50 protein-coding genes, 2 tRNA genes and 1 pseudogene (2 of these 53 only partly in view) are annotated in these 56752 nt (G+C 66.8%); 28 read left to right on the top strand and 25 right to left on the bottom strand.

The features are described 5' to 3' along the window. The 5 genes from ACNSN7_RS00515 to ACNSN7_RS00495 all read left to right on the top strand — a co-directional run. Positions 1–539: the 3' portion of a DUF998 domain-containing protein gene (locus tag ACNSN7_RS00515; RefSeq protein WP_418279896.1), read on the top strand. The gene continues 85 nt to the left of window position 1, outside the view; the window shows 539 of its 624 coding nt (coding positions 86–624); its start codon lies beyond the left edge, outside the window; it ends in the stop codon at positions 537–539. A gap of 191 nt (positions 540–730) precedes the next feature. Further along, the gene (locus ACNSN7_RS00510) at positions 731–1981 is read left to right on the top strand and encodes an MBL fold metallo-hydrolase (RefSeq protein WP_418279895.1); all 1251 of its coding nucleotides are present in this window, start codon (positions 731–733) and stop codon (positions 1979–1981) included. Between the two features lie 54 nt (positions 1982–2035). Further along, positions 2036–2968 carry a phosphogluconate dehydrogenase (NAD(+)-dependent, decarboxylating) gene (gene gnd, locus ACNSN7_RS00505; RefSeq protein WP_418280186.1) on the top strand — a complete coding sequence of 311 codons (933 nt, stop codon included), beginning with the start codon at positions 2036–2038 and terminating at the stop codon, positions 2966–2968. Between the two features lie 84 nt (positions 2969–3052). Continuing rightward, positions 3053–4999, top strand: a complete 1947-nt coding sequence (gene thrS / locus ACNSN7_RS00500; protein ID WP_418279894.1) for a threonine--tRNA ligase — start codon at positions 3053–3055, stop codon at positions 4997–4999. A gap of 96 nt (positions 5000–5095) precedes the next feature. After that, on the top strand, positions 5096–6268 hold the full coding sequence (locus tag ACNSN7_RS00495; protein WP_418279892.1) for a pyridoxal-phosphate-dependent aminotransferase family protein: 1173 nt from the start codon (positions 5096–5098) through the stop codon (positions 6266–6268). 103 nt (positions 6269–6371) lie between these two features. Here the strand turns inward: ACNSN7_RS00495 and ACNSN7_RS00490 are convergent, their stop codons facing one another. Then, a complete protein-coding gene (locus ACNSN7_RS00490) occupies positions 6372–6638 on the bottom strand; it encodes a DUF7513 family protein (protein WP_418279891.1) in 267 nt (88 codons plus the stop codon). After that, positions 6635–8179, bottom strand: coding sequence for a Na+/H+ antiporter NhaC family protein (locus ACNSN7_RS00485; RefSeq protein ID WP_418279890.1), 1545 nt, complete (start codon positions 8177–8179; stop codon positions 6635–6637). Before ACNSN7_RS00485 ends, ACNSN7_RS00490 begins: the two co-directional genes overlap by 4 nt. Before the next feature lie 118 nt (positions 8180–8297). Between ACNSN7_RS00485 and ACNSN7_RS00480 the strand changes: the two genes are divergently transcribed. Further along, positions 8298–9014: a class I SAM-dependent methyltransferase gene (locus ACNSN7_RS00480; RefSeq protein WP_418279889.1), complete on the top strand. Its 717-nt coding sequence runs from the start codon at positions 8298–8300 to the stop codon at positions 9012–9014. Positions 9015–9122: 108 nt separating this feature from the next. On the opposite strand, the pseudogene ACNSN7_RS00475 reads toward ACNSN7_RS00480, so the two are convergent. The 4 genes and pseudogenes from ACNSN7_RS00475 to ACNSN7_RS00460 all read right to left on the bottom strand — a co-directional run. Then, positions 9123–9281 (bottom strand): annotated as a pseudogene (locus ACNSN7_RS00475) (MFS transporter); the annotation flags it as partial. Between the two features lie 270 nt (positions 9282–9551). Further along, entirely contained in the window at positions 9552–10289 is a 738-nt protein-coding gene (locus ACNSN7_RS00470) for an SDR family oxidoreductase (protein WP_418279888.1), read from the bottom strand. Positions 10290–10442: 153 nt separating this feature from the next. Then, entirely contained in the window at positions 10443–10988 is a 546-nt protein-coding gene (dpsA, locus tag ACNSN7_RS00465) for a DNA starvation/stationary phase protection protein DpsA (RefSeq protein WP_418279887.1), read from the bottom strand. A 283-nt stretch (positions 10989–11271) separates the two neighbouring features. Beyond that, positions 11272–11345, bottom strand: a tRNA-Lys gene (locus ACNSN7_RS00460). Between the two features lie 188 nt (positions 11346–11533). On the opposite strand from ACNSN7_RS00460, the gene ACNSN7_RS00455 reads away from it, so the two are divergent. The 4 genes from ACNSN7_RS00455 (at position 11534) to ACNSN7_RS00440 (ending at position 17295) form a co-directional block, all read left to right on the top strand. Next, positions 11534–12562 carry a TAXI family TRAP transporter solute-binding subunit gene (locus ACNSN7_RS00455; protein WP_418279885.1) on the top strand — a complete coding sequence of 343 codons (1029 nt, stop codon included), beginning with the start codon at positions 11534–11536 and terminating at the stop codon, positions 12560–12562. 1 nt (position 12563) lies between these two features. After that, positions 12564–13070: a DUF1850 domain-containing protein gene (locus ACNSN7_RS00450; RefSeq protein WP_418279884.1), complete on the top strand. Its 507-nt coding sequence runs from the start codon at positions 12564–12566 to the stop codon at positions 13068–13070. After that, the gene (locus ACNSN7_RS00445; RefSeq protein ID WP_418279883.1) at positions 13067–15751 is read left to right on the top strand and encodes a TRAP transporter permease; all 2685 of its coding nucleotides are present in this window, start codon (positions 13067–13069) and stop codon (positions 15749–15751) included. Before ACNSN7_RS00450 ends, ACNSN7_RS00445 begins: the two co-directional genes overlap by 4 nt. A gap of 80 nt (positions 15752–15831) precedes the next feature. Continuing rightward, positions 15832–17295 carry a DHH family phosphoesterase gene (locus ACNSN7_RS00440; protein ID WP_418279881.1) on the top strand — a complete coding sequence of 488 codons (1464 nt, stop codon included), beginning with the start codon at positions 15832–15834 and terminating at the stop codon, positions 17293–17295. 46 nt (positions 17296–17341) lie between these two features. On the opposite strand, the gene ACNSN7_RS00435 is transcribed toward ACNSN7_RS00440, so the two are convergent. From ACNSN7_RS00435 to ggt, 3 genes are all read right to left on the bottom strand, one after another. After that, positions 17342–17926: a MogA/MoaB family molybdenum cofactor biosynthesis protein gene (locus ACNSN7_RS00435; RefSeq protein WP_418279880.1), complete on the bottom strand. Its 585-nt coding sequence runs from the start codon at positions 17924–17926 to the stop codon at positions 17342–17344. Between the two features lie 89 nt (positions 17927–18015). Then, positions 18016–18429 carry a DUF7124 domain-containing protein gene (locus tag ACNSN7_RS00430; RefSeq protein ID WP_418279879.1) on the bottom strand — a complete coding sequence of 138 codons (414 nt, stop codon included), beginning with the start codon at positions 18427–18429 and terminating at the stop codon, positions 18016–18018. Positions 18430–18497: 68 nt separating this feature from the next. Continuing rightward, on the bottom strand, positions 18498–20132 hold the full coding sequence (gene ggt, locus ACNSN7_RS00425; protein ID WP_418279877.1) for a gamma-glutamyltransferase: 1635 nt from the start codon (positions 20130–20132) through the stop codon (positions 18498–18500). A 182-nt stretch (positions 20133–20314) separates the two neighbouring features. On the opposite strand from ggt, the gene ACNSN7_RS00420 reads away from it, so the two are divergent. Next, a complete protein-coding gene (locus ACNSN7_RS00420; RefSeq protein WP_418279876.1) occupies positions 20315–20752 on the top strand; it encodes a universal stress protein in 438 nt (145 codons plus the stop codon). Then, positions 20749–21636 carry a tRNA pseudouridine(38-40) synthase TruA gene (truA, locus tag ACNSN7_RS00415; RefSeq protein WP_418279875.1) on the top strand — a complete coding sequence of 296 codons (888 nt, stop codon included), beginning with the start codon at positions 20749–20751 and terminating at the stop codon, positions 21634–21636. Before ACNSN7_RS00420 ends, truA begins: the two co-directional genes overlap by 4 nt. Before the next feature lie 19 nt (positions 21637–21655). Here the strand turns inward: truA and ACNSN7_RS00410 are convergent, their stop codons facing one another. Further along, positions 21656–23065 (bottom strand): M28 family peptidase, encoded by a 1410-nt coding sequence (locus tag ACNSN7_RS00410; RefSeq protein ID WP_418279874.1) that lies wholly within the window; start codon positions 23063–23065, stop codon positions 21656–21658. Positions 23066–23213: 148 nt separating this feature from the next. Here ACNSN7_RS00410 and ACNSN7_RS00405 point away from each other — a divergent pair. After that, a tRNA-Gly gene (locus tag ACNSN7_RS00405) sits at positions 23214–23284 on the top strand. Positions 23285–23545: 261 nt separating this feature from the next. Here the strand turns inward: ACNSN7_RS00405 and ACNSN7_RS00400 are convergent. The 3 genes from ACNSN7_RS00400 to ACNSN7_RS15540 all read right to left on the bottom strand — a co-directional run bounded on the left by ACNSN7_RS00400 (position 23546) and on the right by ACNSN7_RS15540 (position 25035). Next, positions 23546–24337, bottom strand: a complete 792-nt coding sequence (locus tag ACNSN7_RS00400; protein ID WP_418279873.1) for a TrmB family transcriptional regulator — start codon at positions 24335–24337, stop codon at positions 23546–23548. 51 nt (positions 24338–24388) lie between these two features. Continuing rightward, positions 24389–24721: a DUF7344 domain-containing protein gene (locus tag ACNSN7_RS00395; RefSeq protein ID WP_418279872.1), complete on the bottom strand. Its 333-nt coding sequence runs from the start codon at positions 24719–24721 to the stop codon at positions 24389–24391. Positions 24722–24813: 92 nt separating this feature from the next. Beyond that, entirely contained in the window at positions 24814–25035 is a 222-nt protein-coding gene (locus ACNSN7_RS15540) for a DUF8170 family protein (RefSeq protein WP_496923301.1), read from the bottom strand. A 217-nt stretch (positions 25036–25252) separates the two neighbouring features. Between ACNSN7_RS15540 and nasA the strand changes: the two genes are divergently transcribed. Both nasA and ACNSN7_RS00385 read left to right on the top strand, forming a co-directional pair. Then, the gene (gene nasA, locus ACNSN7_RS00390) at positions 25253–27334 is read left to right on the top strand and encodes an assimilatory nitrate reductase NasA (RefSeq protein ID WP_418279871.1); all 2082 of its coding nucleotides are present in this window, start codon (positions 25253–25255) and stop codon (positions 27332–27334) included. Positions 27335–27433: 99 nt separating this feature from the next. Next, positions 27434–28789, top strand: a complete 1356-nt coding sequence (locus ACNSN7_RS00385) for an MFS transporter (protein ID WP_418279870.1) — start codon at positions 27434–27436, stop codon at positions 28787–28789. Positions 28790–28861: 72 nt separating this feature from the next. On the opposite strand, the gene ACNSN7_RS00380 is transcribed toward ACNSN7_RS00385, so the two are convergent. Next, complete coding sequence (locus ACNSN7_RS00380; protein ID WP_418279869.1) at positions 28862–31231, bottom strand: amino acid permease; 2370 nt, start codon at positions 31229–31231, stop codon at positions 28862–28864. Between the two features lie 173 nt (positions 31232–31404). On the opposite strand from ACNSN7_RS00380, the gene ACNSN7_RS00375 reads away from it, so the two are divergent. Then, on the top strand, positions 31405–32169 hold the full coding sequence (locus ACNSN7_RS00375) for a winged helix-turn-helix transcriptional regulator (protein WP_418279868.1): 765 nt from the start codon (positions 31405–31407) through the stop codon (positions 32167–32169). 18 nt (positions 32170–32187) lie between these two features. On the opposite strand, the gene ACNSN7_RS00370 is transcribed toward ACNSN7_RS00375, so the two are convergent. Next, positions 32188–32634, bottom strand: coding sequence for a universal stress protein (locus ACNSN7_RS00370; protein WP_418279867.1), 447 nt, complete (start codon positions 32632–32634; stop codon positions 32188–32190). A 397-nt stretch (positions 32635–33031) separates the two neighbouring features. Between ACNSN7_RS00370 and ACNSN7_RS00365 the strand changes: the two genes are divergently transcribed. Continuing rightward, the gene (locus tag ACNSN7_RS00365; RefSeq protein WP_418279866.1) at positions 33032–35431 is read left to right on the top strand and encodes an amino acid permease; all 2400 of its coding nucleotides are present in this window, start codon (positions 33032–33034) and stop codon (positions 35429–35431) included. Positions 35432–35562: 131 nt separating this feature from the next. Here ACNSN7_RS00365 and ACNSN7_RS00360 read toward each other — a convergent pair whose 3' ends face one another. Beyond that, complete coding sequence (locus ACNSN7_RS00360) at positions 35563–35724, bottom strand: hypothetical protein (protein ID WP_418279865.1); 162 nt, start codon at positions 35722–35724, stop codon at positions 35563–35565. Positions 35725–35900: 176 nt separating this feature from the next. Between ACNSN7_RS00360 and ACNSN7_RS00355 the strand changes: the two genes are divergently transcribed. Then, positions 35901–36986, top strand: coding sequence for an NADH:flavin oxidoreductase/NADH oxidase (locus ACNSN7_RS00355; protein WP_418279864.1), 1086 nt, complete (start codon positions 35901–35903; stop codon positions 36984–36986). Between the two features lie 65 nt (positions 36987–37051). Then, a complete protein-coding gene (locus ACNSN7_RS00350; protein ID WP_418279863.1) occupies positions 37052–37909 on the top strand; it encodes a DUF7547 family protein in 858 nt (285 codons plus the stop codon). 63 nt (positions 37910–37972) lie between these two features. Here the strand turns inward: ACNSN7_RS00350 and ACNSN7_RS00345 are convergent, their stop codons facing one another. Continuing rightward, the gene (locus tag ACNSN7_RS00345; RefSeq protein ID WP_418279862.1) at positions 37973–38722 is read right to left on the bottom strand and encodes a sugar phosphate isomerase/epimerase family protein; all 750 of its coding nucleotides are present in this window, start codon (positions 38720–38722) and stop codon (positions 37973–37975) included. 91 nt (positions 38723–38813) lie between these two features. Between ACNSN7_RS00345 and ACNSN7_RS00340 the strand changes: the two genes are divergently transcribed. Beyond that, the gene (locus tag ACNSN7_RS00340) at positions 38814–39011 is read left to right on the top strand and encodes a DUF5800 family protein (RefSeq protein ID WP_418279861.1); all 198 of its coding nucleotides are present in this window, start codon (positions 38814–38816) and stop codon (positions 39009–39011) included. Positions 39012–39086: 75 nt separating this feature from the next. Here ACNSN7_RS00340 and ACNSN7_RS00335 read toward each other — a convergent pair whose 3' ends face one another. Both ACNSN7_RS00335 and ACNSN7_RS00330 read right to left on the bottom strand, forming a co-directional pair. After that, positions 39087–40085 (bottom strand): metal ABC transporter permease, encoded by a 999-nt coding sequence (locus ACNSN7_RS00335; RefSeq protein ID WP_418279860.1) that lies wholly within the window; start codon positions 40083–40085, stop codon positions 39087–39089. A gap of 37 nt (positions 40086–40122) precedes the next feature. After that, positions 40123–41262: a metal ABC transporter substrate-binding protein gene (locus ACNSN7_RS00330; RefSeq protein ID WP_418279859.1), complete on the bottom strand. Its 1140-nt coding sequence runs from the start codon at positions 41260–41262 to the stop codon at positions 40123–40125. Between the two features lie 130 nt (positions 41263–41392). On the opposite strand from ACNSN7_RS00330, the gene nikR reads away from it, so the two are divergent. After that, positions 41393–41791 (top strand): nickel-responsive transcriptional regulator NikR, encoded by a 399-nt coding sequence (gene nikR, locus ACNSN7_RS00325; protein WP_418279858.1) that lies wholly within the window; start codon positions 41393–41395, stop codon positions 41789–41791. A gap of 95 nt (positions 41792–41886) precedes the next feature. Here nikR and ACNSN7_RS00320 read toward each other — a convergent pair whose 3' ends face one another. The 3 genes from ACNSN7_RS00320 to ACNSN7_RS00310 form a co-directional block, all read right to left on the bottom strand. Then, complete coding sequence (locus ACNSN7_RS00320; protein WP_418279857.1) at positions 41887–42576, bottom strand: HAD-IIB family hydrolase; 690 nt, start codon at positions 42574–42576, stop codon at positions 41887–41889. Positions 42577–42731: 155 nt separating this feature from the next. Next, the gene (locus ACNSN7_RS00315) at positions 42732–43892 is read right to left on the bottom strand and encodes a Cdc6/Cdc18 family protein (RefSeq protein ID WP_418279856.1); all 1161 of its coding nucleotides are present in this window, start codon (positions 43890–43892) and stop codon (positions 42732–42734) included. An 85-nt stretch (positions 43893–43977) separates the two neighbouring features. Then, positions 43978–44181 (bottom strand): hypothetical protein, encoded by a 204-nt coding sequence (locus tag ACNSN7_RS00310; protein ID WP_418279855.1) that lies wholly within the window; start codon positions 44179–44181, stop codon positions 43978–43980. A gap of 133 nt (positions 44182–44314) precedes the next feature. Here ACNSN7_RS00310 and ACNSN7_RS00305 point away from each other — a divergent pair, with 133 nt between their 5' ends. Further along, positions 44315–44716, top strand: coding sequence for a hypothetical protein (locus ACNSN7_RS00305; protein WP_418279854.1), 402 nt, complete (start codon positions 44315–44317; stop codon positions 44714–44716). Between the two features lie 20 nt (positions 44717–44736). Here ACNSN7_RS00305 and ACNSN7_RS00300 read toward each other — a convergent pair whose 3' ends face one another. Beyond that, positions 44737–45840: a DUF7973 family transport facilitator gene (locus tag ACNSN7_RS00300; RefSeq protein ID WP_418279853.1), complete on the bottom strand. Its 1104-nt coding sequence runs from the start codon at positions 45838–45840 to the stop codon at positions 44737–44739. Then, entirely contained in the window at positions 45841–47379 is a 1539-nt protein-coding gene (glpK, locus tag ACNSN7_RS00295; protein ID WP_418279852.1) for a glycerol kinase GlpK, read from the bottom strand. It abuts the gene before it with no gap. A 338-nt stretch (positions 47380–47717) separates the two neighbouring features. On the opposite strand from glpK, the gene glpA reads away from it, so the two are divergent. From glpA to ACNSN7_RS00265, 6 genes are all read left to right on the top strand, one after another. Next, positions 47718–49466, top strand: a complete 1749-nt coding sequence (gene glpA / locus ACNSN7_RS00290; protein ID WP_418279851.1) for an anaerobic glycerol-3-phosphate dehydrogenase subunit GlpA — start codon at positions 47718–47720, stop codon at positions 49464–49466. Continuing rightward, positions 49453–50832 (top strand): glycerol-3-phosphate dehydrogenase subunit GlpB, encoded by a 1380-nt coding sequence (gene glpB, locus ACNSN7_RS00285; protein WP_418279850.1) that lies wholly within the window; start codon positions 49453–49455, stop codon positions 50830–50832. The genes glpA and glpB overlap by 14 nt, the downstream gene beginning before the upstream one ends. Beyond that, a complete protein-coding gene (locus tag ACNSN7_RS00280; protein ID WP_418279849.1) occupies positions 50829–52490 on the top strand; it encodes an anaerobic glycerol-3-phosphate dehydrogenase subunit C in 1662 nt (553 codons plus the stop codon). The genes glpB and ACNSN7_RS00280 overlap by 4 nt, the downstream gene beginning before the upstream one ends. 122 nt (positions 52491–52612) lie before the next feature. Beyond that, a complete protein-coding gene (locus tag ACNSN7_RS00275; protein ID WP_418279848.1) occupies positions 52613–53536 on the top strand; it encodes a hypothetical protein in 924 nt (307 codons plus the stop codon). An 81-nt stretch (positions 53537–53617) separates the two neighbouring features. Beyond that, on the top strand, positions 53618–55021 hold the full coding sequence (locus ACNSN7_RS00270) for a CRTAC1 family protein (protein WP_418279847.1): 1404 nt from the start codon (positions 53618–53620) through the stop codon (positions 55019–55021). Between the two features lie 54 nt (positions 55022–55075). Beyond that, positions 55076–56341: a Zn-dependent hydrolase gene (locus ACNSN7_RS00265; RefSeq protein ID WP_418279846.1), complete on the top strand. Its 1266-nt coding sequence runs from the start codon at positions 55076–55078 to the stop codon at positions 56339–56341. A gap of 369 nt (positions 56342–56710) precedes the next feature. Here the strand turns inward: ACNSN7_RS00265 and ACNSN7_RS00260 are convergent, their stop codons facing one another. Then, positions 56711–56752: the final stretch of a long-chain fatty acid--CoA ligase gene (locus ACNSN7_RS00260; protein WP_418279845.1), read on the bottom strand. 1584 nt of this gene lie beyond the right edge of the window; 42 of the gene's 1626 nt are visible here — the last part of the coding sequence; its start codon lies beyond the right edge, outside the window; it ends in the stop codon at positions 56711–56713.

Genomic DNA, 56752 nt, shown 5'->3' with positions numbered 1-56752 from the left:
TCGGCGGGATCGCGGTGGCGACGGTGCTGGATCCGACGTTCTCGTGGACCGGCGACGCGCTCTCGGATCTGGGCGTCCGCGAGCGGAGCGCGCCAGTGTTCAACGGCGGGCTGATCCTCGGAGGCGGCGTCGGGGTCGTCTACGCGGCCGGACTGTGGCGGCTCGGCGACGCGGGCGACCGGTCCGTCGCGCTCGCTCGCGTGCGAGCGGTCGCCTTCGCGCTGTCGATGGTCGCGATGGCGGGGATCGGTGCGTACGATCTCACGCAACCGCTCCACGGCCCCGCGGCGATCGGGTTCTACGCGCTGATCACCGCCGTGTTCGCGATCGATGGGATCGCTCGCCGCCGGACGACGACCGGGCGCGTGACGCTCGCGTTCGTTCCCGTCCACGTCGTCGTGTGGGCGACGTTCCTCCTCGGGCTCTGGCCCGTGTCCGGACTCGCGTTGCCAGAACTTCCGGGTGCGCTCATGCTCGCGGCGTGGGTGTGGTTCGTCGGTCCGCTCCGAGTCGTCGACACCGCGCGGGCTCCGACGTGATTGGAGTGCTTCGGCGTGACCGGAGTGCTTCGGCGTGACCGGAGTGCTTCGGCGTGACCGGAGTGCTTCGGCGTGACCGGAGTGCTTCGACGTGACCGGAGTGCTTCGACATGACTGAACTACCTCGACCCGCGATTCCGGAGTGATCGCGAACCGACGGAGGAAAACCGCTGGCCCCCGTTCGGCCGGTAATGGACGTTCGATTCCTCGGCGGTGCTCGCGAGGTCGGCCGGAGCGCCGTTCTCGTGAACGACTCGCTGCTTCTCGATTTCGGTCTGCTGACCGCTGACCCTCCGCTGTTCCCCGTCGAAACCCCCGACCCAGACGCGGTCGTCGTCTCCCACGGCCACCTCGATCACGTCGGGTCGGTTCCGGCGCTTCTGTCCGGCTCGGATCGCCCGCCGATCCATTGGACGCCGCCGACGTTCGAGCTCGCGCTGGCGCTCGGTCGCGACACGCTCAAACTCCACGGCGGGACGTACGCCTGCCCGTTCATCCACGACGACCTCAAGCGCGTCTCCGAGGTGTCCGAGACGCACGGGTACCGCGAGTCGTTCTCGGCGGCGGGCCACGAGGTGACGTTCTTCGACGCGGGCCACATCCCGGGCAGCGCACACGTCCTCGTCGACGACGGGGAGACGAGACTGCTGTACACCGGCGACTTCCACACGGACGACCAGCGGATCGTCGCAGGCACGACCGCGCGGCCGGACGCCGACGTCGTTATCTGTGAGAGCACGTACGCCGACGTCGAACACGGCGACCGTACGGCGATCGAAGAGCGGTTCGTCGAGAGCGTCGAGACGACGCTGTGGGAGGGCGGGACCGTCGTCGTCCCCGCGTTCGCGATCGGTCGCACACAGGAACTGCTTCTCGTGTGTGAGGCGTACGACGTCCCGTGCTACGTCGACGGGATGGGACAGGCGGTGACCGAGACGCTCCTTCGTCACCCGGAGTTCGTCCGGGACCCGGAGGCGCTCCGCCGGGCGAAGTCACACGCGCGCTTCGTTACCGGGCGGGACGGCCAGCGGAAGCGGATCGCGGCGCAGCAGGCGGCGATCGTTACGACGAGCGGGATGCTCTCGGGCGGGCCGGCGATGACGTACCTCCCGGAGATCGCCGGGGACCCGACGAACAAGGTGACGATGACGGGGTATCAGGTACAGGGGACGCCGGGTCGCGAGCTGATGGAGACAGGGAGCGCCGAGATCGACGGCCGGCGACTGACCGTGAGCGCGCGGGTTGAGGGGTACGACTTCTCCGCGCACGCCGACCGCGACGGCCTGCGGTCGTTCCTCGCGAGCTACGAGGACGCGGCGGTGCTCGTCGTCCATGGCGACGACACCGAGGGGTTCGCCGAGCGACTGCGCGGGGAGGGAATCGCGGCGAGCGCGCCGGAACTGGGGGCACGGGTGGACGTCGGATCGCAGCGCCGACGCTGACTGCGTCGTCGGCCGCCCACCCTGCTGCCGTGCGACCGGGGATCGCCCGCCCGAATCGGAACCACTACGGCGAACCACCGCAACCTCTCGCCCATGCAACTGGGCGTCATCGGACTCGGACGGATGGGGCAGATCGTCGCGAACAGATCCGTGGAGGCGGGCCACGACGTGGTCGCCTTCGACCTCTCCGCGGAGGCGACGGCGACCGCGGCGGAGAACGGTGCGGAGCCGGCGGACTCCGTCGCCGATCTCGCTGACCGACTCGGCGACGACAAGCGGATCTGGCTGATGGTCCCCGCGGGCGACGCGGTCGACGCCACGCTCGCGGACCTGGAACCGCACGTCGGCGGCGACGACGTGATCGTCGACGGCGGCAACTCGCACTTCGCGGAGTCGGTCCGCCGAGCCGAGGAGACGGACGCCGCCTACCTCGACTGTGGGACCTCCGGCGGCCCGGCGAGCGCCGAGGAGGGGTTCTCGCTGATGGTCGGCGGTCCCGAGTGGGCCTACGAGGCGCTCGTTCCCGTCTTCGATGCGGTCGCGACCGGACCGGACGGCCACGGCCACATGGGCGAGTCGGGCGCGGGCCACTACGTGAAGATGGTCCACAACGGCGTCGAGTACGCGCTGATGCAAGCGTACGGCGAGGGGTTCGAGCTGCTCGCGGACGGGCGGTACGACCTCGAGATGGAGTCGGTCGCACGGACGTGGAACAACGGCGCGGTGATCCGGTCGTGGCTGCTGGAGCTCTGCGAGGAGGCGTTCCGCGAGGAAGGCAACGACCTCGGCGACGTCGCCGACCACGTCGCCGGCGGGTCCACGGGGACGTGGACCGTCGAGGAGGCGCTCGAACGGGAGGTGCCCGTCCCGCTCATCTACCAGGCGCTCGCCGAGCGATTCGACTCCCGGAACGAGGGGCGGTACTCCCGGCGGCTCGCGAACCGACTGCGGTACGGGTTCGGTCGCCACGACGTGAAACGAGAATAGTCCGTGTCGGCGGTCGCTGTCTCGCGTGTCGTCGCGTCCCGCCATCAAACAACACTTATGCCGATCCTCCGGCTTTCCGAGAGTATGAGCGAGACGGACGCGCAGGCCGACGTGACGGTCGTCCTCCCGGACGGATCAGAGCTGGACGTTCCGGCGGGAGCGACCGTCGAGGACGTCGCCTACGAGATCGGCCCCGGACTCGGCCGCGACACGGTCGCGGGGAAGATCGACGGCGAACTCGTCGAGAAATACGCGCCGGTCCACGACGGCGCGCGGATCGAGATCGTGACCGATCAGTCGGACGAGTACCTGCAGGTGCTCCGCCACTCGGCGGCGCACGTGTTCGCGCAGGCGCTCCAGCGGCTCCACCCGGAGGCCACCCTCACGATCGGTCCCTACACGGACGAAGGGTTCTACTACGACGTCACCGACGTCGACCTCGACGAGAGCGACCTGGACGCCGTCGAAGCCGAGATGGACGCGATCATCGAGGCGGACTACGACATCGAGCGCGTGGTCCGATCCCGTGAGGAGGCGATGGATATCTACGCGGACAACGAGTTCAAACGCGAGATCCTCGACGACGAGGCGTCCGGTGAGGAGGTCACCTTCTACGAGCAGGACGACTGGCAGGACCTCTGTCAGGGCCCGCACGTCGAGTCGACCGGCGAGATCGGTGCGGCGACCCTCCTCGAGGTCTCCGCCGCCTACTGGCGGGGAGACGAGGACAACGAGACGTTGACGCGCGTGTACGGGACCGCGTTTGCCTCGGAGTCCGACCTCGAGGAGTACCTCGACATGCGCGAGGCGGCCGCCGAGCGCGACCACCGGAAGATCGGTCAAGAGATGAACCTCTTTTCGATCCCGACCGTGACGGGACCGGGGCTTCCCCTGTATCATCCGCCCGGGAAGACCGTGCTCCGTGAGCTTTCGAACTTCGCGAACGAGCTCAACCGCGATCACGGCTACGAGGAGGTCGAGACGCCCCACGTGTTCCGGACGGAGCTGTGGAAGCAGTCCGGCCACTACGAGAACTACAAAGACGACATGTTCCTCCTCGACGTCAACGACGAGGAGTACGGGCTCAAGCCGATGAACTGTCCGGGTCACGCGACGATCTTCGACCAGCAGTCGTGGTCGTACCGCGACCTCCCGCAGCGCTACTTCGAGAACGGGAAGGTGTACCGGAAAGAGCAGCGCGGCGAGCTCTCGGGGCTCTCTCGCGTCTGGTCGTTCACCATCGACGACGGTCACCTGTTCGTCCGTCCCGACCAGATCCGTCGGGAGATCGAGTCGGTGATCGAGATGATCTTCACGGTCGTCGAGACGCTCGATCTGGACGTCGACGTCTCCCTCGCGACCCGGCCGGACAAGTCCGTTGGCGGCGACGAGATCTGGGAGTCCGCCGAGGAGCAACTCCGCGACGTGCTCGAGTCCGGCGGCTACGACTACGACGTCGAGCCCGGCGACGGGGCGTTTTACGGCCCAAAGATCGACTTCGGCTTCGAGGACGCCTTGGGTCGCGTCTGGGACGGTCCGACCGTCCAACTCGACTTCAACATGCCGGAGCGGTTCGATCTGACGTACACGGGCGAGGACAACGAGGAGCACCAGCCGGTGATGATCCACCGCGCGCTGTACGGCAGCTACGAGCGCTTCTTCATGGTGCTGATCGAGCACTTCGACGGCAACTTCCCGCTGTGGCTCGCGCCCGAGCAGGTCCGGATACTCCCCGTCTCCGACGCGACGCTCGGCTACGCACACAGGGTGAAGAACGCGCTCACCGAGGCGGGGTTCCGCGTCGAGGTCGAGGACCGCGACTGGACGGTCGGCCGCAAGATCCGCCAGAGCCACGACGACAGGCTCCCGTACATGGTCGTCGTCGGCGACGAGGAGGCCGAAGCCGGGACCGTCTCGGTCCGTGACCGCTTCGAGAACCAGCGCGGCGACGTCGAACTCGACGCGTTCGTCGACCACCTCGTCGACGAGCGAGCCGAGAAGCGGACGGAGCCGGACTTCGTCGACGAGTAGCGCGGCGCTCCCCTTTCGGAGCGTGCGGTCGGGGCGGCCACGGTCTCCTTTTCGGGTACCGCCGTGTTTTTGACACATGCCGTGGTACGCCGAGACATGAGTGACGCACCTGAACTGGTCGACGAGGAGCACACCGCACCGGACGTCGGCGAACTGCGGCCGCCGGACCGAACGCTGATGGGTCCCGGCCCGAGCGACGTTCACCCGCGGGTACTGAAAGCGATGAGTACGCCGCTCGTCGGCCATCTCGACCCCTCGTTCGTGGAGATCATGAACGAGGTCCAGGAGCTGCTCCGATACACGTTCCGGACGGACAACCAGTGGACGATTCCGGTGTCCGGGACCGGATCCGCGTCGATGGAGGCCGCCATCGGGAACCTCGTCGAGCCGGGCGACACGATGCTCGTTCCGACGAACGGCTACTTCGGCGGTCGGATGGCGTCGATGGCCCGCCGCGCGGGCGGCGAGGTCGTCGAGGTCGACGCACCGTGGGGCGAGCCGCTCGATCCCGTCGACGTCGAGGCCGCGTTCGACGAGCACCAGCCGGACGTGTTCGGGTTCGTCCACGCCGAGACGTCGACGGGCGTTCTCCAGCCGGGGGTTCCCGAGCTGACCGATATCGCTCACGCCCACGACGCGTACGTGATCGCCGACTGTGTCACGTCGCTCGGCGGCGTCGAGATGCGCGTCGACGAGTGGGACGTCGACGTCGCGTACTCGGGCCCACAGAAGTGTCTCTCGTGTCCGCCGGGCGCGAGCCCGCTGACGCTCAACGACCGGGCGATGAACAAGGTGCTCGACCGCGAGGAGGAGCCGCGGTCGTGGTATCTCGACCTCTCGCTGCTCGAGGGGTACTGGGGCGACGAGCGCGCGTACCACCACACCGCTCCGATCACGAACGTGTACGCCATCCGGGAGGCGTTGCGGCTCGTCGCCGAGGAGGGGATCGAGGACCGCTGGGACCGCCATCGCTCCGTGGCGGGCGATCTCAAGGCGGGACTCCAAGAGATGGGCCTGGAGATGAACGCGCCCGACGACTACTGGCTCCCGAGCCTCAACGCGGTCCGCGTGCCCGACGGCGTCGACGACGCCGCAGCCATCGACTACCTGCTCGAGGAGTACGACCTCGAGATCGCGTCCGGACTCGGTGATCTGGCGGGCGACATCTGGCGTATCGGTTGTATGGGGCACTCGGCGCGCCCGAAAAACGTCGAGTTCCTGCTGGCGACGTTGGAAGAAGCGCTCGCCGAACAGGGGTACGAGGCGTAGGACGGTCCGCGGACGTCCCGGCCGAAGCACTCTCACGCCGATCGGTTCGGCGGTGTGAGTTTCGTCGACCGCACGTAAAAAAGCGGAGCGACCGCGGCCGGCGCTAGAAGGAGCTTTTACCGACGGTTTCGATGTAGGTCCCCTCGCCGATGTGGTCCTCGGCGTCCCACTCGTCTATCTCCACCGTCACTCGCGTGTGGAGCGCGTTCTCCGGGGCGTCGGCGATCCGAAGGATCGAATCTCCGATACGGGCTTTCGCCTTGCCGTCGGTCGTCGACGTGACCATCACCTCGATGACCTCGCCGGGCTCGTAGTCCGGGTATCGCGTCCGGAACGACCAGCCGGCGAGGTACTTCTCGAAGATGCTCATACGCGGGACACCTCCTCGGACTTCCGGTCCGAAATGTACTCACGGCCGAACCCGGTGAACGCGGCTATCAGGAACACCGCCACGAGGAGCCATCCGTGGAACACGTACGGCACGACGTCTATCGGGTTGACGACCATCTCGGGGCCGTACTGCGCGCCGAGCCCTTCGGGCCCGACCATGACCTGATAGCCGACCAGCACGCCGCCGGCCCACGGGAAGATGTACCCGAGCGCCGAGGTGTTCGCGTCGAGGATGTTCGCCCGACGGTATCCGTTGATGTTGAACTGCTCGCCGATCCGGGCGATGTACGGCGCGATCGCGATCTCCGCTGCGGTGTTGATCGTGATCATCCCGTTGATCATCGCCGTCCCGACGACCATGGTTCCCTCTGCCCGACGCACGTTGGTCGCAACGACGTCGAGGAGGAACTCCTGCATCGCCTGGAAGCCGCCGCCGCGGATCATGATCTGCGCCATCGCGACGATGAGCAGCGTCAACACGATGAGCGGGAAGAAGCCGATCGCACCGGAGTAGAGGCTTCCGCCCACACCGGCGGAGTCGGCCACCTCGACGAACGGAAGCGCGGTGAACGCACCGGCCTCGGTGACGTTGAACACCACGATGTCGCTGACCGAGGAGAGCCCGAAGACGAGATTGAAGACGATGGCGGCGATGATACCCCAGGAGATCGCCTCGACGATGTGGCGACCTTTGACCGCGGTCCAGATGACCACGCCCATCGAGATCAGGTGTATCAGACCGGGGGCGGTCGCGGTCTCCTGCAGCGCCGCCGCGCCCTCGAGACTCACGCCGGACATCACCGACCCCATGATCAGGTACGCCACGAACGCGGGCACCGCGGCGATGATGGCGTATTTGAACCGCGAGGCGACGACCCCGCCGATGTCGGAGTCCTGCGTGACCGCGCTCACGATGGTCGTGTCGCTCACCGGTGCGAGGTTGTCACCGAACACCGCACCGGAGAGGATCGCCCCGAACAACAGCACGGGGTTCGCCCCGATGAGAACGCCGGCCGGGAAGAACAGCGTGACGAACGCGACCGTCGTCCCGTACCCGGTTCCGATCCCGGTCGCGAGGACGCCAGCGAGGATGAACGCCGCGGCCGGAAACGTCGATGCTCCGACGTTGAGCGCGTCCGCGGCGTAAATGAGTCCCTCGACGAACCCGCCCGCCTGGAGCGTGTCCGCGAACATGCCGGCCCACAGCCACGCCACGATCGCCGTCGCGGCGACCCGCTGGGTCATCCCCTCGAAGATGGTGTTCGCGTAGGTCTTCCAGTCGCCCTTCGCGAAGAACATCCCGATGATCGTCCCGATCAGCGCACCGATCACCAGGCCGTTCGTGTCCCCGATACCGAGGACACCACTCTGGAAGATCGCCCAGACGATGAAGAACAGCAACGGGATCGTGCTTATCCATTTCCCCCCGTAGAACTCGATCCGCGGACCCTCCATCGCCGCTTGGGCGTCCTCGAGTTCCCTCGATACTGATGAGTCGTTACCATCGGACGTGTCGCTCATTTACGTGTGTCACCCAACTTTTCCGTCACGTACGACCTATTTAAATATCCGTTCTCGTACGTGGACAGGTCACTCTCCTCACACTATCTTTTTGAATCGCGACATCCCTCGTTTCGACATGTCCGACGCGTTCGGCCGAGCGATCCGCGATCACCACCGCGGGGAACGGACCGAGCCCCTCCTCCATCGTGACGGCGGCGACACGACCGAACACCCGATCGAGGCGTTCTACTTCTCCGAGTTCGATCCCGACGCCGACGACGGCTGGTTGACGTCGTGGCTCCGCGGACCGCTCGTCGATCTCGGTGCCGGGACGGGCCGACACGCGCTGTACTTCCAGGAGCGGTTCGAGACGGTCGCGATCGAACCGAGCGCAGCGCTCGTCGAGACGATGCGCGAGCGCGGCGTCGACGACGCCAGAGAAGGAGACATGTTCGCGCTCCGTGAGACGTTCGAGCGTGACCGATTCCGATCGGCGCTGTCGAACGGGACCCAACTCGGGCTCGCCGGATCGATGTGCGGGCTCTCGGAGTTCCTCGGCGATCTGTCGTTCGTGACGACGCCGAACGCGACCGCAGTCTTGGACTCCTACGATCCGAATCACCCGGCAACCCGGGAGCTGATCGGCTACCGACACGATCCGACGCCGGGACTCGCGGATCGCGTGATGTTCTTCGAGTACGAGGGCGAGTCGAATCCGATCCTCCGCATCCGGCTGTTCAGTCCGGACCGGCTTCGGGAGGCCGCCATCGGCACCGGCTGGGAGGTCGCCGACGTCGCCCGGGGTGGGGACGAAAACGAGTACCACTACCGGGCGGCGCTCCGGAAGCGATAGTCGCCGGATCCCGACGGTCCCGACGCTCACACGCCGCGGTCGATCGTGCGCTCGGTGACTACCGTGCGTCGTCGGGATCGAAGCGACACGCGTCGACGCCGAGTACCGCCCCGCACTGATCGTGACGCCGAGCACCGTCGTCGCCTGCGGGTCGAGCGTGTTGATGTACGTCGGCAGCAGGGTCAACAGCGTGATGAACCCGAACCCTTCGGCGAAGCGCGTGAGGTACAGCGCGCGGAACTGCGATCGGTTGTCGGCGTTGCTCACGCTCCTACGCCGGGGCACCGTTTCAAAAGCCGTTGTGATTCTGCTTCGGGGGAGTCGTCGCTCTTCGACGGTGACGGGGCCGGCTGGGGGTCCGAGGCGGGGACACGACTTTTGTTCGATCGGAGACGATCGGTGATCATGGGCGACCGAGCGTGTGACCGACGGTTCTGTCCACGGTGTGACCTGGCCGTGTCGCGGGCGGATGAGCGCTGTCCGGAGTGCGGGGCAGCGATACGCTCTTGACTGCGGGACGGTCGACGATCGCGCCGGTCAGAAGGTGTCGGCGAACTTGTCGCGTCGGTAGAGATCGATCTCCTGTGGCGATGAGGGACCGCTCTCTGCGGCGAACGCGACCGCCGCCGCGATCTCAGCCGGTTCGGTCACCGTTCCGGGCTCGAACCGTTCCTCGAACGGATCGCCGTCCTCGCCGCCGAACTCCGTCCGGACCTCCGAGGGGTTGATAACGGACACCGCGAGCCCTTCGTCTCCGTACTGGGCGGCGACGCTGTGGGCGAACCCGCGGACCCAGTGTTTCGTCGCCGCGTACACCGGGTTGAACGGACGGGGGAACTTCCCCGCGAAGCTCCCGACGACGACGAGCGTTCCCTCCGCGTCGACCAGTTCCGGGAGCGCGGCACGGGTGAGATAGAAGGTTCCGTCCACGTTCGTCTCCTGCATCGTTCGATACTCCTCGTCGGTCATCGTCGCGACGTCGCCGCCGCGGCCCACGCCGGCGTTGGCGACGACGACGTCGACCCCGCCGAACCGGTCGACGGTCGCCTCGACCGCCGCGTCCGACGTCGATCGCTCCTGTACGTCGCCCGCGTGTACGAGGACCTCCGTCCCGTGTCGATCCCGGAGATCCGTTGCGATCGATTCCAGCCGTTCCTCACGACGAGCAACGAGCGTCAGATCGGCTCCGCGCTCGGCCAGCGCGTGCGCGGTCGCCTCTCCGATACCCGAACTCGCTCCCGTGATCAGTGCGGCCGTGGCTTCGAGCGTGCTCATACGTGCGCTTCGATAGCATACAGCGTCAGTGTACGGATCCATACAACCCTTTCCGGTTCCGTCGCTCGGGCTCCGAGCGTACGATCGCGTTGACAAGCGGGCGAACCGAGGAGAAAGCGCCGGACGTCGAGTGAACCGCCGGTCGGGATCGGCTCAGTTCGTCGCGGATTCGAGGACGAGCGTGTCGTCCTCGAGGTAGTGTTCGATGTGGTGGGTGTGTCCCTCGATGGTCTCGAGCTGTTCGCGGAGCATCTCCTCGGTCGCGTAGTCGCCGAGGCTGTTCGCGAGGTGAACGTGCTCGCGGTAGCTCTCGATGATGTCGCCCATCATCTCGAGGTCGTTGGAAAGCGACGTCCGGATGTCGTAGACGTCCTCGTCCTCGGGCTCGACGGTCGCGTTCTCGGAGAGCGTCGTCATGCTCGCGTGCGGGACGCCACCGAGCGCCTGGAGTCGCTCCGCGAGCTCGTCGGCAGCGATCTCGACGTCCTCGTAGACCTCCTGAAGGAAGACGTGGACCTCGAGGAACTCCGCGCCCTCGACGTTCCAGTGGTGTTTGTGGAGCTGGTGATAGAGGACGTACGCGTCCGCCAGATCCGTGTTCAGTGCCTCGATGATCTGCTCCGCTTTCTCGGTGTCGAGCCGGAGTCCGTTGTCTTCGACGGTACCTGCTTCCTGCTGTACGGTCTTTTGTGTGCTCATTACGGTATCTACTTCGCACCGGATGAACTTATAACTTTTCAATAAACAAACAATTTCCATACATCCTAAGAAGTGATGTAGGCGGGCGATCTGAGGGTGATGACACGGTTTAAAAGCGATCGATGTCCTGACTATCTATTATATTATATATTATAATCAACCGGATCGTCGGAGCGGTCATCGAGCGTAGGCGTGTCGATCGTCGTTCACGGATCGAGGGCTCGTACGCACGACGGGGCCGCGTATTTCGATACCGTTAGCTCTCGAGCGAGACGTGTAAAAGCGGGCCGGGAGGGAGTTGAACCCCCGACCGACGGATTAAGAGTCCGTCGCTCTCCCTAACTGAGCTACCGGCCCTCGTAGAGGTGTATCGCGGTCCCAGTAAAAGGCCTTTTCATTCGGTCGTCGAATCGTTTCGGATCCTGGGCGGATACTGTCGTATTGTCACACTATATCACGATTGATTGTGCTTTACTTCGTTCTATTAGGGTTCGATCGTCTCGGATGGGAAACGGTTATAAATATTGCCGGCAACTACATGTTGTATGACAGATAATCAAATCGGCGATCGGATCGACCGACGAAAGCTCCTCAAAGGAGCGGCGGCTGCGAGCATCATCGGAATCGCCGGCTGTTCCGACGACGACGGCAACGGTAACGGCAACGGTAACGGCAACGGCGACGACGGCAACGGTGACGACGGTAACGGCGACGGAGACGTCATCCGCTGGCACGCCGGCGGTACCGGCGGGACGTACTTCCCGCTGTCCGGCGAGTTCGAGGGCATCATCGAGGGCGCGACGAACTACAACGTCGAGGTCTCCTCGACGGGTGCGTCCGTCGAGAACGTCGGCAGCCTCGCGGGCGGCGACGCCGACTTCGCGCTGATCCAGAACGACATCGCCTACTTCGCGCGGAACGGAACCGGCCTCGAAGCGTTCGAGGGCAACCCGGTCGAGAACCTCCGCGGCGTCGCGACGCTGTACCCGGAGACGATCCACGTGATCATCGACCCCGAATCGGGGATCGAATCGATCGCTGACCTCGAGGGAATGGCGGTCAACACCGGCGACCTCGGTAGCGGGACGCAGGTCAACGCGCTCCAGATCCTCGAGTCCGTCGCGGGACTGACCCCCGACGACTTCGACGAGCAGAACACCGACTTCACGCAGGCCGCCGACCAGCTCCGCGACGGCGACGTCGACGCCGCGTTCGTCGTCGGCGGGTGGCCCGTCGGTGCGGTCGAGGAACTCTCGACGACCGCCGACGTCGACATCCTGAGCATGAGCGACGAGGAGCGCGAGGCCGCCCGAGCGGACGCCTCCTGGTTCGCCGACGACACGATCCCCGCCGGTACCTACGAGGGCATCGACGAGGACGTCACGACGGTCTCCGTGCAGGCGATGATCGCGACCCGCGAGGAGTACGACGCCGACATCGTCGAGGAGGTCAGCGAGGCCATCTTCGAGAACGTCGACCAGCTGTCGATCAAGACGGACTTCATCTCGGTCGACTCGGCGCAGGACGGCATGTCCATCGAGCTGCACGAGGGCGCGGCACGCTACTTCGAGTAACGTGACGCTCCGGTCGCGGGTTCCGTCGGGGTACGTCGGTGTCGCCGTCGTTGCCCTGCTTGCGACCGTCATTGTCGGGATATTTATCGGAGCAACCGCGGGCTCGCTAGCCGCTGGTCCGACGCTCGTCGTGACGGACGGCGACGGTGAGGAGATCATCACAACGCCCGTCGACGAGGACACCGAGATCGTCATCGAGTACACGCACAGCGTCGAGAAGACGCTCGTCCGTGACGTGTACGTTCCGGGCGACGGCACGCTGGTGATGACGCGGATGGAGTTCAGTTCCTTCGGTGCGGGACTCCCCTCGCAGGCCGAGGTGATCGTACGCGAAGGACGATACGTATATCACCCGCCCCGGACAGAGTACGAGACACTACGTGTCATGACCGGCACGATCGCCGACCACGACCTGATCGTCGGTGACGAGCGGTACGACATCGCGTCGTTGACCGACGGCGGCCCCGTCGAACTAACGATCGAACAACGAACGAGGACCTTATTGTGACGACCCCGAGTCCACAGAGTGCGTCGGTACCGGACCCGGAGGCGGAATCCGCGGCCGATGACGTCTTCGAGGAGATAGACAAACGGCGTGACCTCCGCGGTCCGGCGGTGATCGCCGTCGCGTTGGTCGGAATCACGTTCTCGGCGTTCCAACTGTGGATCGCCGCCCGCGGGTTCGTCTTCGAGTTCACGGTCCCGGGGTTCGAGACGGTTCGTCTCGGTGCGCTCGCACAGCTCCAGATCCGCGCCATCCACGTCAACTTCGCGCTCGTGATGGCGTTTCTGTTGTTCCCGGGATCGACCGGGAACGGCGCGATCACGCGCCGGCTTGCGGCCGTCCCACCGCTCGTCCGCGACCGCGTCGGCGACGGACCGCTCGCTCGCGGCGTCGAGCGCGCTCACGCCGGCGTTCGGTGGGTGTTCGTCGACGCGGACTCGACGCGCGTCACCCTCTCCGACCTCGCGCTCATCGCCCTGTCGACGCTTCCGACCATCTACTACGTCACCCGGTACGACGAGGTGACGAACGTGGTTCGGATACGCGGCCTCGGCGGAGCCGGGACCCTCGGCGACGTGTATCCGTGGCTCGCGCCGCTGGAACTCGGTCCGCTGGCGGAGTACCCGATCGCGTACGTGATGGGCGTCCTCGCGATCCTGCTCGTGCTCGAGGCGACACGGCGGGCGCTCGGACTCCTCTTGACGCTGCTGGTGACTCTCTTCCTGCTGTACGCGAAGTACGGCTACCTGATCCCGCGGGACGTTCCCGGGCTCGGTACGTTCGCGACCTCCCAGCTCCGGTGGGACCAGATCGTCCAGAACCTCTGGTACACCGTGGAGGGGATCTTGGGCGTCCCGGTCGGCGTCTCCGTCCGGTTCATCTACATCTTCATCCTCTTCGGGGCGTTCCTCGAGATGTCCGGTGCCGGGAAGTGGTTCATCGATCTGGCGTACTCGATGACCGGGACCCGGAAGGGCGGCCCGGCGAAGGCGAGCGTCGTCTCCTCCGGGTTCATGGGAATGCTCTCGGGGTCGTCGGTCGCAAACACCGTGACGACCGGTGCGCTCACGATCCCGCTGATGAAACGCTCCGGCTACTCGCCGGAGTTCGCGGGTGCGGTCGAATCGTCCGTCTCCTCCGGCGGACAGATCCTCCCGCCGGTGATGGGGGCGGCGGCGTTCCTCATCGTCGAGTACACGGCGACACCGTTCCGCGAGGTCGTCATCGCGGCGACGCTTCCGGCCATCGCCTTCTTCTTCGGAATGTGGGTGATGGTCCACTTCGAGGCCGCAAAGGAGGGGATCGGTGGGCTCGATCGCAGCGAACTGCTCGACATCGGGCCGCACATGCGCCGCGGCTGGTTCTACCTCGTACCGCTGGGGCTCCTCTTATACTACCTCGTGATCGCTCGCCTCTCCGTCGGTCGGGCGGGGTGGCTCACCATCTCCGCGACCGTCGCGCTCATCGCGATGGTGGCCGCGTACAACGAACGGACGGGCCCCTATCTGGTCGGTGGGATCGCGGCCGGCTTCGTCCTGTACGCCCTCTCGTTTTTCTACACCGGGACGACGCCGGTCGGTCTCCTCTACGGAGAGGCTGACGCGGCGTTCACCGCGTTCGGGGCGGTTCGAGAGGCCGGCACGTCGCTTCCGACCGTCGTCACCGCCGTCAGTCTCCTGTTCCTGCTCGCGGATCCGCGCGGAGCGGCCCCGCTACTCGAACTCGACGACACCGTCGAGCGCTCCGCAGCGATGGTCGACGAGCGACTGGGAAGCGAGATCGCCAACACGCGCGCCGGCCGGTTCTCCGCGTTCGTGTTGAAGTCGATGGACAACGGGGCTCGAACCGCGACGATCGTCGTCGTCGCCGTCGCCGCCGCGGGGATCATTCCCGGCGTCATCGGGATCACCGGACTCGGCGGGAGCCTCCGCGCGCTCATCCTCGACGTGAGCGGCGGGTCGCTCGTCCTCCTGCTGATTCTCGCCGGCATCTCGGCGGTGATCGTCGGGATGGGGATGCCGACGACCGTGATGTACATCATCATCGTCGTGCTCCTCGGTCCGGTACTGCCGGAGTTCGGGATCGCCATCCTCGCGGTCCACCTGTTCGTCCTCTACTTGGGCCTCATGGCCGACGTGACGCCGCCGGTGATGGTCGCCGCGTACGCGGCCGCCGGGATAGCGAAGTCGGATCCGTTCGAGACCGGGAAGAAGGCGTTCCTGCTGTCGCTCAACAAGATCCTCGTGCCGTTCGCGTTCGTGTTCTCGCCGGGGATCCTCCTGATGCGCACCCGTGACGGCGAGGGGTCGATCCTCTCGGCGGCCGACTTCACCGACCTCGGCTTCTTCGTCCCGGAGGTCTTCGTACCGATCGTCGCGACGTTCGCCGGCGTGTACGCGCTCGGCGTTGCGATCATCGGCTACTACCACACACACGTCTCCCGTGTCGCTCGCGTGTCACTGATAGCCGCCTCGATCTTCCTTTCGGTGCCGGGCATGGTGTTGATGCCGGCCGGTACTGGGCTCGGGATCGTCGGTATCGACGTGGCGCTGTACACGCTCACGAACGATCTCGTCCTTCGTGGCGTCGGCGCGGTGCTGCTCGCCGCCGGACTGATCAGGAACCGTCGGCGAGCGCGTGCAGTCGGGGATGACCCCGTCGAATCGACGGAAACCCCCGCCTGACGGGGATCGAGGCCGACGGGCGATTCGAGGGTCTCGCGGAGAACACACCCGTTAAGTGTCGTGACTCGGATATCACACCAATGAGTAGTGGGGCACGCGGATCGGCACGGACGCGATACGCGATACTCGGCTGTGGTAGCGTCGGGCACGCGGTCGCGGAGGAGTTGACCGACCGCGGTAAGGACGTACTCATCCTCGATCGGGACGAGAGCCGCGTCGAAGCGCTCCGAGACCAGGACCTCAACGCGCAGGTACAGGACGTCGCCGAACCGAGCGTCGTCGACGCCATCGGCGATCGAGACATCATCCTCGTGTTGGCCTCGGACGTCGAAGTGAACAAGGCGGCCGTCTCCGCGATCCGAGAGACGGGCGGCGACCACTACGTCGTCGTCCGCGCGTCGGACCCCGTCAGCGAGGACGAGCTCCGCGACCGCGGTGCCGACGTCGTCATCACGCCGTCGACCGTGATCGCCGACAGCGCGCTCCAATCGCTGGAAACCGGCGAGCTGGAGTACATGGCACGCCAGCTCGCGGAGATCATCGAGGGGTCCGACGGCCGAATGGCGATCCTGACACACGACAACCCCGAACCGGATTCGATCGCGTCCGCGACCGCGCTGCAAGCGATCGCGGCGGCGTTCGACGTCGATGCCGACATCCTGTATGCCGGCGACGTCGGTCATCAGGAGAACCGGGCATTCGTCAACCTCCTCGGGATCGATCTGCTTGCACGCTCCGAGGCACCACCGCTGTCCGAGTACGAGACGCTCGCGGCCGTCGACCTCGCGAAATCCGGCGAGGGCAACGTCGACCTCGGTGCCGATCTCGACGTGTATATCGACCACTACGAGGCAGATACGCCGATCGACGCCCGGTTCGTCGACGTCAGAACGAACGTCTCCTCGACGTCGACGATCCTCACGAAGTATCTCCAGGAGTTCGATTTATCCCCCTCCGAGGCGGTCGCGACCGCCCTCCTGTACGGGATCCGCGCGGAGACGCTCGATTTTAAACGGGACACGACGCCCGCCGATCTCACCGCCGCCGCCTACCTCCACCCGTTCGCCAATCACGACACGCTCGAACAGGTGGAGTCGCCGTCGATGTCGCCGGAAACCCTCGACGTGCTCGCGGAGGCGATCCAGAACCGGCAGGTGCAGGGGAGCCATCTCTTCTCGACGGCCGGGTTCATCCGCGACCGGGAGGCGCTCGCGCAGGCGGCCCAACACCTGCTCAACTTGGAGGGGATCACCACGACGGCCGTCCTCGGAGTCGCCGACGACCACATCTACCTCGCGGCCCGCTCGAAGGACATCCGGATCAACATCGGGAACGTGTTACAGGAGGCGTTCGCGGAGATGGGAGAGGCCGCCGGCCACTCGACGCAGGGCTCCGTCGAGATCCCGCTCGGGATCTTCACCGGGATCGAGACGAGCGAGGAGAACCGCGACACGCTGCTCCAGCTCACCGAGGAGGCGGTCCGTCGAAAGCTGTTCGACGCGATGGGCGTCGAGGGCGGCGGTGACGGATCGAACGGCTCGTAGCGTCCCCGTCTCTCAGCCGTCGACCCCGCTCCGCGCTCCCCGTCTCTCAGTCGTCGTCCTCGTCACGGGTCGCCAGTCCCACGAGATGTCCGACCTCCGGGAGGATCACCGACTCGACGCCGAGTCGGACGGCGTCGACGGACCCGGGGAGACAGAACACCGGCGTGCGTTCGACGACGCCCGCGGTCGCCCGCGTTCCGATGGTCCGGGTTCCGATCTCGTCGTAGGAGAGTCGCCGAAACAGCTCGCCGAATCCGGGGAGCGCCTTCTCGAAGAGCCCCCGCACCGCCTCGGGAGTCACGTCGTCGGGCGTCACTCCCGTTCCGCCGGTCGTCACGATGACGTCCGTGTCGTCCCGCCGAGCGAGCCGATCGACCGTTCCCTGGACGCTGTCGAACTCGTCGGGGATCAGGTCGTGGACGACGACCTGATGCCCGGCGGCCTCGAACGTCTCGATGATGTGATCGCCGGACGGGTCCTCGTCAGCGGTTCGAGACGACGAGACCGTGACGACCGCGACGTCGACCGTGTCGGCGTCGTGGTGATGGTGGTCGTCCTCGCGGCCGTGGTGATGGTGGTCCTCGCCGTCCTCGTGGCCTCCGTGGTCGTGATCGTCTTTCGAGTCGCCCATACTCCCGCTTCGCTCGCACGTACAAAAGGTCCTGCCGTCTTCCCACGAGCGATCCCGTCGGTCCGTCGTCGGACGACGACGCCCGTCGATCAGGGCCAGTCGTCGCGGGTCGACTCCTCGATGAACTCCTCGTCGTCGTCCTCGGAGAGCGCCCAGCCGGCGGCCTCGGCGGCGTCCTCGACGGCGAGGTACTCCCAGCCGACCGCTTCGGCGAGCGCTTCGTCGTCGGCGTCGGTGCCGACGAACACGTGCCGGTCGGTGTCGAACTGCCCTTTGATGTTCTCCAAGCTCTCCTCGACGCCACGGGGGCCGGAGAAGAAGTCCTGTCGGACGCGGTGTTTCCGCGTGAAGTTCGTGACGACGTACGTCGGCTTCTCGCTGACGACGCCGACGTACTCCGTCCACTGTCTGGCACCGTTGAACACGGCGTTCGGGTCCGCGAGCGCTTGGAGCGCCTCCAGCTCGAACGCCAGGGTCATGTCGGTGGATCCGCCACTGTCCATACCGTTCGTTTCGCGTGCCGGCCGAAAACAACTTCGCTTCGAGCGGTCCGCCCTCGCGACGTCCGCGTTTAATACCCCTGTGCGTTCCCGTCCTTCCTCGGCTCCGTCGCGCCGGAGAGAACGCCTTCGTCGTTCCGGACGATCTGTGCGCCGCCGAACTCACCGGGCGAGAGCGTCCGAACGTCGTGCCCCTTCCGGACCAGCTTGGCCGCGACGTCGTCGTCGACGTGCGGTTCGAGAGCGAGCGTGCCGTCCTCGCGGTAGCGCCAGCGCGGCTCGTCGAGCGCGCGCTGGAGCGGCATCCCGTAGTCGACGACGTTCGATATCACCTGCACGTGTCCCTGCGGCTGCATGTAGCCGCCCATCACGCCGAAGGCGGCCCAGTCGTTCTCGCCGAACTCGACGAGTCCGGGGATGAGCGTGTGGAACGGTCGCTTCCCGGGTTCGAGGCGGTTCGGATGCGCCGGATCGAGCGAGAACGAGGAGCCGCGGTTCTGCAGGGCGATCCCCGTGTCACCCGCGACGACGCCGGAGCCGAAGCCGGCGAACCGAGAGTTGATAAAGGAGACGACGTTGCCCTCGTCGTCGGCGACGGTGAGAAGCACCGTATCGGCGTCCTCCGCGTTGGCGTCCGGAACGCCGAACGTGACGTCGTCGTTGGCCTCGGGCCCGACCTCGGCGGCTCGCTTCCGCGCCCACTCGGTCGAGCCGAGCGGCGGGTGGCCCTCGTAGTCGGGGTCGGTGATGTACCGGTGGCCGTCGTGGAACGCGAGTTTGGTCGCCTCCGCGAAGGAGTGGACGCGCTCGGCCGAGTCGTGGTCTTGCTCGCCCGCGCCGAGCTCCGACGCGATGTTGAGCGCCTCCAGCGCGATGAGTCCCTGATTGTTGGGCGGAAGCTCGTACACCTCCGCGCCGTTGTACGTCGTCGACACCGGGTCGGGCCATTCGACCTCGAAGTCGGCGAGGTCGTCGACGGTCATGAACCCGCCGCCCGACTGGACCTCGGTCGCGATCGCGTCGGCGATCTCGCCCTCGTACACGACGTCCGCGCCCTCCTCGGCGATCAGCTCCATCGAGCGACCGAGCCTCGGAAGCGTCACCCGCTGGCCGACGCTCGGCGACTCGCCGTCGAACAGGAACGCCTCGCGAGCGTGATCGCTTTCGAACAGCTCCTCGCCGTGTTCCCACTGTGCCGCGACGACCTCGCTCACCGGATACCCCTCGGTTGCGTACCGGATCGCCGGCTGGAGGAGTCGATCGAGGTCGAACTCGCCGAGCCGGTCGGCGGTCGCCTCCCACCCGCGAGCGGTACCCGGAACCGTGACCGCGTGCGGGCCAGTGGTCGGCATCTCCACGTCCGGATCGGCGGGGTCGTCGACGTCGGTGTCCTCGTCCGCTGCGACCGCCTCCCGAACGTTCTCGATCGTCGCGTCCGCGGGCGCACCGCCGCAAGCCCGCATCGCGCCCACGTCGCCGTCCGCGGTCTTATAAAGGGCGAACACGTCGCCGCCGATCCCGGTGGACGTCGGCTCGACGACGTTGAGCGCGGCGGCGGTCGCGACCGCGGCGTCGAAGGCGTTGCCGCCCGCACGAAGGATCTCGATGCCTGCCTCGCCCGCGAGCGGTTGGCTCGTCGCGACGACGCCGCTCTGCCCGTAGACGGTCGACCGGCGGGACCCGAACCGGTCCAAGTCTGGTTCCATACGTGACAATGGACCCTCCCACTGGTAAATGACCCACCGAAACAGTTCGGTGCATGGCGCAGAACATGATATTAAAGAGATATCTTTTCGGATCCGATCGTCGTTGCTCCGTCGATCACCGTTCAGCGCGGACAGCGAACGCGGCCGCCACCGTTTTGCGGACTGCGGTTCCATTCGGACGTATGTACGACACCATCCTGCTACCGGTCGCGCCGGGCGGCACGGCGAACGACGCCGTCCCGCACGTGCGCAGTCTCGCGGAGCGATACGACGCCACGGTTCACGTGGTCGCCGCGGTCGACACCATCGAGCACACCTTGGGGGGCCCGCGAGTCGGATCGCTGTCGGGTCGCGTCGAATCGGGCGCGCGCAAGCGCGTCGAGGAGGTGACCGCCGACCTGGAGTCGGCGGGCATCGACGTCGTGGGCGAGGTGATCCACGGGGAGCCGCTTCGCGTCATCGACAACGCGATAACCGACAACGACGTGGACCTGGTCGTGATGCCGACACACTCCAGAACGGGGCTGCAGCGGGTCCTGCTCGGAAGCGTCACGGAGAAGACGGTCAGGACGTCGCCGGTTCCGGTCGTCACCGTGCCCATACGCGACCCCGACGAGTGACCCGCGCGTTCCGCGTCGCGTACGACGGCCGCGAGTACGCCGGCTTCCAGCGGCAGCCACACGCGACGACCGTCGAGGGGGCGCTGCTCCGGGCGCTCGCGAAACACGGCGTGCTGGAGCGCGGCGACGGACCCACACACGCCACGCCGCCGGGATACGCGGCCGCAGGGCGGACCGACGCGGGCGTCTCCGCGGTGACACAGACCGTCGCGTTCGACGCGCCGGCGTGGCTCACGCCGCGTGCGTTCAACGGCCACCTGCCGGGGTCCGTCCGCGTGTGGGCCGCGGCGGACGTGCCCGACGACTTTCACGCGACCCACGACGCCGTTCGACGGACGTACCGGTACTTCCTGTACGCCCCCGACCCGAGCGCGGGGTCGGAGCCGAGGACGACGGCACAGGGGCCGAACGCGCTCGACGACGGTCGCGTCCACGACGCGCTCGACCGTCTCTCCGGGACTCACGACTTCGGGAACCTCACGAGCGACGAGTCGGGCACGGAACGCGACGTTCGGGCGACGGCGACCCGTACGGGATCGTTTCTCGTCGTCGACGTGACCGCAGGAGGGTTCCCCCGATCGCTCGTCCGGCGACTGATCGGCCTGGTCCGGGCCGTCGGATCGGGGACTGCAGCGCCGACGTTCGTCGATCGCGTCCTCGACCCCGAGCCGCTTCCGGGCGGGCGCGGCGTCGGTCCCGCACCGCCGGAGCCGCTGGTGCTGTGGGACGTCGACTACGACGGGGTGTCGTTCGACGTCGACCGGGAGGCCGCAGCGAGCGCGCGCGTCGCGTTCGGCGAGCGATACCGAGCGGCACGGCACGCGGCCGCTGTGACCGACGCTATCCGGGAGCGGGTCGATCCGAACGGACTGTGCGATCCCTGAGTCTCCTCGGTGAGCGTCGCTACTCCCAGCCCGCGGGCCACAGGTCCGCCGCGCGCATGCCCGGCTCGAATTTCGCGTCGCGAAACGCGTCCGCCAGCGCGTCGCCGTCGAGCCTCGGGACGTCGCGGTCGGCGGCCGCGAGTTCGGCGACGAGCAGCGCGATCAACAGTCCGTGCTCGCGGATGTTTCGGTCGTCGACCTTGTCTCGCGTGTCCGCGTGCGTGTGCCCCCATCCACGGCCGCGTTCGCCGGAGTTGCTGTGCAGTTGAAGCGCCGGCACGCCGCGCCGGACGAACGGCCACTGGTCCGAGAACGGGTGCGGATCCGACTCCGTTTCGATCGGGTGTCGGGTCAGTTCGGAGACGGCCTCGGCGACTGCGGCGGTCGCCTCCGAGGTGTGCGACAACGCCACGAGATCGCGGAACCGCCCCGCGCCGTCGACGTTGACGACGGCCCGGACGCTGTCGAGGTCCGTGGTCTCCGCGAGCCGCTCCGCGCCGAGAAGCCCGATCTCCTCACAGCCAACCGCGACGACGTCGACGCCGACGTCGAGGTCGGCGTCGGCGAGGACCCCTGCCGCGGTCACGACCGTGGCGATCCCGCAGCCGTTGTCGAGTGCGCCCTCCGCGATGTCGTGGCCGTCGTAGTGTGCGACGAGCAGGAGCCGCTCGTCGCTGTCCGGGCCGACGCGTCCGACGACGTTTCGGCTCTCTCCGGGACGGGTCGTGGCGTCGACCGAGAGATCCATCCGCCCGGTCGTTCCCGGCGTGTTCGCGGCGTACTCCCGGAGCCACGCGCCCGTCTCCTTGGAGACGCCGACCGCGACGGCGTCGGCCTCCTCGCCGAACGCCAGCGATCCCGTCGGCGGGAGCTGGCCGTCGACGTGATTGACGAACACGAACCCGAGCGCGCCCTGCTCGACCGCGTAGCCGAACTTCTCCATCCGGTGGATGAACCGCGACCCGGGCGGGGTCGTCGTCGACGCCACGACGATCCGCCCCTCGACGTCCTCGTCGTCGATCTCCTCGGGCGTGCCGTAGCCGACGTCGACGAACTCGCTTTCGACCGTCCCCGCCGGCGAGTACGGAAGCGCCAACGTCTCGAACCGGCGCGTCGACGTGGAGCCGTCGCGAGCCGTCGTCTCGACCCGGAGTTCGGCGGTCCCACGCTCCCATGCGGTGACCTCGAACGGGTCCGTGTGGACGTCCCGGAGCCCGGCACGCTCGAACCCGTCGGCGACTATCTCGGCGGCGCGACGTTCCCCGTCGCTGCCGCCCATCCGACTTCCCAGCGCGGTGAGTTCCGTGAGAAACGTCCACGGCTCGTCGTCGGTCCACGTCCGTCCGAGTGCGGGCGCGAGTTCGTCGAGTCGTCCGCGGATCCGGTCTGCGGTCTCGTCGGCGACGTCGTCGAGTGTGTCCTCGGCCATATCCGTGGGTCCATTGGCGATCCCTTAAGAATGTGGAAGCCGGTGACGGAGCGGGGGTCCCGTCGTTCTCGGCGGACCGGGACGGCCCCGTTGGGCGGAACGGGAAGCGCTACGTTCAAGTGCAGCGGTCGGGTACGACCGTGTGCACGCGCCGTTGGTCCAGTGGTAGGACAGTGGCTTCCCAAGCCACTAGCCCGGGTTCAATTCCCGGACGGCGCATTTCTGTCGTGAGCGAAGCGAACGACGAAATCGCCAGCGTGGATTGAACCCTGCCAGTCGCAGCGTCCGAGCGAACTGAGAGCGATCGTCTGGCTCCGGTTCAATTCCCGGACGGCGCATTTCTGTCGTGAGCGAAGCGAAGAACATCGTCGGGAGCGGATCGAACCCCTCCCAGTCGTTCTCGTTTTGCGACCGTGATCTTCGTACGGGATCGAGAAATGTGAGTGTGCTGAGACTGTCTGAGTGAACCAGTGAGCAGCCTTACGACGTCAGGTTCGTGTTGAGTCGCCAGGTGAAGATCGCCCGCAGGACGACGACGAGGCTGTTCCGATCGCCGGCACCCCAGATCGCCGTCTCCTCGATCCCTTCGGTAGTGGAGATATCGTCCACGAGCGCGCTCACGAGCGCCGCCTGTTCGTCCGTGATCAACAGGCTTCCAGCGGGCGTCTCGTCCCACTCCCAGAGGGTCTCGAATAGGTCGGCTCCGGGCACCGTTTCCTGGATACGTTCCTGGACTTCTTCAGAGATCCCCGCCAGGTGGATCTCGACACCACGCTCTGCGGCAGCCTGAAGCCTGTCGAGGTGTTCCTCGGTGAGCAAGTCGTCGGTAGTCATGTAGACGATCTGCTCGTCGGCGTCGGCGATGAACTCGTCAATGCGGCACGACACCGCCTCCCGCCCGGTGACCGTCCAGACGCCGAACTGTTCGCGTTGTGGTTGGGTCGGGCCGATCTCCTCCAGACACTCCGCGAGTTCGGTGATCGTGTTCTCGCGTTTGACGGTGAGCATCCGGATGATCGTCTCCTTGGAGGTCACGGTGAACTTTCGTGGCGTCGTGTACTGGATGTCGATGAACCCCAACTCGTGGAGTCGATCCGCCGATTCGTACACGCGAGTCCGGGGGACACCGTTGATCTGCGTGATGTCCTGTGCGGTTCCTGTCCCGAGCCGTAGGAGATTGATCAGCGTTTGCGCGTCGTACTGGGACAGCCCAAGGTCCTGCAATCGGTCGAGCGCTTTGGCCTCTGCCTGCTCTTCCTCGAAGCCCACCATGGTACCGATTGACCTGTCGAGGACAAAAAGGCCCCCGCCGTTTCGAGTTCCCTATTCCAACTCTTCGGTGACGAATTGGAACACCCTCTCGACGCGCTCGTTCGGGATATACCGGACCGTTTTCGTCCGCGAGTCGTACTCGATCACGTTTGCCTCCGCCAGCTTTGGGAGATGGGTGTGGTGTACGTCGATGAGAACGGGGTCGGTGTGAGTTGCAGTGGACTCCGGAGGCGGTTTCTCGTGATCGATACGATCAACGAGAGTATCCGTCGGAATCACGGTCTCCTCGCTGTCGATCAACTGGGAGAGGATCGATCGCCGACACGGATCTGCCACGAGCCGTAATGCCAGTTCGGTCGAGACAGTGTGGGTTTGCTTGGACATTGACGGATCTCAAGGTGAAGTGGGGAGCTCGGAGGTTAACTCTCCCGTTCACTCGAAACATCACAGCTGCACTGACGTAGGATCGAACCAGTTCACCACTGTCGCCAGCCCGCTACGTCTGCAACGGGACGTGGTGTCGGAGACGGGAGTTCGGAAGCGGTACTTCGGAGTTCCTCCTCCGTTGTCCATGGGAAGCACTGCTCGTGTGATTCGAACGTACGAAACTCGTTGAGATGGACCCAGCTGTACGTCGCCGGTTTCTCTCCCGAATCCGTCCGCTGATCGATCACGTCCCGGACCGCTTGTTCAGACACTATCCCAACAAAGAGTCAAATATCGGGAGAACAGGATACGATCACCGTACCGAAACACATATATCGTGAATTGTTAACTCACGTTCGTAGGCGGACCAATGGAGCATCAGATCGGTCATCACTCGAGCGGGGTGCGGAACCGGGAACCGTCCGTCTCGATGGACTCCGCTCCGAGACGGGGCCCGTTGGACGACCTCCGGGGACGGTGGAGACGCGAATGAGTCGTTGGACGCCGACGACGTGTATGCGCTGTGCGGTCGGCTGTGGACACCTCCAGGAGAGCGTCGACAACGGCGACGGAGTCGAGACGGTGCGCGGCGATGCGACTCATCCGGTCACCCGTGGGCTGACGTGTCACCGGGGCGTCGACGAAACCGCGAACCCTCGCGGCGAGCGGGTGACTCGGCCGCTCGTTCGGGAGCGCGGACGGCTCGTCCCGACCGGTTGGGAGACCGCGCTCGACAGGGTCGTCACACGCATCGAGAACGCGCTGAGCGGGACGCGGGACGGTGTTGCCGTACTCGGGAGCGGTCAGCAGACGAACGAGGCGGCGTACGTGCTCGGAAAGCTCGCACGGGGCGGATTCGGGACCAGATACTACGACGCGAACACGACGCTGTGTATGGCCTCGGCGGTCTCGGCGTACTACGGGGCGTTCGGAAGCGACGCGCCACCGCCAACCTACGACGACGTCCCGGACGCCGACACCCACCTCGTGTGGGGCGCGAACCCCGCCGTTGCTCACCCGGTCATGTATCGGTGGATAGCCGACAGCGCGGGGGCGGACGGCGGCGAGCTGATCGTCGTGGATCCGGTCGCAACCCAGACTGCGGACGACGCCGACCTTCACGTCCGACTCGAGCCCGGAACCGACCTCGCGTTCGCCCGAGCCGTGCTGGCGCGGGTCGTCGCGGACGACGCCGTTGACCGTCAGTTCATCGAGGCGGCGACGACCGGCTTCGACGCGTTGGTCGATTCGCTTCCGCCGGTCGAAGCGGCCGCCGACACGGCGGGCGTTTCCCTCGAGACGGTCGATCGCGTCGCGACGGCGGTGGCAGATCCGACGCTGCTGTACTGGGGAATGGGCGTCAATCAGAGCGTTCAGGGTACTGCGACCGCCCGAGCACTCATCGATCTCTGTCTGGCGACCGGCAATCTCGAACCCGGTAGCGGTCCGTTCTCGCTGACTGGACAGGCGAACTCGATGGGGACCAGACTCTGTTCGTCGAAGGGGACGTGGCCCGGTCATCGACCGTTCACCGACCCCGCCCACCGCGAGGCGGTCGCCGACGCGTGGAACGTGCCGGAGCGCCGCCTCCCCGACGATCCCGGCCCCGGGCCGGTCGGCATCGTGGATGCCATCGCGGACGGGCCCGTGGAGCTCTGTTGGACGGTCGCAACGAACCCCGCCGCGGGGATGCCGGACGCCGAGCACGTTCGTGACGCCCTCGACGACGTCTTCCTCGTCGCACAGGACGCGTTTCGGACCGAAACCACCGCACTGGCCGACGTGGTGTTGCCGGCGGCGACGTGGGGTGCGTCGGAGGGAACCGTCACGAACATGGAACGGCGGATATCGCGGGTCCGTGCGGCGACGGCGGCCCCGCCGAAGGTGCGACGGGACGTCGACATCATCGCCGCGATCGGTTGCGAGATCGATCCGGACCTGTTCCCGGATTCGACCGTCGACCCGCGATCGGTGTTCGCCGAGCTGCGCGAGTTGACGGCCGGCACCCCCGCGGACGTGTCGGGGATCTCCTACGAGCGGTTGGACGCGGAGCTGGCGGTTCGCTGGCCGGCATCCCGATCCGACGAGGAAGGGGAATATCGGTACGTGACCGACCACGGGTGGTCGTTTCCGACGCCGTCCGGTCGCGCGCGCTTCTCGACCGGGAGCCACGGCGGACTCGCGGAGCCGACCGACGAGGCGTACCCGTTGACGCTGATAACGGGGCGACAGGCCGACGCGTACAACACCGGCGTTCGAACTCGCGACCCCGACGACGACGCGCTCCCGGTGGCACGGGTCCATCCCGAAACGGCGAAGGAGCGCATGGAAGCGATCGACCGCGGACGTACCGTGGTCTCGTCGCGGCGTGCGTCGGTCGCCGTGACGGTCCAGCCTGACGACGGCGTTCCGACGGACACGGTGTGGCTCTCGATCCACTATCCGGCGGTCAACGCGCTCACCCTCCCGGTCGTCGATCCCGAATCCGCCGAGCCGAACCTCAAACAGTGTGCCGTCGCGGTCCACGCTCCGGATATGCGTTCTTCCAATCAAGCACCTTATAAAGGGTAGGAAAGTACGTCAAACCGTGCTGAAGTGGGACGTGTGGAACCTCTGTCTCGAATGGAGTGGGGATCATACCGAGATCGGTTCGAACGGTGATAGTGACGTATGAATCCCACCGACTTGCTGTACGGAAAGTACCGGAATCTCCTGTTGGCGACGGCAATGTTCAATCTCGGGTTCGTTATCTGGTTCTCGTTCGCGCCGTTCACCGGCGGTATCGCCGACGAGTTCGGCCTCTCCGTGGCCCAGCTCGGGATCGTTGCGAGCGCGGCCATCATCGCGGTTCCGCTCGGTCGGATCCTCATCGGTCCGCTGACCGATAGATTCGGCGCGGACGTGACCGGCGGGGTGACGCTGGTCGTCGTCGGCGCGTTCTCGGTCATCAGCGCGTTCGCAGTGACGTACGAAGTGTTCACCGCGTCACGGATCGTGGCGTCGTTGGCGGGCATCACGTTCGTGATCGGCATCCAGCACGTCGCGGAGTGGTTCGACGAGGAGAATCTCGGCACCGCCGAGGGCATCTTCGCCGGCGTGGGCAACGCCGGTGCTGGCCTCGGCGCGTACTTCACGCTTCCGCGGATCTTCACCGAGGAGTACGTCGACCCGGTGTTCGGTCCCGAGTTCCTGGCGACGTCATCGAGTTGGCGCGCCGCGTTCTTCTACACGGGTGTACTCGCCATCCTCTTCGGGGTCATCTACTACGGCTTCGGTGGCGCAGCGAGATCCGAGGCCAAGCGGGAAGCGACGAAGGCGGGCATCAGCTGGAGCCAGTGGACGTTCATCGCGACCCGATACGGTGCGGTCGTCCTCTCGGTGGCGTACGTCATGACGTTCGGCCTCGAACTCGCGATGAACGGCTGGCTCGGCACGTACTACCGTGAGGCGTTCGGCCAGGGCGACGTCGTGATCGCGGCGACGTTCGCGGCGACGTTCTCGATCGCCGCCGGCCTGCTCCGCCCGATCGGCGGCTACGTCAGCGACGTCGTCGCGCGCAACGAGATCGAACTGCTCCCGTTCTTCGAGGGAGAGTACCGGAACCAGTGGACGTTCACCACGCTCGTGTTCGTCATGCTGTCGATGTTCGGGATGACTCTCGCCGGACTGACCGGTAACATCTACGCCGCCGTCGTCACCGGCTTCCTCGTTGGAACGGGCTGTGCGTTCTCCGAGGGAGCGATCTTCGCACAGGTGCCGGCGATGTTCCCGAACAACTCCGGGTCCGTCGCGGGGATCGTCGGCGGGATAGGAACGGTCGGCGGCGTCGTCTACCCGCTCGCGTTCTCGGCCGCGTTCCTGCCGAACCTCCACGTCGGGTACGCCGTCGTCGCTGCCTCGATGATACCGATGATCGCACTCGCGGCGTGGGTGTTCCAGCCGCGGATCTCGGCGGTGGCCAACACGAACGGCTTCCTCGTGAGCGAAGCCAGCCGGTCGGAGACGGTGACCGCCACGGACGATTGAACCGCGGTCGGCGGTTACCTCGTCCGCCGAGTCGTCGTCGATCCTTGGGGGAGGACGACTCGGTGACCCGAGTCAGTCCTCGTCGATGTCGGTCGTCTCGTCCGCCGAGTCGTCGGCTATCTCGGGCGTCGCGGGCTCGGTATCGACGCCGGTGTCCGCGTACTCCGTTCGGTCGCGATCGCGTGAACCCGATCCGAAGAGTCGGTCGATGATGCCACGGTCGTGCCGCTTCTCCGTCAGCAGGACGGAACAGTCCACCTCGTACAATACGTCAAGCACGAGCGAACCGCGCACCAACCGCGAAAGCAGTCCCTTCTCGGTCGCACCGATCACCAACAGGGTGGCGTCACGCGCCGCCTCGGCGATCCGATCCTGCACGTCGCCGGACTCCACGCGTCGGGTCGCGTCGGCCAACTCGTGTTCCGTCGCCCAGCTCGCGAGGAACCGTTCACCCCTCTCGAGGTCGTCGGCGACGTGTAACAGCGTCACCTCGGAGCCGAACTCCGCCTGGAGGGTCTTTGCGACCGCCGCGGAGAGCTCGGAGTCCGGTCCGCCCGCCGTCGGGACGAGCACGCGGGACATATCGAAGCCGCGGTCGTTGAACACGAGGAAGTCGCACGGCAGCGAGTGAGCGAGCTCGTCGATCGCCGACTCGGCACGGCCGGGAACACCGTGGGAGTTCTTCCCCCAACCCATCACGGTCACGTCCGCGCCGTACGTCCGTGCGGCGTCGAACACCTCCTCGAACACGCGGTGTGAGAGCACGACGTGCGTCTCGACGTCGACGCCGAACGTCTCGGCGTTCGCGCGGGCCGAGTCGAGCAGTTCGTGTGCGGCATCGTACGCGCCGCGCTCGCGCGCGGCTTCCAGCGAGGTCTGGTCGGGTACGTTCGCCACGTTGACGGCGACGACGGTCCCGTCGTGCTGCTTGGCGATCGCGGACGCCAGCGTGATGAGGTGTTCTTCGGTTCTCGGATTCGCGAGCGGCACCATCACGCGGTAGTCGCTCCGGTCGGGCTGTACGGACGTCGCCGCCGACACCGCGGCGTCCGGGAGCTGATCGGAGCGGTCGAGCACCCACCCGGCCAACACGCCGGGACTCTCGACGTGCCGGCGAGCATACAGGAGGTACCACAGCGCGGCGAAGGCGACGAGCCCGAGCGACAGCAGGATGATCGTCGGCTCGATGTAGACGATGAGCGCGAACGACGAGATCGCACCCACGAGCGGCACGATCGGGTAGAACGGTACCTCGAAGTCCGGATCGTACCCCTCCACGTCGGCCTCGCGCATCACTATGAGCGCCAGGTTGAGCAGCCCGTACACGATCAGGTGAAGGACGGATCCGGCGGTCGCCAGCGGCTCGATGCCGCCGACGAGCAGAAAAACCAGGATGAGACCGCCGGTCAACGCGATCGATCGGTACGGGGTTCCGAAGCGGTCGTGGATCCGATTGAGCTTCGGCGTGACGATCCGTTCACGGCCCATCGCGAAGTTGATGCGGGACGACGAGAGGATCGAGGCGTTCGCCGAGGAGGCGGTCGCGAGCAGCCCACCGAACAGCAACAGTCCGGCACCGAGCGCACCCAGCGAGTAGCCGAACAGTTCGTAGCCGCCGAACAGTAGTCGCGCCGCATCGACGACGGCGGTGTCGTTGTCCGCGACCAGCTCCGTCGGGACCGCCGCGAGCAGGACGACCAGAAACAGCGCGTACACGACCGTCACGATAACCACGGATCCGATGACTGCACGGGGGAGGTTCCGTCCGGGATCCTTGATCTCCTCGGCGACGGAGGTGATCTGGACGAACCCGAGATACGAGACGAACACGATGGCGGTCACCGGCAGCACCTCCGCGGTCGTGCCAGCCGGCGCGATCGGCCGGAGCGAGTCGAGATCGGCGTTCGCCAATCCGACGACCGTGAACAGTGCGAGGATCCCGACGAGCAGAAGCACGATGACTATCTGGAGGCCGCCGGTCTCCTTCGCGCCGAAGTAGTTCACGCCGATGAAAAGCAGGGCCCCGAGCAGGCCGATGACCTGCGCGGCCTCCAACGAGAACGGGCCCACGGTGAGCGCGCCGAGCCCGACGAGCGTGTTGACGTACTCGCCGAAGCCGTACATGTAGAACGCGGAGGCGAACGCGAGCCCGAGCCAGTTCGCCCAGCCGGCGATCGAGCCGAACATCGGGCCGAGCGCGCGGTTGACGTAGAAGTACGCCCCGCCAGCCTTCGGCATCGCGGTCCCCAGTTCGGAGGCGGAAAGCGCGGTAAACAGCGCGATAACGCCGCCGAGAACGAACGTCGCGGCCGCGAGCGGACCCGCACGGGCGACGGCGGTGCCCGGAAGCACGAAGATGCCCGCGCCGATCATCGTCCCGATCCCGATCGTGAGCGCCGCGAGCGGGCCGAGGTCCTTCGCGAGCTCCTCGTCGTGACTCACGTGTTCGCCTCCCGGATCGTGGAGGCGAGAGCATGACGATCGGAAGACGATACGAATCGATCCGATGAATGAACGCTCATGCCGGCGTTTTCATTGGCGATCGGCTTAATCCGTTCGTTTGAATCGTTTCGGCGGACGACACACACTTCCGGATCGCCGTCGTCCGGAGTGGTATGACGTATCGTCTCGACGACATCGATCGACGGGTGATCCACGCGCTGATGGCGGACGCACGAACGACGTCCGCACCCCAGATCGCGGAGGAAGTCGACGTCTCCCCGGGAACGATCCGAAACCGTATCGAGCGCTTGGAGGACGCGGGCGTCATCAGGGGGTATCACGCGAACGTGGACTTTGAGGCCGCGGACGGCCGCCTGCGGAATCTGCTCCTGTGTACCGCGCCGCTCGCGGAGCGGGAGAAACTGGCGGCAAAGGTCCGTGCCGTTCCGGGAGTGGTGAACGTTCGTGAGCTGATGACCGGACGCCGAAACCTCCACGTGATGGCCGTCGGCGAGCGGACGTCCGACCTTCGACGTATCGCGCGGGCGATCTCGGGGGTCGGCGTCGAGATCGACGAGGAGGACCTCATCCAGACGGAGACGTACCATCCGTACGCCCCGTTCAGCCCGGACGACGAACCGGTCGAGAACGTCTCGGACTTCGTCAGCCTCTCGGGCGGCTCCGAGGTCGCCGAGATGACCGTCCGGCGCGACGCACCGATCGTCGGAACGACCCTCGCCGAGGCGTCAACACGGGGCGTTATCGGGGAGAACGCGCTGGTCATCGCGATCGAACGCGACGACGAGGTCCGGACGGCACACGGCGACACCACGGTCGAAGCAGACGACGTCGTCACGGTTTTCTCCCGAGGTGGTGTCGACCAGTCGACGCTCGAAGCGTTCCGCGGAGACGATCCATCGTCGATCCACCGCGGCTGAACGCACCCGAGTCATCCATCAGCTCGAGGAGTTCGTGTCCGATCGCGGAAGTGCGATCACTGGCACGTCAGTTCCCGTAACGAGTTTGAGCGAGCGATCACCGGAGAGGAACTGCATGATCCGGTTACCACCCCGAGAGCGGTAGGCGATAGCGCTCGCATCGAGCGTATCCGTCGCCTCGAAGATCCTGCCGACGACGTCTCGACCGTACGCCGTATGCTCGTCAGCGTCCGGGAACACGGTCCGCACCGCAGCGTACGACTGCTCCGCCAAGTGCTCAGACTGTTCGACGGGCGTCTTGTCAGGGATTCCCCCTCCCTTTTCGACGACGTGTACGGCGGTTACGTGGTCCGGGTCATACGGTGCAAGTGCCAGAGCGGTCTTCAGCGCGTCGTCCTCGGTTGCGACCGGAACGAGAACGTGCTCGAGAAGGTCGTACTGTCCCGTCTTCGGATCGACATCCATGCCCGGAATACACGACATCAGGTTAAAAACCTGTGCGACCGATCCCACGATATATTCACGAAAGGCCTGATAAATAGAGATGAATATGCGGTATACATATTTTATTTATATACTTCTTTGGCCTTTCAACAATTCTGGATCGAGTCGGTTAAGTTCGGAACGAGTGAACCGCCGGGTGACTACGGGACGGTCCTCCGGTACCGACCGGGGGACGTCCCGGCGCATCCCATGTATCCGCTGATCCCATCCACGTCAGACTGTCGACACGACCGCCCGAGAGATCGGCTCGTCACGGACGGACGGAACCGCTCGGACGACTGCGGAGACGACTCGGACCCGCAGCTCCACACCGCTCGGTCCCTCGCATTTCGCACCGACGGAACGGGAGGTGGTGTGGATGAGCGGTGACGAGGAGCTCGCGAAGGACCTCGGGCTCGTCTCCGCGATGACGATCGGGATCGGGACGATGATCGGCGCGGGCATCTTCGTACTGCCCGGCGTCGCCGCACAGGAGGCGGGACCGATCGTCGTCGTTTCCTTCGTCGTCGGCGGGCTGATCGCGATGGTGAACGCGTTATCCGTCTCCGAACTGGGGACCGCGATGCCGAAGGCCGGTGGTGGCTACTACTACGTCAACCGCGCGCTCGGCCCGATGTTCGGCTCGATCGCGGGTCTCGGCGACTGGCTCGGACTCGCGTTCGCCTCCGCGTTCTACTCCATCGGATTCGGACAGTACCTCGTCACCGTTATCGGTGACGTGACGGTAGCGATCCCGCTTGTCGGGTCCATCGCACTGGTCCCGTCGATCGGTCCGCTCAGCCAGATCCAGATGGGCGCGTTGTTCGCCGGCGTCCTCTTCGTCGGCGTCAACTACGTCGGCGCGAAGGAGACCGGCGGCATCCAGACGATCATCGTCACGGTCCTCCTCGTCATTCTCGGCGCGTTCGCGCTCGCGGGATGGTTCTCGTTCGATTACGCCGTCCTCGTCGGCGAGGGGGGCTGGGCACCGACGCCCGAGGGCTACGGCGCGATCCTTCCGGCGACGGCGCTCGTGTTCGTCTCCTTTTTAGGTTACGCGAAGATCGCGACCGTCGCCGAGGAGTTGAAAAATCCCGGCCGTAACCTCCCGATAGCCATCATCGGATCGGTCGCGATCGTCACCGTGATCTACGGGATCCTCGTGACGATAATGCTCGGCGTCGTGCCGTGGAACGAACTCGATCTCAACGCCCCGGTAGCGCAGGCCGCCGGGATCGCGTTCCCCGAACAGTTACTCGGCGTTAGCGGCTTCGCCGCAGCCGCAGCGACGGTCATGACCGTCGGTGCCCTGCTCGCGACCGCCTCCTCGGCGAACGCCTCGATCCTCTCGTCGGCCCGCATCAACTTCGCGATGGGACGGGACGCGATCGTCACCGACTGGCTCAACGAGATCCACCCACGCTACTCGACGCCATACCGGTCGATCCTGCTCACCGGCGGCATGATCGTCTTCTTCATCGTGCTGCTCGGTCGGGACCTCGCGATCCTCGCGCAGGCCGCGTCGGTGCTCCACCTGATCGTGTACGCGCTGATGAACGCCGCCCTCATCGTGTTCCGCGAGGCCGACGTCCCGGAGTACGATCCCGACTTCACCGTCCCGCTGTATCCGATCACGCCGATCGCCGGCATCGTGCTGTCGCTCGGACTTATCGGCTTCATGAGCCCCATCGAGATCGGACTCTCCGCGGCCTTCGTCGTCGGTGCGGTTCTCTGGTACTTCCTGTACGCTCGCGCGGAGACGACTCACCAGGGGTATCTCGGCCAGTACGTGCTCGACCGCGCGGAAGAGATGCCCGAACCCGCGGTGTCCGCGGCCGAGTCCGTTCAGCCGGACAAGACGGACTACCGCGTGATGGTGCCGCTCGCGAACCCCCGCACCGAAAGCGAGCTGATCGAGCTCGCGTCGATCATGGCGACGGCGAACGACGGCGTCGTCGAGGCGGTTCACATCGTCTCGGTACCCGACCAGACGCCGCTGTATGCCGGCGCGGAGCACATCGACCGGATCGACGCCGAGTCACAGCGCCTGCTCGACTCCGCACGCGACAGCGCGGAGACGTTCGGCGTCGACGTCGAGACGCGGACCGTGATCTCACACCAGTCGTTCGAGGAGATCTTCGATGCGGCCGCAAGCGGAAGTGCGGATCTCGTCGTGATGGGCTGGGCGAACCAGCCGTTCTGGTCCTCGGGGACCGTTTCTCGCGGGTTCGACGAACTCACCCGGGAGCTTCCGTGTGACTTCCTCGTGTTGAAGGACCGCGGATTCGACCCCCAACACGTGCTCGTCCCGACGGCGGGCGGATCGGACTCGGACCTGTCAGCGGAGGTCGCGCGAACCCTCCGTGACGGTCGCGGCTCCGAAGTGGAACTGCTGTACGTCGTCGACGGCGACGAGAAACGGGCTGCCGGCGCGGAGTTCCTCGGCGGCTGGGCGCAACAACACGACCTCGGCGACGCGGAACTCACCGTCGACACCGGCGGCGACGTCGAGGCGGCGATCGCCCGTCACTCCCGCGACTCCACGATGGTGATCGTCGGCGCGACCGAGCGCGGACTGCTCTCACGGCTGGTCAGCGGCTCGCTGGTGTACGACATCGTCAACCAGGTCGATTCCTCGGTGTTGCTGTGCGAGCGACCGGGCAAGCGGTCGTGGTGGGATCGCTTGTTCGGTCGGGGGTCCCACGTGAACCGGGAGGACGACGCGATAACCGCGGATACCTCGGAGACGGACGGACGCACGACGAACGTCGACGACTGACTGAGAAACACACGGCGGTCGAGGAGTGGGAGACCGGAGCGGTACCTCGCACGACCGCACATCGGAAACGCGGTTCGCTCCCCGAGGGAGTCGCTATCGTCTGAGGGAGTCGCTATCGTTTGAGGGAGTCGCTATCGTTCGAGATTGACCGTGAGATCCGTCGCGATCCACGCGTCGGTGTTGCCCTGCTCGGTGAACACCGTCCTGTCGGGGGAGGTGTGACTCATTGCCACGATAGGGAGATCGTTCGTGGACGCGTCAGTGCCGGCTTTGGTCCCGTCTCCGGTACTCATTACCGGTCTCTCGGGAGCACGAACGTATATAGGTTTCGGCCGGCCTAAACCGATGGGGCGGACGACCGTCCGGTCGGCGACGTTCGGTGGTCGTCGCCGTCGACCGAGGGTCGAGATACGGGCAACCGTGTCGGGATACCGGAGGCCCTTAGCCCACGGCGACCCATCGTTCGACGATGACCGACTCGCTTTTCACGCCGCTGTCGCTCCGGGAGACGGAGCTGCCGAATCGGGTGATGCTGTCCCCGATGTGTCAGTACTCCGCCGAGGACGGGTTCGTGAACGAGTGGCACCGGATCCACCTCGGCTCGCGCGCGGTCGGCGGGGCCGGAGTGGTGACCACGGAGGCGACCGCCGTCGAGTCCCGCGGCCGGATCACGCCGGGGTGTCTCGGGATCTGGTCCGACGAGCACGCGGCCGCCTTCGAGCCCGTGACGGAGTTCGTCCGGTCGCAGGGCTCGGTTCCCGCCATCCAGTTGGCTCATGCCGGCCGGAAGGCGTCCCACGCCACGCCTGCCGAGGGCGGCCATGGCCTCACACCGGACCACGAGGACGGCTGGGAGACGATCTCGGCGACCGACGACCCGTATCCGGAGTCGACGGAGGCGTCGACTCGGCGGATGGACACGGACGACGTCGCCGACGTCGTCGACGCGTTCCGCGCCGCGGCCGAGCGGTCGTTGGACGCCGGCTTCGAGATCGCCGAGGTCCACGCCGCACACGGCTACCTGCTCCACCAGTTCCTCTCGCCGGTCACGAACGACCGGGACGACGAGTACGGCGGGAGCTTCGAGGACCGGACGCGCCTCGTTCGCGAGGTCGTCGCCGCCGTTCGTGCGGTCTGGCCCGAGGATAAACCCGTGTTCGTCCGGATCTCCGCGACGGACTGGCTCCCGAACCGCGAGTCCTGGGACGTCGATGACTCCGTCCGGCTCGCGCCGCTCCTCCGAGCGGCCGGCGCTGACCTGATCGACGTCTCCGGCGGCGGGATCCACCCGGACCAGAAACTGCCGGGTTCGGGGCCGGGGTATCAGGTCCCGTACGCCGAGGCGATCCGCGAGGCAACTGACGTCCCCGTCGCCGCCGTCGGCGGGATCACGGAGCCGACTCACGCCGACGCGCTGGTTCGCAACGGGCGGGCCGACCTCGTCGCGATCGGTCGGGAACTGCTCCGACACCCGTACTGGGCACTGGAGGCGGCACACGAACTCGACGCCGACGTCGAGTGGCCGGTCCAGTACCGTCGCGGCCGGTTCGACTGAGCGGGTCCGGTTCGACTGAGCGGGTCCGGACGGATCTTTTACGTACTGAACGCCAACGGGCGCGTATGAGTTCCCGTGACCGTCCACGCGACGACGACCTCGAGGAGCGCCTCGACGAGCTCGAGGACGTCCTCTCCGAGCTACGACGCGACTTGAAACGCGAGGAGCGGGCGCGCCGCGGGCCACCGCGTCCCCCGCGACTCTCCGAACTGCTCCGGTTCACCGAGCAGTACACCATCCCGACGCTGATCGCCGTACTGGAGACGACGATCAAGTCGCTGGAGCTGCTTCGCGGGACGCTCCGCCTCGCCGAGCCGGGCCGCGGCCTCGACGTCGACGCCGACGCGACCGCGGACCGCCTCGGCAGCGTCCGCGACGAGGCGAGCGCGGGGCTCGCCCGGTCGCTCTCGGAGCTCCGGACCGCGCTCTCGGAGGCCGACCTCCCCGAGGACGCCGCGTCGCGTTCGATCGTGCAGGACGCCCGCGATCTGACTGCCGAGATCGAAGCGCGGATCGACGAGAGCCGTCGCGACGTGGATTCGCTCGACCGATCCCGGCGCTCGCGCGACGGTGAGCCGGCGAAACGGCCAGCCCGTGACGACGGGGCGATCAGCATCGACGTGACGGATCTCGCGAGCGATGACTCCACCAGCGACGACCCCGCGAGCGACGACCAAACGGACGATTCGACGACTGCGGACGCCGCGAACGACGACCCCGCACCCGAGGTCGACGTCGACTCCGAGCTGGAGTCGATCAAACGGCAGCTCGACGCCGTCGACGAGGACGCTCTCAGCGACGATGCCGAAACCGGGATGATGGACGACGCTGACGAGACGAATGCTGGGACCCGCGACGACGACCCCGCGGACGATGACCCCGCGGACGACGACCCCGCGGACGACGACTCCGACGGTCGGTGAAGCCGGTGGGCGAACGGAAGTGCGGCACGGTTCTATCGCTGGCTCGGGCGGGATCGAAGACGCTCAAAACGTCGCATCGAGGTGGTTCGCGACCCGCTCGGCGGAGTCGACGAGTAGCGCGTCGTCGTCGGTGAACACCTCGATCGCGACGGTGCCGTCGAACCCGGCAGCTTCGGCGCTCACGGCCTCGTAGTCGACCTCGCCGGCTCCGACGGGAAGGTGGGTGTCGCCGCGCCGCCGTACGTCGTGACAGTGGAGATGCGAGATCCGGTCGCCGTGGCTCCTGAGGAACCGCGTGATCGCCTTGTTCCCGCCCTCCATGTAGGCGTGGCCGACGTCGAAACAGATCGGCGTGTCCGTTTCGCGAGCGATCTCCCCGAGCACGGAGAGCTGTAAGCCGCCGTGCTGGTGGCCGACGTTCTCGACGACCACCTCGACGCCCGCGTCTCGACCGGCGGCGGCGACGCGGCGGAGCTGGTCGGCCGCGACGTCGCGAAACTCGACGTCGTCGCGGTCGGCGGAGGTGGCGTGTAACACCGCCTTCTCCGCGCCGAAGTCGCCGACCGTCGTCAGGAGTCGACGCTGGTACGCCACGATCGCGTCGTTGATCTCGTCCGCGTAGCTCGTCAGGGGTTGACTGTACGGGAGGTGAACGACGAGGTCGCGACCGGCGAGCGCGTCGTCGAGTCGGTCCGGATCGACGTCCTCCGGCGGGAGGCTCCCCGCGCCGACGCCGAGTTCGACGAAGTCGAACCGCGTCGGCGACGCCGCCAGTCGATCGAGGTCGACGCCCACGGTGAGGCCGATGTCCATGTCGACGCTCCGGGCGGCGACGGCTTATAAACCCGGCACATCGCTGGCCGTACCCGCTCCTCTTTTATCGAGGAGTCGCCTAGCGGCGGGTATGAGCACTCAGCTGTCCTTTCACGACCGCGGCGTTGACGTCGTTTATCAGGGGACGGAATTCGAACTGGAGAAGGAACTGATAGAAGAGGCCACGGGGAAGTCGTTCCGCGACGTCACCGACCACGAGGTCCTCCAGATCGTCGCCGAGGAGCCGGCGTTGGACGGCGAGCCGGTCCGCATCGGCGACGTATTGTAGCCGATACGGCCGCGGACGCATCCGACTCGCCTCGTCCGTCCAACTCGCGCTCCTCGCCTTTTTATACCCTCCAGCTCACGCTCCCGATTCCACTCCCGCTCCTCGCTCGGTTCCGACGAGGACCGCCGCGAGATAGATGCCGACGGCGACGACGACGATCGTCCCGCCCGGACGGAGCCCGTACGTCCATGCGAGAACGATCCCCACGATCACCGACGCCTCGCCGACGAGGATCGACCCGTACAGCGCGCGTCGGAAGCTCCCCGCCACCTGTGCCGCCGCGGCGACCGGGACGACAAGCATCGCGGCCACGAGGATGACCCCGAGGATACGCATCGCACCGACGACGACGACCGCGGTCAACGCCACCACGAGTGCGTTGTACCGTGTGGCGGATATCCCGGCGACGCGGGCCGCTTGCGGGTCGAACGTGACGAAGAGCAGCTGTTTGTAGGCGACGGCGACGACGCCGAGCACCACGAGCGTGAGGACCGTCATCACGGTCACGCTGCGGTCGTCGGTGACGGAGATGCCGCCGAACAGGTAGCTGCCGATCTCGACGGTCGCGAAGCCGCCGCCCAGATCCAGAACCAACACGCCGACGGCGAAGCTGCCGGCCAACACGATCGCGATCGGGACGTCACCGTGGTCATCGGTGTGTTCGGTCAGCAGCTGGACGCCGACCGCGCCGATCACCGCCGCGCCGAGGGCGAACGCGAACAGCGTTGCGTTCCAGCCGGCCGTCCCGAGCAGCAGCGTTCCGATGGCGACGCCGGCAAACGCGGCGTGTGCGACCGTCTCACCGATCAGCGCCATCCGGCGGTACACGACGTACGTCCCGATCGTCGGCCCGATCACTCCGACGAACACGCCGACCGCGAGCGCGTTCCACATGAACCCGAAGCAGGCGATCCGGGTTCCGAGCGCGAGCCCGACCGCACAGCTGGCGTCGAAGAACCGGTCGGGCATGAGTCCGAAACCGATCGCGACGAAGACCGCGAGGACCGCGAGTCCGGATCCCGCGAACGCCCGATCGAGCCACGCCTCGCGGGTCATCGTCCGGGAGGAGTCCACACGCCGGGAGGAGCCCACACGCCGGGACGATCCACGCTCACGCCTCCGTCGCGCCGAGCGCCCGCTCGAACGCGGGCAGCGTGATCTCCTCCAGCTGTGCGAGATACGATCCGACGCCGGCGTCGAGCCACTCCCGCGTGGTGTTTTCGGCCGGCGACACCATCTCCGTGTCGACGTCGTGGTCCGCCTCCTCGGCGATCAACGCCGCGGCGTCCGGGCCGTCGAAGTGGTCCCAGAGCACGCAGTCGATCCCCTCTCTCTCGACGAGATCGACCGCCCGGGCGAGCTCGCCGGGCGTGGGGTCGTGATCGGGGGAGAGCCCGACCGGCGTGTGGACGTCGAACCCGTACCGCTCTCCGAGGTACTGGAAGGAGTCGTGACCGGCGAGGACGACGACGTCGTGCTCGCGGTCCGAGAGCGCCCGGTCGTACTCATCGTGGACCGCTTGGAGACGCTCGACGTACGCCGCGGCGTTGCGACGGTAGACGGCCCGGTTGTCCGGGTCGATCTCGATCAGCCCGTCGCGGACGTTTCGGACGCTGCGCTGGGCGAGCACGGGGTCCGTGAAGAACTTGGCGTCGTACTCCCCGTGCGTGTGGTCGTCGTCGGTGTCGTCGGTGTCGTGGCTGTGGTCGGTGTCGTTGTCGATGTCGTGGCTGTGATCGGTGTCGTCGGTGTCGTGGCTGTGGTCGGTGTCGTTGTCGATGTCGTGGCTGTGATCGGTGTCGTCGGTGTCGTGGCTGTGATCGGTGTCGTCGTGGCTGTGGTCGTCGTACCGAAGTAGATCGATCCCGTCGGTCGCGTCGATGAGGGTGACGTCATCGTGATCTGCCGCGACACGACCGGCGACGTCGTCCGCCCACGGCTGGAATCCCTCGACGTCGAGATGGACGAACGCGTCGGCGTCGACGACGTTCGGGAGGAGATCGGCGGACGGCTCCCACTCGTGGCCGTGGCTCCCGACGTCGACCGGGTTCTCGACTCTCAGTTCGTCGCCCCCGACGGCGCGAGCGAACTCCGCGAGCGTGAAAGCCGAGGCGAACGCCGCCGGAGTACCGGACCGATCCTCGGCGCGTCCGCCGAGACAGCCGGACGACCCCATCAGTACCGACCCCGCCCCCGCTGCGAGCACCCGACGCCGAGTGACGGCGGACTCGCGGTCCCGTCGCAGTGGCATGATGTGAAGTTGTGGATCGTTCGGGTTATGAGTTTCGTAACACGTTTGAGTACAATAATCATATTCCGTGAACGATGTGGTCCGTCGGCGAGACCACAACGCGTATTCGGGCCGCGGTCGACGTCCGACCATGGCAACGGACCGAGTGAGTCTGACGCTCCCGACCGAGCTGGTCGCCGAACTCGACGGCGTCGTCGACGAGTGGGGGTATTCGAGTCGATCCAGCGCGTCCCGGGAGGCGCTGCGCGGATTCCTCGCGGACCACCACTGGGACACGTCGCCCGACCGCCCGCAACGGGGATCGATCACCATCGTGTACGACCACCACGTGAGAGGGTTAAGCGACGACCTGCTCGACGTTCAACACGCACACGAGGAGGTCATCGTCGCGACGCAACACGTCCACTTCGATCCGGACCTCTGTCTCGAAACCCTCGTCGTGAACGGCGCTGCGGGCGTGATACGTGAGCTTCTCGAGGGGATCAACGGGATCGACGGGGTCGAACAGGTCCGTTTCACCGCCGTCTGACGTCCGCTCCCGACTGGCGTCCGTTCCCGTCTGATGTCCGCTCCCGACTTGCGTCGTGATCGTCCGCGTTGGAACGCTGTACGCGACTCGCTCGCTCACGCCGGGTCGCTGTCCTCGCGAAGCGCGGCCAGCACGCTCGCGGTCCCGTCCATGAACCCCTCCGCGAGGACGCGGTCGGCGGCCGCCTGCGCGTCGGGGTCGGCGTTGGCGACGGCGTACGACTCGCCGGCCCGCTCGAACGTGGAGACGTCGTTCTCGCTGTCGCCGATCGCGACGAACGAGTCGGTCGTGACCCCCAGCGAATCGGCAAGCAGCGCCAGTCCCTTCCCTTTGTTCACGCCGGACGATTTGACGTGATACGCGTAGCCGGTGTCGACGACCTCGACGTCGGCCCCAGACGCCGCGACGACCTCTCGGAGCAGTCGTTCGTCGGCATCGATGGAGACCGCGATCTCGGTCTCTCGCCACCGGTTGACTGTGTCGCCGTCGCCCCAGCCGAGGTCGCCGCCGCGTTCACGGAACGTTTCGACGACCGCCCGACAGGCGTCGGGATCGCCCGCAAGCGTCGTCTCCTGGCCGTCGTAGACGACGCCGCCGTTCTCCGCGACGACGAGTTGCGGGCGACCGAGGAAGTGCGCCAACGCGACCGGGTACGGGAACGCTTTCCCGGTCGCGAACACGACGGGCGCGTCCCACGCCGGGAGCAGCTCGAACACGCGGGGATCGATCCGGTGATCGCGTGTCGTCAGCGTTCCGTCGATGTCGAGCACGAGGGGCGGAACCATCGCGTCGACGGACGGCCGGACGGCTCAACTGTCTTCCGCTCCGGTAGGGAGTGTCCACCGCCCGGCTCCGTGGTCACTCTCTCCGGTTCCGTGATCGATCCCCGCGACTCCGTGGTCCTCTCTGTGAGTCCGTGATCGCCCGTGCTCCGGCAGGGTCACCGGCGCTCGAACAGTTCCCGGAACACGAGGGTCGGGAACCGCGGGACGAGCCGGCTCGGCGGCCGACCTTTCCCGTCCGAGCGCTCGGCGGTCACGCGATCGAGCAGCCCGCTGTCGGCGAGCTCGTAGAGAACGCGCCGGATCGTCGACGGCGAGAGGTCGACCTCGGTGGCGGCGGCGATCGACTCGGTCGCGGCGTTGACCGACGCCCGGTCCGCCTCGGCGAGCGTGACGAGCTCGTACAGGAGTCGCTGTCTGCTCTCCGACAACACGAGGACGCGCCCCAGCGCGACGCAGGGTTTCGGCACCGCCGCGATCCCAGCGTCGAGATCCTCGGGACGGATGGTCGACGCCCCGTCCCGCTCGGCGTGCCACGCGCCACCCATGATCGCGGACAGGGCGTCGTGGGCGTCGCCCGCGGCCCACTCGGCAACCTCGCGCACCTGATCGTGAGTGATCGCGTCGCGGGTGAGCCCGGCCGACGTCCGGCTGGTCACCAGCTCGACGAGGACGTGGTGGCGGTATCGGTCGAACGCGATCGACGTCTCGGCGTTCCACCCGATCGAGTCCGGGTCGTCGCGTCCGAGACACACCGGAACGATCCGCTTGTTGACCGTCGAGAGCCACTCGACGAGCGTCGCGGCTGTCGGCGTGTTCGGTTCGTTGACGTGGTCGAGCGCGACGACGATATCGGTTCCTGCGCGTATCTCGGCCTCGAGCGACTCCGCGAGTTCGGCCGTCCCGATCCCGTGGTCCGGAACCGGCTCGTCGCTGACGGCGGCGAGCGCGTCGTGATACAGTCGGAACCGCGTCGACGCTTCACGCGTGTCGACGTAGACGAACTCGGGCAGGGTCGGATCGACCGCTCGCGTCGACGTCTGTATCGCCTGCCGTCGACCGCCCTGTGCGGACAGCCGCTCGAACAGCGCGGTGACGACCGCGGACTTCCCGCTTCCCTTCGGCCCGTGGACGTAGACGCTCGGCGGGAGCGACCCCGCGAACGCGGGATCGAGCACGTCGAGAAACCGTTCGAGGTCCGGGCCGCGACCCGTCGGTGACGCCGGATGCGCGACGGGCGAGACGGCGTCGACGTCGGAGACGACGCCCATGCTGGCGTCGTATCCGAGCCGCCTCTCGATGCGGTCGTCGATGTTCACGGATTCGCCTCCGGGATCGACGACCAAAACTGGCTCGAAACGTATCGGTGCGGTCCGCCGGACGCCCGGTGCCGAGCGTGCGGCGTTACCAGTGGTCCGGTTTGTATCGATTGATCAGCAGCGTCGAGACGACGAACGCGAGCGCGCTGATGACACCCGCGATCACACCGACCACCAACCGCACGCCGACCGCCCCGTCCGCGAGGGCGGCCATGACGACGGCGACGATCGCCGCCACCACGAGGAGGTTTCGCCCGTCGCGTCTCTCGAGTCCGAACAGCGTCGTCATACCCGTTCGTCGCTTCGGGGGCGTTTAAATCCACTCGGTGGAACCCGACCCGTCGATCCGCGACGGAGCCGGCACGTCGGATGCACGCACCGCCGTCCACACACTTAACCGGTCCCCCGTTCTCTCGACGGGCATGACGGGATCGGAGTTCCACGACTCGGTCGTCACCGCCGACAAATGGAGCAAAGTCATCGCGCTTTTCGTCGCGATCGGGGTCTTCCTCGTGGCCCGCGAGCTGACGGGTGACGTCCAGTTCGGTTCGATCGTCGCGGCGACGGCGGGCATCGGTACGCGCCTGTACATCCCCCATCACGTCAGCGTTCGGCTCCCGGAGTCGGATCGGCTCTCCCTGCAGGACCATCCGGTCACCGGGAACTACCACCACGGCGCTGCGGGCCTCGCCCTGGTGGCGGCTTCGGTCGTCGCGCTCGGTGCGTTCCTGCTCGGTCACGGGTTCCTCACCGCGGTTGGCATCGGTGTCATCTCCGGGGTTGTGATCCATGTCGTGCTTGCGTCGTGGCTTCCGACGGCGTGAAAAAACGCTCGGCGAGGCGATCAGACCGCTCCGGGAACCCAGACGGCCGACCCGAGGATCCCGAGGATCGATAGGATCGCGATGAACGTGTGGGTGATCGCGATCGAGGCCGCGGGCGGGTCAACGTGGGTGTCCCCGTGCGCGTAGAAGACGCGCTGGAACGCCTCGCCGACGAGGGCTCCGAGCAGTCCGAAGAGCCCGGCGATAGCCAGCGAGGTGATCGGACTGTAGCCCGTGCCGACCGTGGCGAGATACGCCGTCGCCGCCGGTAGCGTCATGTGGTGGGTAACCGGGATCTTCCCGATGCCGAGGTTCAAGAACAGCAGCGATGCGGCGCTGATGCCGAACCCGAGGAACGGACTCCCCGTCTGGATGGCCGCGTACGCGCCGGCCAGCCCGGCGACCAGACCGATCGACGCCACGTGTGACCACTTGTACATGTTCGGGAGCCACGGCTCGACCGCGAGGCGGTCGGAGCCGTCCTTGTCGCCGTCGCCGGGGACCTCGTCCGGCTCGCGCATCTCCTCGCGCTCGAACGGCCCCATGTCCATGTAGCCGTTGGCCTTGTCGCTGACCACGCCGATGACGGAGTAGCCGAACACGGCCCGATGTGCGAGCGCGCTCAACACGACGGTGGCCGCGATCGGGTCCGTCGGGATCTGGCCCTGTCGGAGCACCTGTTCGAGCAGGATACCGAGAACCCCGAAGGCGGCCCCGACGGCGAGAATGTCCGGTTTACTCCCCAACGCGACGGTGATATCTTTCCCGTTGTGGTAGTCGAACCCCGACTGCATGTATCCCTGTTTGGCCGCGTACGCCGCCGCCGCCGCACCGCCGGCGAACGAGATGTGCGGACCGAACACCGGGCCGAAGCCGACGCCGACGCCGGCTCCGCCCGCCGCGTCGCCGCCGAACACGCCGGCGATGACGAGGAATCCCGTGAACACGAACGCCGGGAGCGCCCCGAGTGCGGCCCCGAACGCCCCGCCCGCGGCCGCACCGAGCCATATCGTCGGATCGAGGAGAACGTCGAGGATCGCGTCGAGCGACCCGGGAGTCCAGCCGGACGCCTGTGCGAGAGCGTCCCCGGCAAGCAGCAGTTCCAGTGACGGTCCGAGCGTCATCTACTCGTCCCCCTCGTCCTGGGCCCAGTCCTTCGAGCGCTCGACGGCGTCGCCCCAGCGATCGTACTTCTTGTCCACGGCGGTCGCGTCGACTTCGGGCACGAACTCGCGGTCGATCTGCCAGTTGTCGCGGAGTTCGTCGATGGTCTCCCAGTAGCCGACCGCGAGACCGGCCGCGTACGCGGATCCGAGCGCGGTCGTCTCGTCGACCACCGGTCGCACGATCTCCGTCTGGAGGATGTCGGACTGCAACTGACAGAGGAAGTTGTTTTTGACTGCTCCGCCGTCGACGCGGAGACTCGTCGTCTCGACGCCGGAGTCCGCCTCCATGGCCTCGGCGATGTCGCGCGTCTGGTAGGCGATGCTCTCCAGGACGGCACGGACGAGGTGTTCCTTCTCGGTTCCTCGCGTCATGCCGACGATCGTCCCCCTGGCGCGACCGTCCCAATGAGGTGCACCCAGTCCGGTGAACGCGGGTACCATGTACACGCCATCGGTCGAATCGACCGCTTTCGCGAGCTCGGCGGTCTGGGCGGCGTTCGTGATGAGGTCGATGTCCTCGAGCCACTCGATCGCGGCACCGGTGATGAAGATCGAGCCCTCGAGCGCGTACTGGACCGGCTCGCCGGACATCTGGAATCCGATGGTCGTCAGAAGCCCGTGGTCGGACGCGACCGCGTCGGTTCCCGTGTTCATGAGGTAGAACGACCCGGTACCGTACGTGTTCTTCGCGTCGCCCTCGTCGAAGCAGGTCTGTCCGAACAGCGCCGCCTGCTGGTCGCCGAGTGCGCCGGCCACGGGTACCTCACTCCCGAGGAATCCGTCGGGATCGGTGTGTCCGTAGTAGTCGTCGTCCGAGGACGGCCGCACCTCCGGCACCATCTCCTTGGGAACGTTGAACTCGTCGAGCAGGTCGTCGTCCCACTCGAGGTCCCGGATGTTGTACAGCATCGTCCGGGACGCGTTGGTGACGTCGGTGATGTGGTTCCCCGTCAGGTTGTAGATGATCCACGAATCGATCGTCCCCATGACGAGCTCACCCGCTCGCGCCCGGTCGCGAAGGTCCCCACCGCGGGAGCTCTGCATCTTGAGCGGCTCGGCGTTGTCGAGGATCCACTCCGTTTTCGTCGCGGAGAAGTACGCGTCACACTCCAGTCCGGTCTTCTCGCGGATCTCCTCGACTTTGCCCGCCTCCTGGATCTCTTCGACGCGATCCGTCGTTCGTCGGTCCTGCCACACGAGTGCGTTGTGGACCGGCCGCCCGGTGTCGCGGTCCCAGACGACCGTCGTCTCGCGCTGGTTCGTGACGCCTATCGCGTCGAGCTGCTCCGGATCCGTTCCGCTCTCCGAGAGCGCCTGCTGGATGACGGTTTTCGTGTTCTCCCAGATCTCCATCGCGTCGTGTTCGACCCAGCCGGGCTCCGGGTAGATCTGTTCGTGCTTCTCGTAGGCGTTCGCGACCACCTGGCCGCTGTGGTCGAACACCATGAACCGAGTGCCTGTCGTCCCTTGGTCTATCGCACCGACGTACTGTGTCATGTTTGGTCCCTCTTGCGGCGGTGTACCGGCCGCTTCGGTGCGTCTCTGCCCGTCCTCCATCAGCCGATCGAGCCAGCACTCGACTGCGAACGACCGCCACCGTCGCATGGGCGTCGACGCCACGGCATATCTTTACGATTACTACCGTGTCGTTCGTGAACATAATGGAAGAGCATAATAAACTTACTGTTTAGTCCGCTAGTTCATCCGTGATTACTACTGATTCGGGGGTATATGGGCGAGTATACCGAGAGAAATACGAACAACGATACTGATAGTTACTACTGGTTCAGGGTAAGAGGTAAAGTAAAGTGTACCGAAGCCAAACCACGAACGTCATGAACGAACGGGCGGACGTCGTCGTGGTCGGTGGGGGGTCGACCGGCTGCGGCGTCGTCAGGGACCTGGCGAGGCGGGGGCTCGACGCGGTGCTCGTCGAGAAGGGGAACCTCACACACGGGACGACCGGTCGGATGCACGGACTCTTACACAGCGGGGGGCGCTACGCGGTTTCGGACCGCAAGAGCGCCCGCGAGTGTATCGAGGAGAACCGGGTACTGCGCGACATCGCGAGCCACTGTGTCGAGGAGACGGGCGGGATGTTCGTCAAGCGACCGGAGGACGACGAGGAGTACTTTCAGGAGAAGCTGGAGGGGTGTCGCGCCTGCGACATCCCCGCGGAGGTGATCGACGGCGAGGAGGCGCGCCGGCGTGAACCGTACCTCGCCCGCGACGTCGAGAAGGCGATCGTCGTTCCCGACCACGCCGTCGACCCCTTCAGGCTCTGTGTCGCGAACGCCGCGGACGCACGGGAACACGGGGCACGGATCGAGACCCACGCGGAGGTGACCGACGTGCTCGTCGAGGACGGCACGGTCGTCGGCGTCGAGGTCGAACACGACTCCGGACCCGGAAAGCGCGTCCATCGAGAGCCGGGGACGATCGAGGAGATACGCGCGCGGTACGTCGTCAACGCGGCGGGCGCGTGGGCCGGCGGGGTCGGCGAGCTGGCCGGCGTCGACGTCGAGGTCCGTCCCTCGAAGGGCGTGATGACCGTGATGAACGTCCGACAGGTCGACACCGTGATCAACCGCTGCCGACCGAAGGGCGACGCTGACATCGTCGTCCCTCACGAGACGGCCTGTATCCTCGGCACCACCGACGAGGAGGTCGAGGACCCGGAGGACTACCCCGAGGAGGAGTGGGAGGTCGACCTGATGATCGAGACGCTCTCGGAGCTCGTTCCGGCGCTGAAGGACGCCCGCACGCTTCGCTCCTTCTGGGGCGTCCGTCCACTCTATGAACCGCCGGGGACCGGCACGGAGGACCCGACGGACATCACGCGCGACTATTTCCTGCTCGATCACGCCGACCGCGACGACCTGTCCGGCATGACGACCATCGTGGGCGGTAAGCTCACGACCTACCGAATGATGGCGGAGTCGATCAGCGACCACGTCTGCGAGAAGTTGGGTCACGACGCCGAGTGCGACACCGCCGACGCCCCGCTCCCGGGCTCCGAGGAGTTCAGCGTCCTCCGCGAGTACATGGACGAGTTCGGACTCCGGTCGCCCGTCGGTCGTCGGTCCGTCCAGCGGCTCGGATCGAAGGCGGACGACGTGTTGACGGGAACGGACCCGAATCCGGTCGTCTGTGAGTGCGAGGGCGTCACCCGTGCGGAGGTCCGAAACGGGATCGACGAGGCGGGGTCCGACCTCAACGCGGTTCGGATCCGGACGCGCGCCTCGATGGGCAACTGTCAGGGCGGGTTCTGTTCACACCGGATCGCCGCGGAGTTGGCCCAGGAGTACCCGGGACAGGTGGTTCGCGAGGCCGAGGACGAACTGTACCAGGAGCGCTGGAAGGGGCAGCGACACGCCCTCTGGGGGAGACAGCTCTCGCAGGCGATGTTGAACCACTTGCTGCACGCGACGACGATGAACCGGGACGGCGATCCCGGAACCCTCGACAGCGAGGTCGACTTCGGCGCGTTCGACGCCGGACCGGAATCCGAGGAGGGCGATACGGCGGGAGAGACCGCGTCCGGAACGGCCGCGACCGACGGGGGCGTCGATGGCGATCGATAGCGACGTGCTCGTCGCGGGCGGCGGACTCGCCGGGATCACGGCCGCCGTCGCGGCGGCCCGTGAGGGAGCCGACGTCCGGCTCGTCTCCTATAAGGCGAGCACGCTTCGACAGGCGTCGGGACTGATCGACGCGCTGGGTTACGTCCCCGCGACCGAGCCCGCGACACCGCTCAGAGAGGGACCGCCGACCGCCGGCCGCGAACTCGACCGCGACGAGTGGCCGGACCCGGAGGGACCGCTCGTCGACCCGTTCTCGGCGATCGACCGGCTCCCCGAGGACCACCCCTATCGGGTCGTCGGCGCGGACGCGCTCCGCGGCGGACTCGCCCTGTTCGACGACCTCGTCGGCGACGCGTACCTCGGTTCACACACCGAGGACAACGCGCTGGTTCCCACGTTCGGCGGGAGCGTGAAGCCGACGGCGCGGTATCCGCGGTCGGCCGCGGCCGGCCTCGCGAGCGACGACGGTTCGATGCTCGTCGTCGGCTTCCGGTCGCTCACGGAGTACGACGCGCGGGCGTTCGCCGACCGGCTCGCCGCGTCCGGCGTCCCCTTCGCGGCCGCCGGCGTGGAAGTCGAGTTCGCGGAGGCGTTCCGCGCGGACGCGAAGATCACTCGGACGGCGAAGGCGCTCGACGACGACGAGGTGATGGACGGGACGCCGGCACGCGAGGCGCTCGCGAAGGCGGTCGCCCCCTCTCTCCACGACATCGTCGACGCCGACGGCAGCGTCGACCGGGTGGACCGGGTCGGGTTCCCCGCGTTCCTCGGTGACGAGCGCGCGGCCGCGGTGCGCGAGGAGCTCTCCGACCGCCTCGGGGCGGACGTCTTCGAGATCCCGATGGGACCGCCCAGCCTGCCGGGGCTCCGGTTGGAGGACCGGCTGTACGACGCGCTCGACCGCGAGGGCGTTCGGTTCGAGACCGGCAACCCGATCGTCGGCGTCGAGACCGACTCGAGCGGACGCGTCGACCACGTGACGGTGGACCGGAAGGGACGCGAGACGCCGTACGGGGCGGACGCGTTCGTGCTGGCGACGGGCGGACTGGTCGGGAAGGGACTCGACTCGGACCGCGAGGGCGTCCGCGAGCCGGCCTTCGATCTGCACGTCCCGCAGCCGTCGGACCGCTACGAGTGGTTCGTCGACGACGCGTTCGGCGACCAGCCGTACGCGCGGTTCGGCGTCCGACCGAACGAGCGGACGCAGCCGCTCGACGCCGACGGGGAGGTCCAGTACGGGAACGTTTTCGCGGCCGGATCGGTGGTCGGCGGAGCGGACGTGGCGCGGGAGAAGTCCGCGAGCGGCGTCTCGCTCGCGACCGGCCTCGTGGCCGGGCGGGAGGCGGCGACGGAGGCACGACAATGACACGAGACAGGGGACACGACGATACGGCGGACGAACGGGGCGGATCGACCGAGGAAGGGGATCGGGCGACCGAGGAAGGGGATCGGGCGACCGAGGAACGGGGCGGATCGACCGAGGAACGGAGCGGACCGACCGAGGAACGGAGCGGACCGACCGAGGAACGGGGCGACGGCAAGCGCGACCCCACCGAACCCGGTGTACCGCGACTCGGACGCGACGAACAGCCCTCGATCTTCGTCCCGGACGAGGAGCGGACCGGACCGGAGACGTCGCGGACGCCGCCGACCGCGACCGACGGCGGGACCGAGAGCGCGCCGGGAAGCGGCACCGGGGGCGCACCGGGCGGCAGCGCCGGGAGCGCCACCGGCGGGTCGACGTCGACGGAGCTCGATCCCGAGACGTACGACCCGGTCGACGTGTTCCCCGGCGGCGAGTTGGATCTGCGCGATGGCGCGGACTCGTGTTATAAGTGCACCAGCTGTGACACCTCCTGTCCGGTCGCCGAGGTCGACGACGAGTTCCCCGGACCGAAGTTCCAAGGGCCCGAACAGTGGCGGCTCAAGCGGAAGGACGACGCCGACATCGACGAGTCGATCACCTCCTGTTCGAACTGTATGCGGTGTGACGACGCGTGTCCCTCCTCGGTACCGCTCTCGCAGATGCACAACGAGGCGCGCGGGCAGTTCGTCGAGAGACAGATGGAGAAGCTCTCGGTCGAGTACGTCCGCAACCGGATCCTCTCGAACTACCGGACGTCGGCGCGACTGGCCAGCATGCTCCCTCGGGTGTCGTCGTTCGCGATGAACTTCGGCCCCCTCCGCTGGGCGATGGAGAAGACGCTCGGGATCCCCAAAGAGCGGGAGTTCCCCGAGTTCGCGACGACGACGTTCCGGGAGTGGTGGCACGAGCGCGGCGGCGCACAGGTCGAGAACCCCGACAAGCGCGTGGCGTACTTCCACGGCTGTTACTCGAACTACAACACCCCGGAGGTGGGGAAGGCGATGGTCCGCGTGTACGAACAGTTCGGCTACGAGGTGCTGGTGCCGCCCCAGAAGTGTTCGGGGACCCCCATGTTCGCGAACGGCATGCTGACGGACGCCCGCCGGCACGCGGAGACCAACGTCGAGAACCTCGTCGCCGCGATCGGCGACGGTGCGGACGTGATCGCCTCCTGTACGTCGTGTTCGCTCTCGCTGCGCCAGGAGTACCCCGAGCTGTTCGACATCCACGGCGTCGAGGACGTCGCCGAGCACACGTTCGAGGCGATGGAGTACCTCCGAATCCACGAGGATTTGGACGCGGCGCTGGCCGACGCCGGCGGGCTCGACGACGAGCGTGCGTTCGCGTACCACGCGCCGTGTCACGCCCGTAACCAGGGGCTCGAACGGCAGGCAGTCGAGACGTTCCGCGACGTCGACGGCGTGAAGATGGAGGACGTCGGCGACTCCTGTTCGGGCATCTCCGGAACGTACGGGTGGAAGAAAGAGAAGTACGAGACGTCGATGAAGATCGGCGCGGAGATGTTCGACCACATGGAGGACGCCGACGGCGAGGTCGGGATGACGGAGTGTCCCACCTGTGCGATGCAGATGGAACACGGCACGGGCTACGAGATCGAACACCCGCTCCAGCTGCTCGCGGACGCGCTCGACGCGTAGAACCGAGTACGTGGGCGTGTTTCGGAGCCCACGCTACGCCGGGCGTGTTTCGAAGCCCACGCCCTCTGGAACGGTCGCCGCCGCCAAACGTTTATAAATGACCTGGTGAAGTATGTGGTACGGTGAGTTTGGTGGAACTGATCGACCGGTTCGACAGCGTCCAACGGTCGATCGTCGTCGTCAATCGGACGGAGCCGGACCCGATCCACAACATGCTCGTGGACACGTTCGGCGACGACTCCGTCGACGTGATCGATCAGGGATCGAGCGGCGGCGACGGTCGCTCGACGGCCGGACCGTTCCAGTCGATCGAGACGCTCCTCGGGGACGAACCGCCGTCGATCAGCGTCGGCGATCTCCGCGAGAGCGACGCGGTTTCGTTCGACGGCGACAGCCTCGACGACGTGACGAACCTCGTGCTCCTGCTCGAGGGCGACGAGATCGTCGCCGCCTCGCCGCTGGCGGAACTCGTCGAGGCGATCCTGCTCGTGAACTCCGATCTGTACGTGACGGGGACGCGGGGCCTCGGGGACCTTGATCTGCCGGCGGTGATTACGGGGCTCGACGACACCGTCTTCACGCTCCGCGGGTATCCGGAATCGAACCGACAGAAGCTCCTGTTGATAACGATCTCGCGGTTCATCGAGCGCGTCGCGTGGGAGTCCGGGGCCGGAACGCTCCGGTCGTCGTTTCAGCGACTCTCACGGCTCGACGACGAGATCGGAACCCGGAGGGTCTACCGTGCGGTCGTCGACGCCGGCGTCGACACTCACGTATACGGGTACCCGGACCACCGTCCCGACGACCTCGGCGCGATCGTCCATGCGGGTGACTCCGCGGACTTCACCGACACGTGGTTCGTCGTGTACCGGCCACCCGAGGGAGCGAGATCCGTCGACGGCGTCGACGACGACCTTCGGCGGGGTATCGAGGGAGGCGTCGCGCTCCTCGCCGTCGAAGTGGAGCCGCGGATATGGCGCGGGGTCTGGACGTTCGATCCGGACCGGATCCGGACGGTGAACGAGTACATCGCGTCGAACCTGTAGTCGGCGCGCTCGAGGAATATAAACGATCGTCGATCGGCCACAACCCGTGTGTTCATGGTCGCCGAGCGGCGAGAGTGAGATATGTTTCGGGATCGGTCGGAGCTGCTCACCGATGCGGACCCGGTTCGCGGGTACGGCGTCGCCGTCACGCCGGGACGGGACGGGCCGCTCGTCTTCGTCGCCGGCTACGGCGAACCGAACCGACTGTACACTCGGACGGACGGCCGGTTCTCCGATACCGCCTGCGGGATCGTCGCCGACGGCGACCGTCACGGGATGGGCGTGTGTGCGGCCGACGTCGACGCCGACGGCTGTGAGGAGGTGTACGTGCACAACTGCGCCAGCTACGCGGGACTCACCGCGGACTCCGATCTCCTCTTGGACCGCCTGGAGTCGGACCGCTACCGCTGGACCGACACCTTCGCGCTCGCGGTCAACGCGGACAGACTCAACTTCCGTGCGGGACGCTCCGTCGCCGCGCTCGATCGGCTCGGAACCGGGCGCTACGGCGTCGCGATCGCGAGCTACGGCGCGCCGATCGCCTTTTACGAGCTCGGCGACGACGGCGAGGCCTCCGACATGGCTCCCGACGTCGGTCTCGACGTCGAGGGAGGGTGTCGATCGCTGCTTCCCGGCCCGATCGTCTCGGAGGAGATCGATCTCCTCGTCGGGATCGAAGGCGGACCGAACCGACTGTTCCGGAACGAGGGTGGTCGATACGTGCCGGTCGAGATCGATCCGTCGCTCGCGGACCCGGAGGGCGACGCTCGCGGGGTCGCGCTCGTCGACGAGGGCGACTCCTTCGCGGTCGTCTTGGGCAACTGGGAAGGGGAGAGTCGGCTGTGCAGCCGGAACGCGGCGGGAACCTTCGTCGACGTCGCACCGGACGCGCTCTCGACGGCCGGCAGCGTCCGGTCCGTCGTCGCCGCGGACTTCGACAACGACGGCCGCGAGGAGCTGTTCTGTAACCAGTTCGGGGAGCCGAACCGGCTGCTCGAACGGGTCGATCCGGCCGCGGAGGACTCCGACGGCGGATCGGAGTGGACGGCCGCGGCGATCGGTGACGCCGCCGAGCCGGAGGGGTTCGGGACGGGAGCGATCGCCGCGGACCTCGACGACGACGGGGTGCTCGAACTCCTCGTCGTCCACGGTGAGGTCGCTGCCCAACCGATCTCCGTGTACGCGGTCCCGGACGCGGCCGAGAACGGCTGGCTTCGGGTCCGTCCCACGACGGAACACGGAGCCCCCGCACGCGGTGCCGTCGTTCGACTGGAGACGACGTCGGGCGTACACCGACGAGTGATCGACTCGGGAGCGGGCTACCTCTGTCAGACCGAACCGGTCGCGCACTTCGGGCTCGGGGAGGCGACGCCGACGAGGGTGACCGTCCGATGGCCGGACGGTCGCGAGCGAACGGTCGAGACCCGCTCGGCCGACACCGAGATCGGGATATCACATCCCGCCGCGAAGCGTGTGCGTCCCTGATCGGCCGCGAGGTCGGACGATAATCCCTATCAGCTCCCGGCCGAACCGTACGGTATGCGACTCCCAGTCGACACGGATCGGCTCAGAGCCGACATCGAGGCGAACGCCGCGTTCGGTGCGATCGATGCCGACGATCCCGAGCGGCGCGGCCGAACGAACCGAACGGGGACGGAGCCGAACCGTCGCGCACGCGACCGGCTCGTCGACCGGATGACCGACGTCGGACTCGACGTGACCGTCGACGCCGTCGGCAACGTGGCTGGAGCGTGGATCCCGGACGCCGCCGACCCGGACGCTGCACCCGTCGCGAGCGGAAGCCACCTCGACAGCGTCCCCGAGGGAGGGATGTTCGACGGTCCCCTGGGCGTGTACGCGGCGCTCGAAGCGGTCCGAGCGATGCAGGACGCCGCCGTCGAGCCCGATCGACCGGTACTCGTCGTGAGCTTCACCGAGGAGGAGGGCGCGACCTACGGCGACGGACTCGTCGGGTCCACGGCGGCGACCGGCGGGGCGACCGTCGAGGAGACGCTCGCCTTCGCGAACGACGACGGCGAGACGCTCGAGGAGGCGCTCTCACGGATCGGCTATCGCGGCGACGGGCTGCTCGATCCTGCACGCTGGGACGGCTTCTACGAGCTGCACGTCGAGCAGGACACGACACTCGAGTCAGCCGGTGTCGACGCCGGGATCGTCACGACGATCACGGGGATCACGCACTGTGAGGCGACGATCGTCGGGGAGGCGAACCACGCGGGTGCGACCGCGATGGGCGATCGAACCGACGCGCTCGCGGCCGCCAGCGAGTTCGTGCTCGACGTCGAGCGAGCGGCCACCGACGTCGTCGAGTCGTCCAGCCCGTCCGCCGTCGGAACCGTCGGATCGCTGTCCGTCTCTCCGAACGCGACGAACGTCGTTCCCGGCCGGGTCGACGCGGGCGTCGACGTTCGGGACGTAACCGTCGAGTCGATCGAGACGATCGTCGACGCGGCCCGTGACTCCCTCACACGACTTGCGCGTGAACGGGGCGTCGAGACGACGTTCGATCGGCCGTTCGACGTCTCGCCGACGCCGATGAGCGACCGGCTCCGAGCGGCCGCTCACGACGCGGCTACGGACGCCGATCACACCGCTCTGGACCTTCACTCCGGCGCGGCCCACGACGCGATGCGCGTGGCGGGGGTCACCGATGCCGCCCTCCTGTTTGCCCCCTCACGGGACGGGATCTCACATAACCCGCGAGAGTGGACCGACTGGGACGACTGTGCGGCGGCAACCGCGGTGCTCGCGGGAGCGATCGCGACCGTGGCGGGAGGAGTATAGATATATAATATTTAAATAACGATCCCGGACACATAATGTATATTGGATATATGAGGGGCGGTCCGAGGTCTCCATCGATCGTCGTACTCCGCTGTTTCAGACACACACCCATGGGAGCAGGCGGTCTTTCATCCACTCATATATCTGCTCTCCAGTTGTCTCCCCGCCTTTATATCCGTCCTCCCGTCGTTTCATTCACTACGCCCGTTCGTTCGTATGCGTGGGCTCCGAGAAGTCAAGTACGGCATCGAACGCGGAGAACGGACGGATTCAGGACGGATATCGCTCGACGGTCGTGTGTCTAGACCATCAGGTTGCTCATTTATATAAGATTAAATTACTAACTATATTTTTTATATTATTCTCGGGTCAGTTGTCGAGGGGGAGTTCTCCGTGTTCGTCGACGAACCG

It is taken from the genome of Halorubrum rarum (genome assembly GCF_048380895.1).
Classification (GTDB): domain Archaea; phylum Halobacteriota; class Halobacteria; order Halobacteriales; family Haloferacaceae; genus Halorubrum.
The sequence above is the reverse complement of the archived record's forward strand: the minus strand, read 5'-3'. Positions and strand labels throughout refer to the sequence as shown.

What these genes read in the sequence shown, in the direction of transcription:
- ACNSN7_RS00490 (WP_418279891.1), bottom strand. Translation starts at nt 6,638, where the DNA reads ATGAGCATCTTCGAGAAGTACCTCGCCGGCTGGTCGTTCCGGACGCGA.
- ACNSN7_RS00370 (WP_418279867.1), bottom strand. Translation starts at nt 32,634, where the DNA reads ATGGATGTCGATCCGAAGACGGGACAGTACGACCTTCTCGAGCACGTT.
- ACNSN7_RS00385 (WP_418279870.1), top strand. Translation starts at nt 27,434, where the DNA reads ATGAATCCCACCGACTTGCTGTACGGAAAGTACCGGAATCTCCTGTTG.
- ACNSN7_RS00265 (WP_418279846.1), top strand. Translation starts at nt 55,076, where the DNA reads ATGCGACTCCCAGTCGACACGGATCGGCTCAGAGCCGACATCGAGGCG.
- ACNSN7_RS00410 (WP_418279874.1), bottom strand. Translation starts at nt 23,065, where the DNA reads ATGGCCGAGGACACACTCGACGACGTCGCCGACGAGACCGCAGACCGG.
- ACNSN7_RS00495 (WP_418279892.1), top strand. Translation starts at nt 5,096, where the DNA reads ATGAGTGACGCACCTGAACTGGTCGACGAGGAGCACACCGCACCGGAC.
- ACNSN7_RS00510 (WP_418279895.1), top strand. Translation starts at nt 731, where the DNA reads ATGGACGTTCGATTCCTCGGCGGTGCTCGCGAGGTCGGCCGGAGCGCC.
- ACNSN7_RS00430 (WP_418279879.1), bottom strand. Translation starts at nt 18,429, where the DNA reads ATGGACAGTGGCGGATCCACCGACATGACCCTGGCGTTCGAGCTGGAG.
- ACNSN7_RS00420 (WP_418279876.1), top strand. Translation starts at nt 20,315, where the DNA reads ATGTACGACACCATCCTGCTACCGGTCGCGCCGGGCGGCACGGCGAAC.
- ACNSN7_RS00330 (WP_418279859.1), bottom strand. Translation starts at nt 41,262, where the DNA reads ATGCCACTGCGACGGGACCGCGAGTCCGCCGTCACTCGGCGTCGGGTG.
- ACNSN7_RS00320 (WP_418279857.1), bottom strand. Translation starts at nt 42,576, where the DNA reads ATGGTTCCGCCCCTCGTGCTCGACATCGACGGAACGCTGACGACACGC.
- ACNSN7_RS00365 (WP_418279866.1), top strand. Translation starts at nt 33,032, where the DNA reads ATGAGCGGTGACGAGGAGCTCGCGAAGGACCTCGGGCTCGTCTCCGCG.
- glpA (WP_418279851.1), top strand. Translation starts at nt 47,718, where the DNA reads ATGAACGAACGGGCGGACGTCGTCGTGGTCGGTGGGGGGTCGACCGGC.
- ACNSN7_RS00270 (WP_418279847.1), top strand. Translation starts at nt 53,618, where the DNA reads ATGTTTCGGGATCGGTCGGAGCTGCTCACCGATGCGGACCCGGTTCGC.
- ACNSN7_RS00355 (WP_418279864.1), top strand. Translation starts at nt 35,901, where the DNA reads ATGACCGACTCGCTTTTCACGCCGCTGTCGCTCCGGGAGACGGAGCTG.
- ACNSN7_RS00470 (WP_418279888.1), bottom strand. Translation starts at nt 10,289, where the DNA reads ATGAGCACGCTCGAAGCCACGGCCGCACTGATCACGGGAGCGAGTTCG.
- glpB (WP_418279850.1), top strand. Translation starts at nt 49,453, where the DNA reads ATGGCGATCGATAGCGACGTGCTCGTCGCGGGCGGCGGACTCGCCGGG.
- ACNSN7_RS00340 (WP_418279861.1), top strand. Translation starts at nt 38,814, where the DNA reads ATGAGCACTCAGCTGTCCTTTCACGACCGCGGCGTTGACGTCGTTTAT.
- ACNSN7_RS00435 (WP_418279880.1), bottom strand. Translation starts at nt 17,926, where the DNA reads ATGGGCGACTCGAAAGACGATCACGACCACGGAGGCCACGAGGACGGC.
- nasA (WP_418279871.1), top strand. Translation starts at nt 25,253, where the DNA reads ATGAGTCGTTGGACGCCGACGACGTGTATGCGCTGTGCGGTCGGCTGT.
- ACNSN7_RS00345 (WP_418279862.1), bottom strand. Translation starts at nt 38,722, where the DNA reads ATGGACATCGGCCTCACCGTGGGCGTCGACCTCGATCGACTGGCGGCG.
- ACNSN7_RS00360 (WP_418279865.1), bottom strand. Translation starts at nt 35,724, where the DNA reads ATGAGTACCGGAGACGGGACCAAAGCCGGCACTGACGCGTCCACGAAC.
- ACNSN7_RS00480 (WP_418279889.1), top strand. Translation starts at nt 8,298, where the DNA reads ATGTCCGACGCGTTCGGCCGAGCGATCCGCGATCACCACCGCGGGGAA.
- ACNSN7_RS00305 (WP_418279854.1), top strand. Translation starts at nt 44,315, where the DNA reads ATGACGGGATCGGAGTTCCACGACTCGGTCGTCACCGCCGACAAATGG.
- ACNSN7_RS00280 (WP_418279849.1), top strand. Translation starts at nt 50,829, where the DNA reads ATGACACGAGACAGGGGACACGACGATACGGCGGACGAACGGGGCGGA.
- nikR (WP_418279858.1), top strand. Translation starts at nt 41,393, where the DNA reads ATGGCAACGGACCGAGTGAGTCTGACGCTCCCGACCGAGCTGGTCGCC.
- ACNSN7_RS00350 (WP_418279863.1), top strand. Translation starts at nt 37,052, where the DNA reads ATGAGTTCCCGTGACCGTCCACGCGACGACGACCTCGAGGAGCGCCTC.
- ACNSN7_RS00485 (WP_418279890.1), bottom strand. Translation starts at nt 8,179, where the DNA reads ATGAGCGACACGTCCGATGGTAACGACTCATCAGTATCGAGGGAACTC.
- ACNSN7_RS00310 (WP_418279855.1), bottom strand. Translation starts at nt 44,181, where the DNA reads ATGACGACGCTGTTCGGACTCGAGAGACGCGACGGGCGAAACCTCCTC.
- ACNSN7_RS00375 (WP_418279868.1), top strand. Translation starts at nt 31,405, where the DNA reads ATGACGTATCGTCTCGACGACATCGATCGACGGGTGATCCACGCGCTG.
- ACNSN7_RS00395 (WP_418279872.1), bottom strand. Translation starts at nt 24,721, where the DNA reads ATGTCCAAGCAAACCCACACTGTCTCGACCGAACTGGCATTACGGCTC.
- thrS (WP_418279894.1), top strand. Translation starts at nt 3,053, where the DNA reads ATGAGCGAGACGGACGCGCAGGCCGACGTGACGGTCGTCCTCCCGGAC.
- ACNSN7_RS00300 (WP_418279853.1), bottom strand. Translation starts at nt 45,840, where the DNA reads ATGACGCTCGGACCGTCACTGGAACTGCTGCTTGCCGGGGACGCTCTC.
- ACNSN7_RS00440 (WP_418279881.1), top strand. Translation starts at nt 15,832, where the DNA reads ATGAGTAGTGGGGCACGCGGATCGGCACGGACGCGATACGCGATACTC.
- ACNSN7_RS00455 (WP_418279885.1), top strand. Translation starts at nt 11,534, where the DNA reads ATGACAGATAATCAAATCGGCGATCGGATCGACCGACGAAAGCTCCTC.
- ACNSN7_RS00400 (WP_418279873.1), bottom strand. Translation starts at nt 24,337, where the DNA reads ATGGTGGGCTTCGAGGAAGAGCAGGCAGAGGCCAAAGCGCTCGACCGA.
- ggt (WP_418279877.1), bottom strand. Translation starts at nt 20,132, where the DNA reads ATGGAACCAGACTTGGACCGGTTCGGGTCCCGCCGGTCGACCGTCTAC.
- glpK (WP_418279852.1), bottom strand. Translation starts at nt 47,379, where the DNA reads ATGACACAGTACGTCGGTGCGATAGACCAAGGGACGACAGGCACTCGG.
- dpsA (WP_418279887.1), bottom strand. Translation starts at nt 10,988, where the DNA reads ATGAGCACACAAAAGACCGTACAGCAGGAAGCAGGTACCGTCGAAGAC.